The 57671-nt window shown below is 58.8% G+C and carries 53 protein-coding genes and 1 pseudogene (2 of these 54 cut by a window edge); 21 read left to right on the forward strand and 33 right to left on the reverse strand.

From position 1 onward, the window contains the following. A protein-coding gene (locus ACNAZS_RS15985; RefSeq protein WP_415791037.1) for an alpha/beta fold hydrolase crosses the window boundary here: on the forward strand, nt 1-888 show its 3' portion. The gene continues 117 nt to the left of window position 1, outside the view; the window shows 888 of its 1005 coding nt (coding positions 118-1005); its start codon lies off the left edge, out of view; it ends in the stop codon at nt 886-888. 73 nt (nt 889-961) lie between these two features. On the opposite strand, the gene ACNAZS_RS15990 is transcribed toward ACNAZS_RS15985, so the two are convergent. Next, a complete protein-coding gene (locus tag ACNAZS_RS15990) occupies nt 962-1303 on the reverse strand; it encodes a copper-binding protein (protein WP_415791039.1) in 342 nt (113 codons plus the stop codon). Nucleotides 1304-1454: 151 nt separating this feature from the next. Here ACNAZS_RS15990 and ACNAZS_RS15995 point away from each other — a divergent pair, with 151 nt between their 5' ends. Then, the gene (locus ACNAZS_RS15995) at nt 1455-2018 is read left to right on the forward strand and encodes a cob(I)yrinic acid a,c-diamide adenosyltransferase (protein ID WP_415791041.1); all 564 of its coding nucleotides are present in this window, start codon (nt 1455-1457) and stop codon (nt 2016-2018) included. Between the two features lie 68 nt (nt 2019-2086). Beyond that, a complete protein-coding gene (gene hutG, locus ACNAZS_RS16000) occupies nt 2087-2878 on the forward strand; it encodes an N-formylglutamate deformylase (RefSeq protein ID WP_415791043.1) in 792 nt (263 codons plus the stop codon). Here the strand turns inward: hutG and lipA are convergent. The 6 genes from lipA to ACNAZS_RS16030 form a co-directional block, all read right to left on the reverse strand. After that, nucleotides 2875-3876 (reverse strand): lipoyl synthase, encoded by a 1002-nt coding sequence (lipA, locus tag ACNAZS_RS16005; RefSeq protein WP_415791045.1) that lies wholly within the window; start codon nt 3874-3876, stop codon nt 2875-2877. The two genes, hutG and lipA, sit on opposite strands and share 4 nt — an antisense overlap. Before the next feature lie 62 nt (nt 3877-3938). Further along, nucleotides 3939-4595 (reverse strand): lipoyl(octanoyl) transferase LipB, encoded by a 657-nt coding sequence (gene lipB, locus ACNAZS_RS16010; RefSeq protein ID WP_415791047.1) that lies wholly within the window; start codon nt 4593-4595, stop codon nt 3939-3941. Nucleotides 4596-4616: 21 nt separating this feature from the next. After that, nucleotides 4617-4925 carry a YbeD family protein gene (locus tag ACNAZS_RS16015; RefSeq protein ID WP_415791049.1) on the reverse strand — a complete coding sequence of 103 codons (309 nt, stop codon included), beginning with the start codon at nt 4923-4925 and terminating at the stop codon, nt 4617-4619. 9 nt (nt 4926-4934) lie between these two features. After that, nucleotides 4935-5801, reverse strand: a complete 867-nt coding sequence (locus ACNAZS_RS16020) for a D-amino acid aminotransferase (RefSeq protein WP_415791051.1) — start codon at nt 5799-5801, stop codon at nt 4935-4937. Nucleotides 5802-5849: 48 nt separating this feature from the next. Further along, nucleotides 5850-7097 (reverse strand): D-alanyl-D-alanine carboxypeptidase family protein, encoded by a 1248-nt coding sequence (locus ACNAZS_RS16025; RefSeq protein WP_415791053.1) that lies wholly within the window; start codon nt 7095-7097, stop codon nt 5850-5852. Nucleotides 7098-7315: 218 nt separating this feature from the next. Beyond that, complete coding sequence (locus tag ACNAZS_RS16030) at nt 7316-7969, reverse strand: alpha/beta hydrolase (protein WP_415791055.1); 654 nt, start codon at nt 7967-7969, stop codon at nt 7316-7318. Between the two features lie 100 nt (nt 7970-8069). Here ACNAZS_RS16030 and ACNAZS_RS16035 point away from each other — a divergent pair, with 100 nt between their 5' ends. From ACNAZS_RS16035 to ACNAZS_RS16045, 3 genes are read left to right on the forward strand one after another with little or no spacing between them, the layout of a single operon-like run. After that, nucleotides 8070-8924 carry a biotin--[acetyl-CoA-carboxylase] ligase gene (locus ACNAZS_RS16035; RefSeq protein ID WP_415791057.1) on the forward strand — a complete coding sequence of 285 codons (855 nt, stop codon included), beginning with the start codon at nt 8070-8072 and terminating at the stop codon, nt 8922-8924. Further along, a complete protein-coding gene (locus ACNAZS_RS16040) occupies nt 8921-9787 on the forward strand; it encodes a type III pantothenate kinase (RefSeq protein WP_415791059.1) in 867 nt (288 codons plus the stop codon). Before ACNAZS_RS16035 ends, ACNAZS_RS16040 begins: the two co-directional genes overlap by 4 nt. A gap of 10 nt (nt 9788-9797) precedes the next feature. Beyond that, on the forward strand, nt 9798-9950 hold the full coding sequence (locus ACNAZS_RS16045; protein WP_415791061.1) for a hypothetical protein: 153 nt from the start codon (nt 9798-9800) through the stop codon (nt 9948-9950). 142 nt (nt 9951-10092) lie between these two features. Here ACNAZS_RS16045 and ACNAZS_RS16050 read toward each other — a convergent pair whose 3' ends face one another. The 8 genes from ACNAZS_RS16050 to ACNAZS_RS16085 form a co-directional block, all read right to left on the reverse strand. Continuing rightward, complete coding sequence (locus ACNAZS_RS16050; RefSeq protein WP_415791063.1) at nt 10093-11220, reverse strand: glycosyltransferase; 1128 nt, start codon at nt 11218-11220, stop codon at nt 10093-10095. A gap of 2 nt (nt 11221-11222) precedes the next feature. Next, nucleotides 11223-12353, reverse strand: coding sequence for a glycosyltransferase family 4 protein (locus ACNAZS_RS16055; protein WP_415791065.1), 1131 nt, complete (start codon nt 12351-12353; stop codon nt 11223-11225). Nucleotides 12354-12422: 69 nt separating this feature from the next. Beyond that, nucleotides 12423-16079, reverse strand: coding sequence for a glycosyltransferase family 4 protein (locus ACNAZS_RS16060; RefSeq protein ID WP_415791067.1), 3657 nt, complete (start codon nt 16077-16079; stop codon nt 12423-12425). Further along, nucleotides 16079-17299, reverse strand: coding sequence for an FkbM family methyltransferase (locus tag ACNAZS_RS16065; protein WP_415791069.1), 1221 nt, complete (start codon nt 17297-17299; stop codon nt 16079-16081). Before ACNAZS_RS16065 ends, ACNAZS_RS16060 begins: the two co-directional genes overlap by 1 nt. After that, a complete protein-coding gene (locus tag ACNAZS_RS16070) occupies nt 17296-18519 on the reverse strand; it encodes an ABC transporter ATP-binding protein (protein ID WP_415791071.1) in 1224 nt (407 codons plus the stop codon). The genes ACNAZS_RS16065 and ACNAZS_RS16070 overlap by 4 nt, the downstream gene beginning before the upstream one ends. Then, a complete protein-coding gene (locus ACNAZS_RS16075; RefSeq protein ID WP_415791073.1) occupies nt 18519-19313 on the reverse strand; it encodes an ABC transporter permease in 795 nt (264 codons plus the stop codon). The genes ACNAZS_RS16070 and ACNAZS_RS16075 overlap by 1 nt, the downstream gene beginning before the upstream one ends. Further along, complete coding sequence (locus tag ACNAZS_RS16080; RefSeq protein WP_415791075.1) at nt 19313-20734, reverse strand: mannose-1-phosphate guanylyltransferase/mannose-6-phosphate isomerase; 1422 nt, start codon at nt 20732-20734, stop codon at nt 19313-19315. Before ACNAZS_RS16080 ends, ACNAZS_RS16075 begins: the two co-directional genes overlap by 1 nt. Nucleotides 20735-20892: 158 nt before the next feature. Continuing rightward, nucleotides 20893-21999: an MraY family glycosyltransferase gene (locus ACNAZS_RS16085; RefSeq protein ID WP_415791077.1), complete on the reverse strand. Its 1107-nt coding sequence runs from the start codon at nt 21997-21999 to the stop codon at nt 20893-20895. A gap of 395 nt (nt 22000-22394) precedes the next feature. Here ACNAZS_RS16085 and ACNAZS_RS16090 point away from each other — a divergent pair, with 395 nt between their 5' ends. After that, complete coding sequence (locus tag ACNAZS_RS16090; protein ID WP_415791079.1) at nt 22395-23666, forward strand: O-antigen ligase family protein; 1272 nt, start codon at nt 22395-22397, stop codon at nt 23664-23666. A gap of 158 nt (nt 23667-23824) precedes the next feature. Here ACNAZS_RS16090 and ACNAZS_RS16095 read toward each other — a convergent pair. The 4 genes and pseudogenes from ACNAZS_RS16095 to ACNAZS_RS16110 form a co-directional block, all read right to left on the reverse strand. Beyond that, nucleotides 23825-25187: pseudogene (locus ACNAZS_RS16095) on the reverse strand (3-deoxy-D-manno-octulosonic acid transferase); the annotation flags it as partial. A gap of 21 nt (nt 25188-25208) precedes the next feature. Next, on the reverse strand, nt 25209-26231 hold the full coding sequence (gene waaC, locus ACNAZS_RS16100; protein WP_415791081.1) for a lipopolysaccharide heptosyltransferase I: 1023 nt from the start codon (nt 26229-26231) through the stop codon (nt 25209-25211). A gap of 232 nt (nt 26232-26463) precedes the next feature. Beyond that, on the reverse strand, nt 26464-28497 hold the full coding sequence (locus ACNAZS_RS16105; protein WP_415791083.1) for an acyltransferase family protein: 2034 nt from the start codon (nt 28495-28497) through the stop codon (nt 26464-26466). 22 nt (nt 28498-28519) lie between these two features. After that, complete coding sequence (locus ACNAZS_RS16110; RefSeq protein WP_415791085.1) at nt 28520-28813, reverse strand: hypothetical protein; 294 nt, start codon at nt 28811-28813, stop codon at nt 28520-28522. A gap of 231 nt (nt 28814-29044) precedes the next feature. Here ACNAZS_RS16110 and ACNAZS_RS16115 point away from each other — a divergent pair, with 231 nt between their 5' ends. The 3 genes from ACNAZS_RS16115 (at nt 29045) to ACNAZS_RS16125 (ending at nt 32082) form a co-directional block, all read left to right on the forward strand. Then, nucleotides 29045-29611, forward strand: coding sequence for an SRPBCC family protein (locus tag ACNAZS_RS16115; RefSeq protein WP_415791087.1), 567 nt, complete (start codon nt 29045-29047; stop codon nt 29609-29611). Nucleotides 29612-29724: 113 nt separating this feature from the next. After that, nucleotides 29725-31176: an MFS transporter gene (locus tag ACNAZS_RS16120; protein WP_415791089.1), complete on the forward strand. Its 1452-nt coding sequence runs from the start codon at nt 29725-29727 to the stop codon at nt 31174-31176. A 15-nt stretch (nt 31177-31191) separates the two neighbouring features. Then, nucleotides 31192-32082 carry a DMT family transporter gene (locus tag ACNAZS_RS16125; protein ID WP_415791091.1) on the forward strand — a complete coding sequence of 297 codons (891 nt, stop codon included), beginning with the start codon at nt 31192-31194 and terminating at the stop codon, nt 32080-32082. Nucleotides 32083-32113: 31 nt separating this feature from the next. Here the strand turns inward: ACNAZS_RS16125 and clsB are convergent, their stop codons facing one another. From clsB to ACNAZS_RS16180, 11 genes are all read right to left on the reverse strand, one after another. Further along, complete coding sequence (gene clsB / locus ACNAZS_RS16130) at nt 32114-33325, reverse strand: cardiolipin synthase ClsB (RefSeq protein ID WP_415791093.1); 1212 nt, start codon at nt 33323-33325, stop codon at nt 32114-32116. Further along, nucleotides 33322-34182 (reverse strand): endonuclease/exonuclease/phosphatase family protein, encoded by an 861-nt coding sequence (locus ACNAZS_RS16135; protein ID WP_415791095.1) that lies wholly within the window; start codon nt 34180-34182, stop codon nt 33322-33324. The genes clsB and ACNAZS_RS16135 overlap by 4 nt, the downstream gene beginning before the upstream one ends. A 126-nt stretch (nt 34183-34308) precedes the next feature. Then, nucleotides 34309-36093 carry an aspartate--tRNA ligase gene (aspS, locus tag ACNAZS_RS16140; protein ID WP_415791097.1) on the reverse strand — a complete coding sequence of 595 codons (1785 nt, stop codon included), beginning with the start codon at nt 36091-36093 and terminating at the stop codon, nt 34309-34311. 40 nt (nt 36094-36133) lie between these two features. Further along, nucleotides 36134-36775 (reverse strand): DUF502 domain-containing protein, encoded by a 642-nt coding sequence (locus ACNAZS_RS16145; RefSeq protein WP_415791099.1) that lies wholly within the window; start codon nt 36773-36775, stop codon nt 36134-36136. A 20-nt stretch (nt 36776-36795) separates the two neighbouring features. Then, a complete protein-coding gene (locus ACNAZS_RS16150; protein WP_415791101.1) occupies nt 36796-37128 on the reverse strand; it encodes an FmdB family zinc ribbon protein in 333 nt (110 codons plus the stop codon). A 160-nt stretch (nt 37129-37288) separates the two neighbouring features. Next, nucleotides 37289-38581 carry a putative Na+/H+ antiporter gene (locus tag ACNAZS_RS16155; RefSeq protein ID WP_415791103.1) on the reverse strand — a complete coding sequence of 431 codons (1293 nt, stop codon included), beginning with the start codon at nt 38579-38581 and terminating at the stop codon, nt 37289-37291. Nucleotides 38582-38642: 61 nt separating this feature from the next. Further along, entirely contained in the window at nt 38643-39593 is a 951-nt protein-coding gene (locus ACNAZS_RS16160; protein ID WP_415791105.1) for a DUF6999 family protein, read from the reverse strand. Nucleotides 39594-39595: 2 nt separating this feature from the next. Beyond that, entirely contained in the window at nt 39596-41539 is a 1944-nt protein-coding gene (locus ACNAZS_RS16165) for an iron-containing redox enzyme family protein (RefSeq protein ID WP_415791107.1), read from the reverse strand. 18 nt (nt 41540-41557) lie between these two features. Continuing rightward, nucleotides 41558-42463 carry a fatty acid desaturase gene (locus tag ACNAZS_RS16170; RefSeq protein ID WP_415791108.1) on the reverse strand — a complete coding sequence of 302 codons (906 nt, stop codon included), beginning with the start codon at nt 42461-42463 and terminating at the stop codon, nt 41558-41560. A 4-nt stretch (nt 42464-42467) separates the two neighbouring features. Beyond that, nucleotides 42468-43244 carry a sterol desaturase family protein gene (locus ACNAZS_RS16175; protein WP_415791109.1) on the reverse strand — a complete coding sequence of 259 codons (777 nt, stop codon included), beginning with the start codon at nt 43242-43244 and terminating at the stop codon, nt 42468-42470. Nucleotides 43245-43408: 164 nt separating this feature from the next. After that, complete coding sequence (locus ACNAZS_RS16180) at nt 43409-43894, reverse strand: GAF domain-containing protein (RefSeq protein ID WP_415791111.1); 486 nt, start codon at nt 43892-43894, stop codon at nt 43409-43411. A 127-nt stretch (nt 43895-44021) separates the two neighbouring features. Here ACNAZS_RS16180 and ACNAZS_RS16185 point away from each other — a divergent pair, with 127 nt between their 5' ends. The 4 genes from ACNAZS_RS16185 to ACNAZS_RS16200 all read left to right on the forward strand — a co-directional run bounded on the left by ACNAZS_RS16185 (nt 44022) and on the right by ACNAZS_RS16200 (nt 47292). Beyond that, entirely contained in the window at nt 44022-45221 is a 1200-nt protein-coding gene (locus tag ACNAZS_RS16185) for an aminotransferase-like domain-containing protein (protein WP_415791113.1), read from the forward strand. Nucleotides 45222-45297: 76 nt separating this feature from the next. Then, complete coding sequence (ubiA, locus tag ACNAZS_RS16190; RefSeq protein ID WP_415791452.1) at nt 45298-46221, forward strand: 4-hydroxybenzoate octaprenyltransferase; 924 nt, start codon at nt 45298-45300, stop codon at nt 46219-46221. Between the two features lie 36 nt (nt 46222-46257). Beyond that, the gene (locus ACNAZS_RS16195) at nt 46258-46674 is read left to right on the forward strand and encodes a DUF1090 domain-containing protein (protein WP_415791115.1); all 417 of its coding nucleotides are present in this window, start codon (nt 46258-46260) and stop codon (nt 46672-46674) included. 225 nt (nt 46675-46899) lie between these two features. Then, nucleotides 46900-47292 (forward strand): DUF4148 domain-containing protein, encoded by a 393-nt coding sequence (locus tag ACNAZS_RS16200; protein WP_415791116.1) that lies wholly within the window; start codon nt 46900-46902, stop codon nt 47290-47292. Between the two features lie 100 nt (nt 47293-47392). On the opposite strand, the gene glcC is transcribed toward ACNAZS_RS16200, so the two are convergent. Beyond that, on the reverse strand, nt 47393-48154 hold the full coding sequence (gene glcC, locus ACNAZS_RS16205) for a transcriptional regulator GlcC (protein ID WP_415791118.1): 762 nt from the start codon (nt 48152-48154) through the stop codon (nt 47393-47395). A gap of 226 nt (nt 48155-48380) precedes the next feature. Here glcC and ACNAZS_RS16210 point away from each other — a divergent pair, with 226 nt between their 5' ends. The 4 genes from ACNAZS_RS16210 (at nt 48381) to ACNAZS_RS16225 (ending at nt 54245) form a co-directional block, all read left to right on the forward strand. After that, nucleotides 48381-50561 carry a malate synthase G gene (locus ACNAZS_RS16210; protein WP_415791120.1) on the forward strand — a complete coding sequence of 727 codons (2181 nt, stop codon included), beginning with the start codon at nt 48381-48383 and terminating at the stop codon, nt 50559-50561. Between the two features lie 320 nt (nt 50562-50881). Beyond that, nucleotides 50882-52954, forward strand: coding sequence for a TonB-dependent siderophore receptor (locus ACNAZS_RS16215; RefSeq protein WP_415791454.1), 2073 nt, complete (start codon nt 50882-50884; stop codon nt 52952-52954). A gap of 110 nt (nt 52955-53064) precedes the next feature. Then, complete coding sequence (locus tag ACNAZS_RS16220; RefSeq protein WP_415791122.1) at nt 53065-53484, forward strand: PaaI family thioesterase; 420 nt, start codon at nt 53065-53067, stop codon at nt 53482-53484. A 77-nt stretch (nt 53485-53561) separates the two neighbouring features. Beyond that, nucleotides 53562-54245 carry a nitroreductase gene (locus ACNAZS_RS16225; protein ID WP_415791124.1) on the forward strand — a complete coding sequence of 228 codons (684 nt, stop codon included), beginning with the start codon at nt 53562-53564 and terminating at the stop codon, nt 54243-54245. A gap of 12 nt (nt 54246-54257) precedes the next feature. Here the strand turns inward: ACNAZS_RS16225 and ACNAZS_RS16230 are convergent, their stop codons facing one another. Next, entirely contained in the window at nt 54258-55241 is a 984-nt protein-coding gene (locus ACNAZS_RS16230; RefSeq protein WP_415791126.1) for a Bug family tripartite tricarboxylate transporter substrate binding protein, read from the reverse strand. A gap of 112 nt (nt 55242-55353) precedes the next feature. Between ACNAZS_RS16230 and ACNAZS_RS16235 the strand changes: the two genes are divergently transcribed. The 3 genes from ACNAZS_RS16235 to ACNAZS_RS16245 are packed head-to-tail and all read left to right on the forward strand — an operon-like array spanning nt 55354 to nt 57514. Next, a complete protein-coding gene (locus tag ACNAZS_RS16235; protein WP_415791128.1) occupies nt 55354-56352 on the forward strand; it encodes a TRAP transporter substrate-binding protein in 999 nt (332 codons plus the stop codon). Between the two features lie 57 nt (nt 56353-56409). Continuing rightward, a complete protein-coding gene (locus ACNAZS_RS16240; RefSeq protein ID WP_415791130.1) occupies nt 56410-56709 on the forward strand; it encodes an AzlD family protein in 300 nt (99 codons plus the stop codon). 28 nt (nt 56710-56737) lie between these two features. Beyond that, nucleotides 56738-57514 (forward strand): AzlC family ABC transporter permease, encoded by a 777-nt coding sequence (locus tag ACNAZS_RS16245; RefSeq protein ID WP_460475301.1) that lies wholly within the window; start codon nt 56738-56740, stop codon nt 57512-57514. A gap of 59 nt (nt 57515-57573) precedes the next feature. On the opposite strand, the gene ACNAZS_RS16250 is transcribed toward ACNAZS_RS16245, so the two are convergent. Continuing rightward, nucleotides 57574-57671, reverse strand: partial view of a LysR substrate-binding domain-containing protein gene (locus ACNAZS_RS16250; protein ID WP_415791132.1) — the 3' end only. Its footprint extends 841 nt past the window's final position; only the last 98 of its 939 coding nucleotides appear in the window; the start codon falls outside the window, past its right edge — the gene reads right to left on this strand; the stop codon is at nt 57574-57576.

The raw sequence follows: 57671 nt of genomic DNA on the forward strand, positions 1-57671 counted from the left end.
AGTGAATTCAATCTGACGTCGCAAGGCCAGTCGTTGTCCATGACCTACATGGACATTCAGCCTGAACGCCCCAATGGCCGCACCGCCGTGCTGCTGCATGGCAAGAATTTCTGCGGCGCCACCTGGGAAGGCACCATCAGCGCCTTGACGCGCGCAGGCTACCGGGTAGTAGCCCCGGACCAGATCGGCTTCTGCAAATCCAGCAAGCCAGCCGCCTATCAGTACAGTTTTCATCAGCTTGCCGCCAATACCCATGCCCTGCTGCAGTCCCTGGGCATCGAACGTGCGGTGATCATGGGCCATTCCATGGGCGGCATGCTGGCTACGCGCTACGCCTTGATGTACCCGGACCAAGTCAACGCCCTGGTGATGGTAAACCCCATCGGCCTGGAAGACTGGAAGGCCAAGGGCGTGCCTTATCGCACGGTGGATGAATGGTATGAACGCGAATTGAAGACAAACTTCGCGGGTATCAAGAAGTACCAGCAGAACACCTATTACGCCGACACCTGGAAACCCGAATATGACCGCTGGGTCACGATGGCGGCAGGTATGGTCCAGGGCGAAGGGCGCGAGCAGGTCGCCTGGAGCCAGGCCCTGACTTATGACATGGTATATACCCAACCGGTGGTGCATGAGTTCGGCCAGGTGCGCGTGCCGACTCTGCTGTTGATTGGCGAACAAGACAACACGGCGCCGGGCAAGGATGCAGCCACGCCGGAAGTCGCCACGACGCTGGGCAATTACGCGGCACTAGGGCCGGCCACCGCGCAGGCGATCCCAGGCGCACGGCTGGTGGCTTTCCCGGAATTGGGGCATTCGCCGCAAATCCAGGATCCCGAACGATTCCATGAGCGTCTGGTGCAAGAGCTGGACCAGATGCTGTAGCGCGCGGACACTATCCAATCGACATCACGGCGAAGCGGCCTATCTAACCCGGTACTGGTAGGCCGCAAGGCGACTAATTACTGATCGCCGTCACGATATATTTGCTGTTCTGGCGCGCGGCCGTGAACCTCACACGGTCGCCAGGCTTGATGTTGGTCAGCAGGGCTGGACTGGCCTGATACACCAGCGTCATCGCGGGCAGCTCCAAGTCCGATATCGCATCATGCTTGATCGCGACCTTGCCCGCTGCCGCGTCTACCCGCCGCACCTCGCCACTTGCAGTAGCGGTAGCGTCCTGTTTCGCAGACACTTGTTGCTCAGCGGCCAGTACGTGCGCGGTCGGCCAGGCCAGGCCGACCAGAGCCAGCCTCGACGCCATCAGCACTCGTCCCGCTACGCTAGACAGCTTTTTCATTCATTGCTCCTTCAGCCAGAAACCGGCCTAAAACGCCGACTATCGCCGACGCTACATACCCGTACAGGATAACGCGTCCGGCTGCACTGCAGCAGGCACTACACTATCAAGCTGTTTCCGCATATAACCACCGACTAGAGAGATTTTTCGCATGGGCAATCGACTTTCGGCCATCGCTACACGCACCGGCGACGATGGCACTACCGGCCTGGGCGATGGCAGCAGGCTTCGCAAAGACGAGCCGCGTGTCGCAGCGCTCGGCGACGTCGACGAGCTCAACAGCGTCATTGGACTCTTACGCACAGAATCCTTACCTGATCCAGTTCAAGCGGATCTGAACGCCATCCAGCACGATTTGTTCGACCTGGGCGCCGAGCTATGTATCCCTGGCCACACAACGCTGACCGCTACTCAGATCGCGTTTTTAGACCAACGGTTGGCGCACTATAACGGCGCCCTGCCACCGCTGCGCGAGTTCATTCTGCCAGGCGGTTGCCGTCCAGCGGCGCTGGCGCATCTCGCTCGCACGGTCGCACGACGCGCGGAGCGTTCCGTAGTCACCCTGGAACGACACCACAACCTCAATGCGTCGGTACGTCAATATCTGAATCGGTTATCTGACTTGATGTTCGTCTTGGCGCGGCATTTGAATATCCTACAGGGCATGAGCGACGTGTTCTGGACCAGCCCACATTCGCGAGTACAGGCCGAGTAACGAAAAGCATTGGGATGACGTTGGCGACAGTCGAGACCTATCCCTGAAATCAAGCTATCCTTTTATCTATGAGCGACGTTTACCATTTTGAAGCCGGCACTGCCCCGCTACTGATTTCAATTCCGCATCTGGGAAGCCAGATCCCCGGGTCCCTACAACCCCGATTGACCGAGTTCGGTCTACGCTCTGGCGACACGGATTGGCATTTGGACCGCTTGTACGCCTTTGCCAAAAAGCTCGGCGCCTCGTTTTTGTGGGCGCGCTACTCACGTTACGTGGTGGACTTAAACCGCCCTCCCAATGACGAGAACCTCTACCCAGGACAAGCCAAAACTGGCCTCTGTCCCACGCATACCTTCGACGGCCAACCGTTATATTTGGACGGCGCAGAAACCATCGATGATGCCGAGCGCGAAACACGACGCCAACACTATTGGCAGCCCTATCACGATCAGCTTCGCCACGAAATTGATCGCTTGCGCGCCAAGCATGACAAAGTATTGGTCTGGGAAGCACACTCTATCGCCAGCATCATCCCGCGCCTTTTTGATGGGAAACTTCCGGATCTGAATATCGGCACAGCAGGCGGCAGGAGCTGCAACCCTGCGATGGAAGACGCAATCCGTAATCAACTCGACAACGTTAACGCCTACACCTGGGCCATCAATGGCCGCTTCAAAGGCGGATACATCACCCGCCAATACGGTGCCCCGGACCAGAACATTCACGCCATTCAACTGGAAATGTGCCAGTCCACTTACATGGACGAGACCTATCCCTACGCATGGCGAGACAACGAGGCCGGCCAAGTCGCATCCGTCGTCGAACGCCTCGTCAATGCGGCGTACCAGCAGCTTTAATTCACCCCAGCCGCATGCGCTTGCTCGTCGGCGTGGTACGACGAGCGCACCATTGCCCCCACGGCCGCGTGGGAAAACCCCATCGCGTAGGCTTCGCGTTCAAACATCGCGAACGTATCGGGGTGCACATAACGCAAAACGGGCAGGTGGTGCTCAGATGGCTGCAGATACTGGCCGATGGTCAGCATGTCCACGCCATGCTCGCGCATGTCGCGCATGACCTGCAGAATTTCCTCGTCCGTTTCACCCAGACCCAGCATCAGGCCTGATTTGGTCGGGACTTCGGGATGCAGTTGCTTGAACTCGGCCAACAGCTTCAACGAATGCGCATAGTCAGAGCCCGGACGAGCCTGCTTGTACAAACGCGGCACGGTTTCCAGGTTGTGGTTCATCACATCGGGGGGGCCGGCATTCAAAATCGCCAGCGCACGCTCGAGGCGGCCGCGGAAGTCAGGTACCAGGACTTCGATCCGCGTCGTAGGCGACAAGGCGCGGATACGCGAAATACAGTCAACAAAGTGTGCCGCCCCGCCATCACGCAAATCATCGCGATCGACCGACGTGATCACCACGTACGAGAGCTTCAGGGCCGCAATGGTGCGTGCCAGATTCTCGGGCTCGTTGGTATCCAGCGGATCGGGGCGGCCGTGGCCCACATCACAGAAGGGACAGCGCCGCGTGCACTTGTCGCCCATGATCATGAAGGTCGCCGTCCCCTTGCCGAAACACTCGCCAATATTGGGGCACGACGCCTCTTCGCACACAGTATGCAAGTTGTGCTCGCGCAGAATGCGCTTGATATCGTAAAAGCGCGAGCCCGGTGCGGCGGCCCTGACGCGAATCCACTCGGGCTTTTTCAGACGTTCGGCCGGCACGATCTTGATGGGAATACGGGCGGTCTTGGCCTGCGATTTTTGCTTTTGCGTGGCGTCATAGGGGGCCGGCGCAGCGATAGTCGCGTCGTTCGAGGAAGCGGGAGTGGACTCAAGCGTGGACATTCGTCACCTTCGTCATGACCGGCGCATCAAAATACGGCACCGGACGGAGAGAAAAAAGCATTCTAACGCGCCAACCTTTCAGGGGCATCGCACAGGGGCTCGGGCAAGGCGTCCAACAAGCGCTGAGCCAGGCGATCGCCCACAACCACCAGGTCTTGTTGCACCCCACAAGTCGCCATGTCGACGGTCACCAGCCCCTCGTACCCGCACGGATTGATACCCAAAAACGGTGACAGATCCATATTTACGTTCAGCGCCACACCGTGATAGGCACAACCGTTACGAATCTTGATACCCAGGGCTGCGATTTTGGCCAGATCGCCGGTGGACCGATGCGGCACATAGACGCCCGGCGCGCCAGGCTGGCGACAGGCGTGTGCGATACCAAAATCGCTTAACGTGTCGATAACGGCATCTTCGAGTTGACGCACATAGTCACGCACAAACCAGCCTGCGCGACGTAAATCAAACAGGGAATACGCGACGACTTGGCCCGGCCCATGATAAGTCACCTGGCCCCCGCGATCGCACATGACAACCGGGATCGCCCCCGGGCTCAACAAATGCTGGGGCTTGCCGGCCTGCCCCAGCGTATAGGTCGGGGCATGCTCGCACAACCACACTTCGTCTGGCGTATCAGTGCCCCGTGCCGCGGTAAACGCCTGCATGTCTTGCCACACCGAGGTGTACTCGGCCGGACGGATCAACCACTTGATCATGGATATACCAAGCGATACGCCCTACAGGACGATGGACACCATAGGATGCGCATGCAGCGCGCGATACAGATCGTCGAGCTGCTCGCGCGAGGTCGCACGTACAGTGAATGTCAGACCCATATAGTTGCCGCCCTTGCTGGGCCGCATTTCGACCTTGGCCGGATCAAACTCCGGGTCGAACCGCAGCACCAACTCGGTCATGGTCTGGGCAAACTCGGGATGCTGTTTACCCATGACCTTAATCGGAAAATCCGACGGATACTCGATCAGGGAGTCTTCAGGAGAAATGATGTTCATGACAAAATCTACCGCCGTACGCTCGCACGGCAAAACCCAGATTTACAAGGACGCAATCAGGTCATCATACGCCGCCCGCAATTTGGCATAAACCGGGCCGGGCTTGCCGTTACCGACAGGCTTGCCGTCGAACGACGTCACCGGCAACACGCCCTTGGTGGCTGAGGACGCCAGGATTTCGTCCGCCGATTCGACCTCGTCTCTGGCAATGCGGCGCGCCTCGAACGGCACCCCGACCTTGTCGGCCAATTCGCCCAGCAAGCTATAGCGAATACCCTCGAGGATCAGATTGTCTTTCGGCGGCACCATCAACTTGCCCCCCGATACGATCCAGAGATTGCAGGACGACCCTTCGGTGAGAAAGTCGTCGCGGAACTGGGCAACCTCGTCCACACCCGCCTCGACAGCCTTCTGACGTGCCAGCACATTGCCCAGCAACGAGATCGATTTTATCTCGCAGTGCAGCCAGCGCTCGTCGGTAATGCTGATCACCTTGATGCCCTGCTCACGCTGTGCGGCCGTCGGCTGCGCAAACGCGGTTGCCATGCCAAACACCGTGGGCGTAATAGGTTCCTTGGGGAAGGCGTGGTCGCGTTTGTACACACCACGGGTCACCTGCAAATAAACCAGGCACGACGGCGTGGCTGAGCGACGAATCAACTCACCCACCAGGTTTTCCCATTCGGCGCGCGACATCGGCTGCCCAATGCTCAGGGCCTTGAGGCTACGGTCCAGGCGATCCAGGTGCTCGGTCATCCGCAATGCCTTGCCGTCGTATACCGGAACCACATCGTAAATACCATCACCAAAGATAAATCCGCGATCCAGCACCGATATCTTGGCTTGATCAGCTCGCGTAAATTCACCATTGAGATACACCTGGCTATCACCTGGCATGCCCGGAATCATCAAGTACTCCTGAGATTGAAATCGCTAAAGGAAAAAGACAAGAAAATCTTACTCGAACTGGCGCTTGGCCCAGTCAATCATGCGACCAAAAAAGCCCGCGCGCTCAACGGCCTCTTGCACGACCAACGGCTCGGTGCGCAGGACCTTGTTGTCCAGTGTCAACTGCAGCGTACCGACTTGTTGCCCTTTGGTCAGCGGCGCGATCAGCGGATCCGTGCGCTGTGCCATCGGCTTGATCTCACCGGACTTGCCGCGCGGCACCGTCACCCAGATCGGCTGGGCCGGACCCAGTTTGACCGTCTCGACCGTACCTTCCCAGACGCGGACATCCAGGCCAGGCTGGTTCTCGCCATACAATTTGACCGAGTCAAAATTCTGGAAGCTCCAGTTCAGGAGCTTCAGGCTTTCTTCGGCGCGCGAGGCCTCGCTATCCGCGCCAGCCAGCACCGTCAGAATACGACGGTCGCCACGCATCGCAGTGGACACCAGGCAATAGCCCGCGGCGTCCGTGTGGCCGGTCTTCATGCCATCGACCGAGGGATCCGCCCACAGCAGACGATTACGGTTAGGCTGCGTGATCTTGTTGTAGGTGAACTCTTTCTGCTTGTAGTAGTGAAACTCCTCGGGATGATCATTGATCAGCGCGACGGCCAGCTTGGCCAGATCAGCCACCGTGGTCACGTGTTGCGGGTCCGGCAAACCCGTGGAGTTCAGGAAATTCGTTTGGGTCATACCCAGGCGCTGAGCCTCTTGATTCATCAGCGTCGCAAACGAGGCCTCGGTACCGCCGACCGCCTCAGCCAGCGCGACCGACGCATCATTGCCCGACTGCACGATCACACCCTGGATGAGCTCATCGACCGTCACCGGCTTGCGCGGCTCGATAAACATGCGCGAACCGCCCGTGCGCCAGGCGTTTTCGGAAACAGTGACCTGCTGATCCAGCGTAATGCGCTTTTCTTTCAGCGCATTGAACACCACATAGGCGGTCATGATCTTGGTCAGCGAAGCCGGCTCGATCTGCATATCCGGATTCGACGACGCCAGCACCTGCCCGCTCGTCGCATCCAGAGTGATCCATGCGCGCGCCGCAATAGTGGGGGCCGGTACGCTCGACAGCTCTGCCAACTGCGACACCGCCGCGGGCGCGGCAGGCGCCGCAGCGGGCACGGGCGCCGCCGGCTCCTGTTGCGCCCAGGCTAACGGCGTTGAAGCCAGCATCGCCGACAACACGGCACTAGCCAGGACACGGCGGGAAAACGCAACAGAAGGCGAGGAGGAGCGAGTGAGTTTCATCGGCAAAAGGGATCCACAATCAAGAATAGCCCTCACGGGCAACACGCATACGGTTAACAGGCCTGCCAGATAGACAGCGGCCGCTTGATCAACAAGCAACCCCATGAAAGCAGCGTCATTATAGGCAGGCACATAAGACCGCGCCGTGGAGAGAACGTTCCGCAATAGCACGGCGCTGTCGCAGCAGCAAACGCCATTGCACTTGTCGGCCTTGGTTTCTAGTCCAGCGCGACCTTCAGACGAGCCTGCACCAAAGCCCTCAACACTAACAGCTTGCCGTGGAAAAAGTGCGAGGCACCCGGCACGACCACGATAGGTATATCACGCGGGCGGGCCCAATCCAGGGTTTCTTTCAAAGGCACCACGTCGTCGACCTCGCCGTGCACCATCAGGGTATCGGCCGGCACCGTGACCTCCGCCGCCTGAAAGCGCTGCACCGCCGCCCCCATCAGCATCAACGCCGACGGCAACGCAGCGTCCCCCGCCTGCACCAAACCCGCATAGGTCTGCGCCGCAACCGCAGTACCAAACGAAAACCCGGCCAGCACCCAGGGCATCGCCGCCCAATCGGGATAACGCTCACGCACCTGGGTCACCAGCGCCAACATGTCCTGCGTTTCGCCGCGGGACTTATCGAACTGGCCTTCTGATTGGCCAACCCCACGGAAATCGGGGCGTACCGCGACCAACCCGTGTTGGACACAGGCGCGCGAAATCGTGGTCACGACCTTGTTATCGCGCGCCCCTCCTTGCAAAGAATGGGGGTGCAGGACCAATGCCCAGCCGCGTGGCGTCTCGGCAGGCCAGTCAATGGCGCAATCGATACGACCGGCCTCGCCGGTAAAACCCTGGTTTTCGGTACGAGCAGACATAGGCGGATGCGAAATAATAGAAGCAGCCTGCATGTTACCAACCTTGATCGCGGTGCAGGCGCCGTGACCCGCCCTGCCCAGGTGCCCTACAATCGCCGCCATGCTTAATGATGTCCGCCCTATTGATCTGCCTACGCCCCAGACGCTGGCGCGCGAGCTGTCCGCACGACTGGACGGCTTTCAGGATATCGCCTGGACAGCCGGTACCGGCTCCACCAACGGCGATCTCCTGGCACGCGCACGCCAGGACTCAGGCACATGGCTACTGGGGACCCACCAACAGCAGGCAGGCCGCGGACGAGCTGGACGACCGTGGCAAAACCGCGCCGGGGCCACCTTGATGTTTTCCTGCGCCTACCCTGTTCGTATGCCCGCGCATCGCCTGCCAGCCCTTTCCCCCCTGGCCGGGCTGATCGCCGGGGAAGCGCTACGCAGCCTGATCGGCAACCCCGATCCGCTACGCGTCAAATGGCCAAACGACCTGCAATGGCACGACGGCAAGCTGGCCGGCATCCTGGTCGAGTCCACACGCAACTTGGCCGTACCGGACGCGTACACCGTCATCGTCGGCATCGGCATCAACCTGAGCGATGCTGAGACGCTGTCGCAAGCACTGGGCCGCTCTATCGCCGATTGGGCAACCGTCACACAGCATTCGAATGGCCTCGCCGTTAGCGTGGCCGATATCGTTTGCGCGGTGGCCACCGCGTGGCGTCAGGCGATCTCGCAACTCGAAACAGACGGCTTCGCGCCATTTTGTCATCGGTTTAGCGCGGTAGATGCCCTGGCGGGCCGCGACGTCAACATCATTGATCGAGGTACGGTGCTCTTCAGTGGCTGTGCTCGGGGCCTGGACGAACACGGCCGTTTGATGGTGCAAACAACGCGGGATCTCGTCCCGGTGTCAGTGGGCGAGATCTCGATTCGACCCCGCACCGCGGAGCAAACACCATGATTTTGCTCATCGACTCTGGCAACAGTCGGCTGAAAGTCGGCTGGCTGCATATGTCGCCGACGGCCGGGAAACCGGGCGACGCCAAATCCCCCTCCATAAACGGGGTCGCGTCTGCTGCAACGCCTGCTGCACGCGAGCCCGCTGCCGTTGCCTTTGACAATCTCGACCCGCATGCCCTCGGTGACTGGCTCGGCACCCTGACGCACAAACCTGCCTTGGCCCTGGGCGTGAATGTCGCAGGCGGCGAACGGGGAGCGGGCATTCACGATGCACTGGCACGCCACGGTTGCCCCGTGCATTGGATTACCTCACGCGCCCAATTGCTGCACCTGAAAAACGGCTATACCCAGCCCACCCAGCTAGGCGCCGACCGCCTCGTCTCGCTACTCGGCGTACGCAGTCGTTTAACGCCGAATCACCCTCCATTCGTACTGGCCTCGTTCGGCACTGCCACGACGATCGACACGGTCGGACCCGATGACATTTTTATTGGCGGCCTGATTTTCCCCGGCCCCGCGCTGATGCGCAGCTCGCTGGCCCGGGGCACCGCGAACTTGCCTCTGGCCGAGGGATCCGTCACCGATTTTCCGGTCGATACCCATCAAGCCATTGCCTCCGGTATCGCCGCCGCCCAAGCCGGCGCCGTGGTTCGACAGTGGCTGGCGGCCTGCCACCACTATGGTCAACCTGCGGACCTCTATGTGGCGGGTGGTGGTTGGCCCGAGGTGCAACAGGAAACGGAACGATTGCTGGCGCAAACCGGTAATGCGACAGGTTCGACACCAACCCCGCACTATCTGGATAGGCCTGTGCTTGATGGCCTGGCACTGCTTGCTTCTGAACCCGACCCTCAATCTCTGTGAGCGAACTGTCATGCGTGTACTTTTCGTACTGATTGTCCTAGCCAACCTCTGGGTCTATGCACTGGGCCAGGGCTGGATGGGCGCTCGGCCTGAGGATGCCGGACGTGATCGCTCCACGTTCAGCCAAGAGTTGAATGCGGAACGCATCAAGATCCGGCCGTAGTCTGCAGTCCCAAATATCCTGCGTGAAGCCGCCGGTGATTATCAACTACGATCCGCAACCAGCCGATCCGCGCCAACCTGATCTGTTTGAAAAATAGTCCTTTATCCGATTGCCCGACGACGACGCTCAACGCTGCTCAGCGTCAACGCGCCGCCAACTCATGGAACAACGCAGCGTATTCCCTGCCCAGCGGCGCTCCTGAAAACAGGCGTTCATAGCGGGCTCGCGCGCCTCGCCCCAGCCGGGCCGCCAATGCCGGATCATTCAACAATGTATTCATGGCCTCGGCCAGGGCCTGTTCGTTCTCAGGGGGCACCAGCAAACCGCTCTCATCCTGCGCATTGACGAACGACATACCCGATCCGATTTCACAGCAGATCAACGGTCGACCTTGTATAGCGGCCTCGACCAGCACCATGCCGTAGGCTTCGGATCGCAAATGCGATGGCAAGACGAATGCCAGGCAACGCTTCATTAAGGCGGTTTTCTCGGCATCGGATACCTGTCCGGCAAACAGGACATTACCCGCGCCCAAGCGCGCGGCCTGTGCCCGCAGCGCCGCGTCTTCGGTGCCCGAGCCAGCGAGCACGATGGGCGCATTGACCTGCCTGGCCGCAGACACGAGCGTATGCAAACCCTTGTAATAGCGCAACGCCCCCAGGAACAGGAAATAGGGCTGTCCCTCGGTCAGGCCCAGCCGGCCAAGCACGCGCGCATCCTCTTGCTGCGGGGATTCGACAATGCCAAGGGGAATAGCGCGCACCTTATCCTTCCAGCGCGGATCGGACAATACCGGACTGGAAGCGGCATACGTTGGCGAAGTCGCAACGATGGCGGACACAGATGACAGCATGCGCCGCATCAGCGGTGCATAAGCCTGACCGAGCCAACGCTGCCGCACGATATCCGAGTGATAGACCAATACAGTGGGAACCTCCGGACGCACCACCAAATCCATCAGGTCCGCAAACGGCCAGGGGAAGTGATAGCAAATCACATCGGCTCGCCGAGCCTGTTCAGCAAAGCGTACAAAAGCCGCCGGGCCGCCCAGATCGCAAGACGCCGGCGCCGCCCAGGAACGAGCCCGAACGACCTGTCCTTCTGGTTGATTCAGTGTCGACGGAGTAGGCTTGGGCGACAAAGTGAAAATCGTACTTTGTACCCCGTAATCTGAAGTCGCCAGACAGATCTGGCGCATCGCTTCTGCCACCCCACCAGGGGGATCGGGGTAATAGCAGCGATAGAGATGCAGGATACGCGGCGCAGCCATGATTACGTCCCTTTGCTCACCGAGCGCCGGACTTCAATGGCCTCGTGAAATACCGCCATCGCCTGTTGCGCGGCGGCTTGCCAGGTAAAGCGAGCGGCATTGGCACGAGCCTTTCCCGCCAATTCGGCGTACAGTGTTTCATCGGTCAACAGACGCGACAGGCCATTGGCGATAGCGCTTTCATCCAACGGGTCCACCAACACACCGGCCTCACCCGCGACTTCCGGCAACGACGAGATATTGGCGGTAACCACGGGGACGCCAAACGACATAACCTCCACTAAGGGAAGACCGAATCCCTCATACAGCGATGGCATGGCCAGAAAACGCGCGTGCGCGTAAAGCGTAGATAACTGGGTATCTGTCACATAACCCGTCACCACCACCTGCCCCGTCAAACCTGTCTGCTCCAGCAATTGAGATACATCCACCCCGCCCCATCCCTTGCCGCCAGCAATGACAAGCTGGCACGCTGAACGTAACGCTTGCGGCAGGCGTGCATAGGCGCCCAACAAGCGCCTGAGGTTCTTACGCGGCTCGAGCGTGCCGACAAACAAGAAATACGGCCGGCTCACACCCAGCGCACGCAAAGCCTCGCGATTATCGGGGGGAGCCAACGCAGTGACTCCTGGATACACCACGCGCACCTTGCCCCGGGCCTGCGGAAATTCCGCTTCTATGGCATCTGCCGTACTGCGCGACACCGCCATGATGCGATCGGCCAGATGCACGGCCTGCGGCATCAACGTCCGATCCATAAACCGGCTCAACGGCCGCATCGTCTCGCCTGCGTGCTTCCACACCAGATCGTGGATAGTCACCACCCGCGCAATTGACTGCGAAAGATACCGTGGCAAACGATGCGCAGGCCCCCAGAACAGATCAACACGATCCCGCCCTGCCTGCCAAGGCAACACCGTCTGCGACCACAGCATCCGGCCGACCCGGCCCCGGATGCTGCCAGCCCGTACGTGGACATTCGGGCTGGACCAATCACCCACTACGGGAGACTGCGGCATGTACAGCGTCAACGCGCGACCTTGCGTCAGCAACTCCTGGGCAAGCTCAGTCGTGTATCGGCCAATACCTGTCACAGGCATGGTCAACAGGCGCGCGTCAACGCCTATGTGCACCGTACGCTTTCCCAGAAATCCGGCGCAACGTATCGCACGAGAATGATGGATGGTTTTGCCATGCTTTTATCAATGGTCCTTCAGGATGCGCTGAGCCAACTGCGCCGCGCTTTGTTTCCATGTGAGAAAGGGCATGCCAACAGAACCCGGCGCTTGCCCTTTGGCATCTAACGCCAGCCATTGCTTGATGGCATCAGCCAGATCCTGGCTTTGTTCGGCGTGGAAATAAGACGCATATTTTCCTGCGACCTCATGAAAAATCGGGATGTCGCGCGCCAGTATGGGCAAGTTGTTCTTCGCGGCCTCAATGAGTGGCAATCCGAACCCCTCTGCATATGAGGCCATCAACAAGCACCGACATGCCGCATAAATTTCCTGCAGGAATTCATCGCTAGCCCCCTCAACCCAGAACAACCGCCGACCGGCTTGGGGGTGCGAACTCAGCTTTTCTGCGAGATCAGCGACTTTCCAACCTCGTTTGCCGACAATCACAAGATTGACCTCGCAACCATCGCGCCATAGCGTCTCAAATGCTTCCAAGGCTTGTGCATGTCCCTTGCGCGGTTCCAATGTGCCGACCATCAGAAAACTCGGGTCGGTGCGAAACGCGGTCAACAGTTGTTGGGCGTTATCAGGCAACCCCAGCGTCGGGATGGAATTTTCCATATCGGCGCCCATGTGGACCCACCCCATGGAAAAAGGTCTCAGTCGCTTTGGTTCTTGCGTGCCTAACCACGCGGCAACCTGATCCTCGGTCGACTTTGAATTGCAGATCACGCCATCGCTTTCGGCTACCACCTCCACCAGCCATCGCCGGTAGTTTTCCGTGACTGCCGGCTCGGTGTAGTCGGGATTTAACGCAAGCAGATCATGCACAAAAAACTTGACCTGCACGCCTTGCCTGCGCAGCCGTTGATAAAAATTCACTTGGGTCAGCATGATCGGAGGAGAGAGATCAAGACCCAGGAAGACATCTCGCTGCGAAAACTCGATCAGGTCATCAACCAGCCCCTCTGCCCGGACTCCCATCATCTGGGCAACATAACGCCGTGCATATCGATAGGGTTCATTGACGCGCGCATAAACCGGCGCCACCTCATAACCCGAGGGGGGATGCTCCAGCCACTCTTTTAGAATACTGCGCACCACACGCTGAATGCCCGTCCTCGCATCATGCTCCACCAATTCAGATATATCGAGGAATAGCTGCTTGGAGACGATATTTGTCGACAACGCCGACTTCAGGGCTTCGGTGCTGTCTTCCCACGTGGACCACGTCATCGCACCCGGATCGGGAAGCTTGCCATCTCGATGCAAACTCAACCATTGTTCCAGCGCCCCCTGCAAATCGGCAACGGTATCGCCCGAGAAATACCATGCGGCATCTCCTGCCACCTCGCGAAATACCGGAATATCACGAGCGACAACAGGCATCTTATGGCGAGCGGCTTCGATAACAGGTAGCCCAAAGCCCTCGTTCAAACTGGCTGCCACCAGGCATGTCGCCGACTGATAAACCGTGGTCAGATAGTCATCAGAAATTCCTTGCAGCCAAAACAGACGCTTGCCTATCTCTCGATGCTTGTTCAAACGATCCGCGAACGCATCCATCTTCCAGCCCGGGCGCCCGACAAACACCAGATTGACATCGTGCCCGGTTGACCATAGTCCCTCCACGGCGTCCAGTATCTGCTCCTGGCATTTACGCGGCTCGATCGTCGACACGCATAAGAAACTCGGCCGACTGCGAATCAGGGACAACGTATGCTCGGCATCGGATGGCAACGCCTCTGAGGCCGGAACGAGGCTCTCCACACCATTGTGGACCCACGTGCTCTGAAAACTGGGCGACATCGCAGCGCCGGTATCGCGTATCCATGCAAGCAACGCGTCTGAAGTCGCGCGGGACACGCAAATTGCGCCATCCGTCGAGGCGATCATCTGCATCAGTTGCTCATGCAACGGTGCTAGATCGGCATCCCAGAAACACTCCGGCATTTGGATGGGAAGCAGATCATGAACCAGAAATTTGACCGTGACGCCTTGGCGCATCAGCGTCTGATAAAACGCACGATGCCTAATCTGCACATGATGCTGCAGATCCAGGCCAAAGAAAATATCTCCGCGTTGCCACCGGATCGCCGTATCCACAACGGCAGGATCTTCTTTCTGGCCAAGAAATTTCTGCGTATACCGGCGAGCATAGCGATAGCCGTGCTCGGCAGTGGCATAAACAGGCTCAATGTCATAACCAGCGGGTGGTGACTCTAGTAAACAACGCAAGTAATTCCGAACCACGCGTTGCACGCCGGTACCTGCATCGTGCTGGCATAGTTCAGAAATATCGAGCAGCAACTGACGTTGAAGGCCTGTCTGCGCGTTCTGGGCCAAGCATGCCGACAGCGGCACCAACATCTGCTCGTCACGCTCTGGCATCAACCGATCGACCAACGCCGCCGTCAGTCTATTTTTCTGCAAAGACTGATCCAGCCAAGGCCGTTCGGCAGGCGGCTCCAGTTGCGTCCATGCGTCGATGGCTCTCCGACCCACAATGTCCCACGAAAACTTCTTCGATTGTTCTAAACCGTATTCCCGTAACTCGTCGCGCCATACGTCGTCGCGCAATACCCGGATCATTTTCTCGGTGATCGAAGGCGTGTTGGTGGGATCGAACAGCACATCCTCTCGTCTCATGACTTCAGGCAAACTACTGCTATTGGAACAGATGACTGGTGCGCCGCACACCATGGCTTCAAGTGCTGGCAAGCCAAAACCTTCATGCCATGACGGAAACACGAAAGCCTGGCACAGGTTGTACAGCCATAGCAGTTCTTCGTCGGTAATATAGCCAGTCAATACAAAACTCTGGCTATCAATACCAGCGGCTTTTGCGTGGGAACGCAAGACGTCCGATTCGTATACCGGCATTTTCCCCGCGAATACCAACTGCACATCTGCTCGCAGATCAGCAGGCAGTCGTGAGTACGCGTCAATCAACCGCGGCAGATTTTTTCGCTCGTCTGCTCCACCCGTGTAGAGCAGAAATTTTTTGCCGATGCCAAACTTTGTCTGCAGAGCCGCTGGTTGATCCGAACTAATCGTTATTTGTTTAAAGTAACTATCCGTCGCGCTCGACACCGACACGATGCGATCATCCGGCAAACCCAGATTCTCCAACCCTTCTTGTCTAGTGAAATCAGAATTCGTCAACAGTACGGCTGCCTTCTTGAGGTATTCGACCTTGCGAAAGTACCAGCGCGATACGTGAGGGTAAGGATCCAGGTATTTGGCCGAATTCACCAGCGGAATCAAGTCGTGTAATAACACGCTTACCCGCGTCGATCGATCGAACTCGCCTAGACTGGTGACGCCAAACCCGGATACGCCCTCGAACAAGCTGCCGATATGCACCACATCGGGTCGCAAGCTTGCAAGAAACGCCTCGCGAGCGATCTCCGCAGCCTGTCGGCGAGCCTCGTTACCTGCGGTGCATTCTTCCACGGGGCCCGGCGCATGCCAGACAAGAATATTCTCCTGAGGCAACAACTCGTCGAATTCACTTCGAATCGATTCAATGGCCTCGGGCATCAAGCCATTCAAGGCCAGAAAAACCTCATGATCCCCGCGGTTTCGTATAACGCCCTTGGCAAAACCGAGGACGTATCGGCCTATCCCGCGGAATCGGCTTTCCGTTTGAGCGCCTTGCATATCCAACACAATGCGCATCAGCGTTTCTCCTGCCCGTTGTTTTTATACGCCGCCTGCAATTCTTCGTATATTTGACTTGCATGGGCAGTCAGATTAGACGAGCTATATAAATCGTGATTGTCAGCCATCTGTGTTGCCTGCGCCACGCCCATCACGCGACGCAACTTGTCTTTCAAGCCAGGGATATGGTTCAGAATCCGCAATGCTAAGCGACGTAGCGTCGGATGGCGATTGACGTAGCTCACGCCATATCGTACCGCCGACCATACCTGGGCCTTTAATCCGTGCCTGAATACACGTCGGCTCACCGATCGCAATGGGGCTGTAACGCGCCAAGACGTACTAGCCTGAATCAACTTCAGTTGTTGATCGACTTGGCGCTTTTGTTGCTCGACATCTTGTGTCCGCCGCTCGGCGTGCTGTGCCCGCTGTTCGGCCTGTTGTGCGCGCTGCTCGGCTTGCTGCCGTTGTTGCTCCGCTTGCTGAGCCAGAAACTCAAGTTGCTGCTTTTGCCGCTCTAGGTGATCCAACCGGCCTTCCAGCGTCTTCAGGTCGGCGCCCTTGAAATCATCAAATACGTTGGGTGGATAGGTAAAACCGTCGCGCAAATCAGCATGTGACCGGGCAATATAAAAACGATTAAGGCCATCTGCATAAACAAACAAATAGCCGGCATCGAGCAAGACGTGCTCCCACTGTTCGTAGGACGGCGTCTGCGACATTGGTAACGTGGCCTCGACCAACACAACCCACGGTCGAAATTTCTGCCAATCATTGCCGCGCAGGGCCTGCTCTTCCAGGCCCTCTACGTCGACCTTCAGGAAGTTGATCTCCTGGCCCGATGGTACGTGCTCGTCCAGGATATCGGCGAGTCGCTCCATTTTTACGGTTTGTCGCTCCGGGTTCCAGCCGGCCTCAATATGCCCCTGAGCAATACCGTCATCCACCGATGACAATCCGGTGCCGTCGATAATGTTCATGACGACTTCACCGCTATGCTCACCGACTGCAATCCGCAAATTGACGTCCCGCGGCCGAGCCTCTGATAAAGCGGCGTGAAACCTCGGGTTGGGCTCAATATTGATGCCCGACCAACCCTGGTCGTAAAAAGCTTTAGTCACTGAATGCTCGTCAGGCCACGCTGCGCCGACGTCGACGTAGAATCCACGCGATACCGACTTCAGTACCCGACGCAACATGACGTCTTCGTAGTTCTGAGCGTAAGAAATAAAGCTCATAGCATCTCGATCTGGATCTCGGGGTCTATCCAGGCAACGCCCGCAAAATCGGGTTTGTCAGTATTGATAACATTGAAAACCATCGCCAGATCCCGCCACTCATAGTTATTGACCAGATGTGTGTCCGAGCTGGCCAAGGCAGTTTGAATGGAGTAATTGCCAGGCCCAAGGTTTGCTGGAAACGCAATATTGAATGTCACCTTGCTATCAGGCGGAACGTCCGTCAACACCTGCTTTTTCAGATCGGTGTTGGTTCCATAAATAACCTGGCCCAATCGATCCTTGATCCCATACCCCAGAACCAGTCGTGAGATGAACGCCTTGGTCTGAACCTTGATGCGCAATGTCACCTGTTGCCCAACGTCCACCGTCTCTATCTGGCTACCAGCCTCGTTCAATAAAGCGATAGCCGTGACAACTGCTTCGCCTGTACCGGATATCGTCTGTACTTTGCCATTGTCCAATACGTCTTGCCGGACCTGCTGCCCCTGATGGTCCGCGAGCATCGCGTTGTAGTAATCCATCACTGCCTCAGGCTTGCCTTCCATCAACAACTTTCCGGCGCTAAGCAGTATCGCCCGATCACAAATGGATTGAATCGCCTGTTTGTCGTGCGACACAAGTAACAACGTAGTGCCTTGCTTACGAAACTCGCGAATACGATCAAAACTCTTGTGCTGAAAGTAGGTATCCCCCACCGACAAGGCCTCGTCCACAATCAGCACATCGGGCCGCACCGCGGTCGCCACGCTGAAGGCTAGGCGCACTTGCATGCCGCTGGAATACACGCGCACGGGTTGGTCTATGTATTCGCCGATCTCGGCAAATGCTTCGATCTCGGCCATATGGGCATTGACTTCCTCCACACTCATTCCCAGGAGTTGTCCCGCCATAATGGCATTCTGCCGGCCGGTAAAATCAGGATGAAAACCCATGCCTAGTTCGAGCAACGCAGCCACGCGACCGCTCATCTGCACGCTGCCGGTAGTCGGTAGCGTCGTGCCGACGATCATCTTCAATAGCGTACTCTTGCCCGCACCATTGATGCCAATGATGCCGACCGCCTCGCCAACATTCACCGTGAAATTCAAGTCCTCGAGCACCCAATGCAACTGATGGCGTGGCCGATCGCGCGGATCCATCCATTCGCGCCAACGCGACCAGAGTGTCGGATATTGCTTGTAGGCCTTGCCCAAATTAGAAACAGTGATACTACCCATCAGAGTTCATCCACCATTTCGCCGGCATGCTTGCGAAATAATCGTAGCCCCAGCATACAAAATAGCGCGGCCAGCACGGCGACACAGGCCAGCTTGGTCCAGTCTGGCCATTGGCCTTGCATCAAAATAGTCTGACTCGCATCAACCAACACCGCCATGGGATTGAACTGCATCAAGGATTGCAGACGCTCCGGCAAGATGCTGATCGGGTACACGATTGGCGTGGACCAAAACCAAAAATTCAGGAATATGGTGAAAAATTGACCCACATCACGAAAAAACACGTTGAGCACACCTAACGTGATACCCAGGCCAATTGCGAATGCCACCATAATCAACAGCACGGGGACCATCGCCAGAAACGACCAGCCTGGAAAGTTACCCGTGGCGATCAGAAAAATCGTGAACAGTGAAAAGATGATCGAGAAATTCAACAGGCCATTCGCCACCACCGTCGCCGGCAGACACAGGCGTGGAAAGCTCAGCTTCTTGATCAAATTCGCATTGTTGATAAAAGTGTTCTGGGCCCCACTGACGATTTCGACAAACAGCCCCCAGGTGAGCACGCCTGCGCAGAGGTGAATACTATAGGCGAACGTACCATCCACGCCCGGCAATTTGGCGCGCATGACCTGTGAAAAAATCACCGTATAAATGACAATCATCGACAACGGGTTGAGCACATTCCATGCCGCCCCCAACAACGAATTGCGATATTTGGACTGAAACTCGCGCTTGACGTTGCCCATGATGAAGCCGCGATAGCTCCATAGCGCGTTGAACATACCTAACATCACGTACGTCCGTAAATGTCTTCGAAACGCACGATATCGTCTTCGCCCAGATACTCGCCGCTCTGTACCTCGATCATCACCAAGTCCAGCACGCCGGGATTTTCCAGCCGGTGCCTATGGCCGGCAGGGATGTAGGTGGACTCGTTAGCCCCGACCAACAGCTCTTTGTCGCCGTTGACGACCCGAGCCATGCCGCAGACCACGATCCAGTGTTCGCTACGGTGATGATGCATCTGCAGACTCAGGCTGGCGCCCGGCTTGACTTCGATGCGTTTGATCTTGAAGCGCGGGCCTTCTTCGAGCACGGTGTAAGTCCCCCACGGTCGCGATACCGTGCGATGCAATCTGTATGCCTCGTGCCCTTGGGATTTGAGTTTTTTGACGATTTGCTTGACCTCTTGCGCCTTGTCAGGGTGCGCCACCAGCACGGCGTCCGGCGTATCGATGACCATCAAATCCTGTACGCCCACAGCCGCCACCAGGCGGTCGTCGCTTTGGACGTAGACGTTGCGACTGTCGACGAACATCGCGTTGCCGGCAGCGCGATTGCCATTCGCATCGGGCGCGGTCAGATCCCGCACCGCCACCCACGAGCCGATGTCGCTCCAACCAAAATCGCCGGGCACCACGACCACGTTGGACGAACGCTCCATCACCGCATAGTCAATGGAAATATCCGGCACTTCGGCAAACGACTCAGCGGGAATCTCGGCCATCTCGGGGTGATCGCCGCACGCGGCAAGTGTGGCCGTCCAACAGGCGCGCGTCGCCGTATCCACGTCGCTCGCGTGCTCGGCGAGCTCCTTCAGAATGACGCCGGCCTTAAAGCAAAACATGCCCGAATTCCAGACAAAGCGGCCTGAATCCACGTACTCGCGCGCCTTGTCCGCCGAGGGCTTCTCGACGAAACGCACGACCTGCTTGCCGTCGCCAACGTCGACGCCGGTTTCGATATAGCCAAAGCCGGTCTCGGGCCCTGTGGGAATAATGCCGAAGGTGACCAGCTTGCCTTGTTCGGCCAGCACCTGGGCACGGGACACCGCCAGCGCGAAGCTGTCTTGATTCAGCACCAGATGGTCGGCGGGCAGCACCAGCATCAGCGCATCGGGGCCATGGCGCTCGGCCACCTGAAGCGCGGCCATCGCCACGGCGGGTGCCGTGTTGCGGCCACTGGGTTCAAGCAGAAAATGGGCAGGCACATCGAGCTTGGCCAACGCCATCTCGTCCTTGCTCATGAAGTAGTAATCGCGATTCGTGACGGTGAGAAGACTCGTGGCACCGACTTCTGCGGCACGTCGGTATGTCTTGAGCAACAGGCTCTCGCCGTCCGCCAGCTTCATAAATGGCTTGGGATAGCCTTCGCGGGAAACAGGCCAAAGACGGGTGCCAGCCCCGCCAGACAAAACAACAGAAATCAGCATGAAGATGCCTTGGTCGCGTTTAGAGGGAATTGGATGCTTCTCTTGGAAGGAATCGTCCCCATGACAGAATCATGAACAATATTAATCTGGGCCAATTTTGCCCCATTTGACAATCCGCGGCGGTAAAAAAATACTCCATGCCGTACAAGTCACCTTTTTCAATACGTGCGTTTTTTCTTCTTGACGACCATCCATTTGGGAATACGAAAAAGTACCAATTTACGATACAAAATTATGTACCCCATGGAAAACGCCGCCACGCACAGCATCAGCATGACAGGGGTTTGCCAGAACAACACAGCGGGAATGACGCCCAGCGACGACAGCAGCCACAAATACGGTGATGTCAAAGAATTACGCCAAGTCAGGTGATGCGCCTCGCGCGAACCCACCACCCATCGCACCACGCGTTTGTAGATCAGCATATGCAAATGCACGCCGTCGGGTGCGCCGGGCGAACGACCGCGCAGCCAGCGTTTGCGGTAAATGGAGAACAGCGTCTCGAAAACAGGATAAATGCACAGCAACAACGGAAACCAGGCCGATACCTCGGGATGGCGCGCCAGTAACAGCACAGACAGCTCGCCAATCATGAATCCCAGGAAATACGCACCGCCATCACCCAGAAAGATATGGCCGCGCGGATAGTTCCAGAACAGAAAGCCGACCACGCCGCCCAGCATACCCAAGGCCACGATCAGCAGCATGCGATCGCCCAGATAGAAACAGACATAGGCAAAGCCCGCGAAAATCATCGCCGACACGACAGCCGCCAGGCCGTTGTAGCCATCGATGATGTTCAGGGCATTGGCCGAGCCGCCGATCGCCACGACAGTAAAGACGAACGACACGGCGCTAAACTGCAGTAGCCAGTCCAGGCCGATGATATCCACGCGTGTCACCGCGGCATCAAGCACGAAATAAGCGATCGCCCCCGACGCCATCGCCAGCATCAGGCGGGTCAGCACCCGTACATGTTTGGTCAGGTCTTCGGCGAGTCCGCCTAAAAAAGCCGGCGCAGCCGCCAGCCCTAGCCACAGTAATCCCGGAAGCACCTCGGGCTCTCGGAAAGCGGCCACCGCACAGGTTACGGCCATAGCGGCCACCAGCGACACACCGCCCACTCGCGGCACGGGTTTGACGTGGAACTTCTGCACGCTGTCCAGCTCGGAATCGAAGATACAGCCGTTACCCCAGAATCGGCACCGGACGAGTAGCGCGGTGAACACGAGTGAGGTGAGAAACGCCGTCAATAAATATTGCATAACAAAGCTGTGTAAGGAACTCCGGGCTGCTAGGTTTCGAACGGATTGTATAGATAGGCGCCCGCACATAGTGTTTCTGGATTGGTCTGCTGATGTCTATCGACTTGCCAATGCCAAGCACACCGATGCGTGCGTACCTGCCCTGTAATGTCAGTTGTCTCAGCTATACTCGCCCGGCAAATTTCACCCCGGCCGCAGTAGGGCCCTGAGGTCGCAACGGCTGGTCATTTCAATGACACAACAAGCCTATCTTCCCTTACACACTTTCGCGAAAAACCATATCATTAGATAAATTTTATCTTTTTTTTAAATATTTCGTACTATTTTTGTAGCAAATTTGTCGCATTTGATTTGAGGAATAGCCTTCCTTACCGCAACCGAACTGCCCTTTTTACATGACGCGCTCTTCTTTATCCCATACCCCGTTTCTGATCACTTTCCTCGTTGTGCTGTTGCCTGTGCTGACGCTCACGGTCGGTGGGGGCAGTGCGCTGTTCTATCTGCTGATCGTCGCCTGCCTCTGCATGGTCGCAACCACACCTGCCACGCACTGGATGCAACAATTGCGTCCGTATCGCTGGTTACTACTCGTCCTGTGCTTGCCGCTGGCCGCCGTACTGCTCAGTCAATTACTCAATGCCCATTGGGAAGGCCCCAGCATCGAACGTGGCCTGCGAATCAGCTTGGGCTTTCCGTGTCTGTTAGCCGGCTTTCTACTGATTGACCGCCAGCGGCTGCGCCATTTCATCTGGGGACCGATCACGGCGGGCATTGCCGCGACCGCAATCGTCTGCTATTTGGCAGGCCCGACGTTGCAGCGCCCACCGACGCCACAATTCAATGCCGTAGGCTATGGCAACCTCATGCTGTTGATGGCCGTGCTGTCAATCTACAGTCTGAGCTGGCAGTGTACCCGCCATCCTCGAGCCGAACGCGCGTTCAAGATCGCCGCAGCCGCACTGACTTGCGTGGGTTTCGTGCTGACACAGACGCGCACCGGCTGGATGGCGATACCGGTATTCGCCATCATCGGCATCGCGCTGGCCGGCTGGCTGCATCGCCCAATGCGAGCACTGGCAGCACTGCTGGGTATCGGTCTGATCGCACTGGCCGTCGGCGCATCCAACCCGGCACTGCGTGAACGCGTCACGCAAGGCGCCCAGGAAATTCATGAATGTCTCACCGTCGCCCCGACGGCCGACACGTCCATGTGCATTCGCCTGCAGCTATGGAATTCAGCGTGGCATATGTTCAAAAGCGCGCCCTGGTCGGGAACCGGAGACCGCTCCAGCTTCAAAGATATGCTGCAGCAAGGCGTAGCCGCTGGCCGGGTCTCGCCCTTTGTCGCTCGCGATTTCGGTGAGCCGCACAATGATTTCCTGCAGGCACTGGCTACCCTCGGCGTGGCTGGCGGCATCGCCCTGCTAGCACTCTATTTCGCGCCGGCTTGGCTATTCCTGCGCCGCCTGCGCCGCAACGTGCCACAAACCCAACGCGTGGCGGCAGCCATGGGGCTGGCAGTGTGTCTGAGCTTCGCCATATTCGGACTGACCGAGCTCATGTTTCGAGGCATGCGTACGGTGAGCCTGTATGTTGCTTTTATAGCGCTGTTTACGGCACTCTCGGCGCCGAGCCCTGATCAGGCTGACGATTTAGCACCAAAATAGGTTCATCTGGGCGGCGCATGGTTGAACCCTCGCTGGATCGAGCCGCACGTACGCGCAGGGCTATGACGAAAACCACTCGTCCAATGCCTGCAAAGTACGCTTTGTGGCACCAGCATGCGCCGCCGACCAATCGTGCGCGGCACGGCCCATGGCCGCGNGACGATTCTCGTCGCCCAGCAACCTCAACGCCGCCCCCAATGCCTCGGGAGCATCCGCTGCCCGCAATGCGGCTTGCGCGGCAATCGCGTCTTTAGCGGCCTGTTCAAAATTGAAGGTGTACGGCCCGACAATAACCGGCACGCCAGCCGCACAAGCCTCGATCAAGTTTTGCCCGCCCAATGGCACAAAACTCCCTGCCACGATGGCCACATCCGCAGCGGCATAATAAAACGCCATCTCGCCCAATGAGTCACCCAGCATGACATCGACCTCACAATCCGCTGGCGGCACACTCTCCGTTTGCGTCAGTGGCAATTGCCCTTGCTGCGATATCGCTTGAGAAGCGATGTCTTCCAAGGCATACGTCGGAACCTGAGAGCGTCGCATGTACGTGAGCCCGGCAGCAGTCAACTGCTCGGCAGCCTCATCAAAACGCTGTGGATGTCGAGGAATCAATAGATACAACACACGCCGAGCCGAGACGCGCGCCCCAGCCGTTAGGGCTTCCCCCGCGCTGACCGCCCCTCCGGACGCCGCCCCTTCTGATGAGACACCTGCCGAAGCCTCTACCGCCTTGACGTTGCGAAGTGTCTGTATCGCTTGCACAAACAAAGCGTCTTCCCCTTCCCGCGTGCTGGCCACTGCTATCACCGGTCGTCCCAACACCTGCCGCCAAGCCCGGCCTTCCAGGGCCTGCGAAGTGGGCAAACTCAGATCAAATTTCAGACTCCCCGTCACACTGACCCGATGCGCGCCCGCCTGCTCCAACCGTTGAGCATCGTCGGGCGTTTGTGCCAGCACGGCATCCAAGTTCGCCAGCGCATCGCGCAACACCCGCCCCATCCATGCCGCCTGACGCAGCGACGAGGCGGAAAAACGCGCACTGATCAGCGCCATTCGTATCCCTTGCCGACGTGCCTGCGCCAACAAGTTAGGCCACACTTCACGCTCGATCAGAAGCCCGCAACGCGGCGTATAACAGGTTAAAAATTCGCGTACCGCGCCAGGAAAATCGTACGGCAACCACGTCTGGCGCAACTGACCCGAAGCAATCGCCTCCGGAAACAGGCGAGCGCCCTCAGCCCGTCCCGTCGCCGTCGTGTGCGTCAACAACACCGGCAAACCACGCTCCAATAGCACCTTGACGAGGGGCTCAGCGGCGCGCGTCTCGCCTAGGCTGACCGCATGCACCCATACGGGCGGTCGAGCAAACGGCGCCGGACTATCGGCACTCGGCCGACCAAAGCGCGCCGCCGAAAAAATACCCCAGTTGCCGCCGGCTTTGCGGGCTCGTCGCGCCATCCAGAGCCACACCAAAGGAGCCACAACATACAACGCCAGGGTGTAGGTGCCGCGTCGCATATCAATCTAGCGCCATGGCCGTTAGCTCGCGGCCAACGCCTGGTCCACGGACGCCAGTACCGCCCCACGCGACGGCGGTGCGCCACGGTCGCCCAGACTGGCCGTGAAACTCGACCCGATCAATGGCGTGCGCACCGGCGTAGAGGCTCGGTAGATGCCCACCGTGGGGCGCCCCAGCGCCGCCGACAAATGAGTCAGCCCGCTGTCCAACCCCACCATGATGCGCGCGCCGGCCAATTGCCGGGCAATAGCGGTCAAATCCATCCGAGGCAATACCTCGACGCCCGCAAAGCCTGCCACCAATGCTTGGGCACGCTCGGCCTCTTGCTGATTACCGGCCAACAAGCGCAATGTGCATCCGGCTTGCTGCACACGGGTAAACACGGCGCGCCAATCGTCTTCGGGCCAAAGCTTGTCGTCACGACTGGCCGACGGCATGATGACCGCATAGCCATGATCTGTATTCAGATGATGATGCGGACGGGCGCACGTCTCGGACGCCGCCACGCAAGCCTCAGCGTCGGCCCGCGCTTGCTCCGCAAACTCCTGTAGTCCAAAATCAGGGGGGCCGCTATACGTGTAACCAAATGCCAACGATGCCAATTCGCGCTGCCGCGTCACCGCCGGCTGCCAGAACTCGACGCGATGACGCACCTGATAAAACAACGACGCCAACGGCTCCCGGGCCGATCGCCAGTCCAGGCCATGGCGCACGCCACGCGTCTGGCGTACCAACCAGGCTGACTTCATCAACGCTTGCATATCCAGCACGACGTCGTACTTCACCGAGCGCAAACGCGCCGCCAGCGCACGCCGTTCGTCCTTTACAGATGCTGACCACCATGCTTTACGCCAGCGCCGGTGTGCCACTTTTATCACGTCGTGGACAGCCGGATGCCAGCTCGGGATCTCCGCAAACGCCTCCTCCGCGACCCAGTCGATGACGGCATCGGGGACGTGACGCGCAATGTCGGAAATCGCGGGCAGCATGTGCACCAGATCGCCGAGCGACGAGGTACGAACAATGAGAATGCGGGTTGCCATCGATTACTAGCGGGAACCTTCGGGTGTATTCATGCAAAAACCCTATCGGTCTTCACGGCATTTTGTTGAAATTTCCGACCCAACTCGGGTCGGGTCACGACACAGAATCCTGGCAATTTACAACAAACCTCAAATTTATGATGTCTACCTCTGTCAGCGACCTAAAAATCCGCCTTGTCAAAGTAGGCTGCGGCCGCATCTCCCAAAATCCTGTTAGAGCCGTCGAAAAGCGTCATCGCGGCGCGGAAACGGATCTCAGCAGAGGCAAGAATACCGCACGCAGCTCCCGGGCGGCATCGTCCGTCAAATGTTGCTTATCGTGATACCACGTGCGCCCCTCACGGGCCACCAGGCATTGCCCCGCGGCGCACAAACCGACGGTCGGATCGACAACGCCAAAGGGCTTCACGTCTGGCCATACCTCTTCGAGGCCCTCCAACATAGGTTTCTGACGCGTCACGTGCTCCGCCAGGCTAGGCCCATACGTGTTGGCGCCTTGTTGACTCACACTGAGCAGGGCCAGATCACGCGGGACGTCATCGTTTTCCAACTGCGGTACATCCAGGATCAGCGTCACCGCCTTGCCGGCTTGCTGCAAATAGCGAATCGTGTCGCGCAATGATGTATTGAAATTCTGGGTAGACATTTGCACGCCATTTGCCATCGACGGTTTAGCAAAGGCCGTTTCCGCCGCCTCGATCCAATAGCCTGCCAGAATGACCTGCTGGACAGGAGAGCGGGCCACATACTCCAGCGCCGCATCGGTAATGCCCGTGCAAGCCGGGCGCGTCGGAGGCACTGCTCCTTTCAACGGCACGCAGTTAGCGTACGCCATGGCCACGCCATGCAGATCCAGCTCACGCGCCAACGTGTCAAATGCGCTCACCCACATGCGCGCATGCGAGTCCCCCAGCAAGATAAAGTCAGGCGTGGGTGCTGCGACCGCCGGGTCACCTAATACGCACCCCGACTGCCCCGCGCGGATCACATCCAACTCGGGCTTGCCCTCGCATGCAATACCCGGCGCCATGTCCATGTCCTGGTCCAATTGGGTCAATACAGGCGGCAAGTCTTGCTGATCCGTGCGACTCGCTTGAATGGCCCACACGCCAGCCCCAAAACAGGTCAACGATGCGACCAACGCCACACCCAATATTGTCTTTGACCTTGCCGCGGCGAGAAACCCTGTCCGAAAAGGCCGCTCAATCAGGGCCCACGACACCCACGACACGACCAGCGCGATGGCCAGATATCCCAGCACCGGAATCTGTGGCAGACCTTTTACCGACCACACCGTCGAGCGAAACAGCACCAACAAGGGCCAATGCCACAAGTACAAAGAATAAGAAATCAGCCCCACAAACACCAACACCCGTAGCGAGAGCAAGCGCGTCATCCAGGTGGGAATGTGTGAATAGCCTGAATAGAGAATCAGACCGGCCCCCGCCACCGGCACCAATGCATGGGTCGCGGGAAACGGGGTTGCCTGCGTATACGTCAGCACACCCCACAGAATGCAAATCAACCCGACGATCGAGCAAATTTCCGCAAACCATAAAGGCGGTCGACTCAAACGCGTGCCAGCCAGCGACGCGATGATGCTACCGAACAGCAATTCCCAGGCCCGCGAGGGCAGCAGATAAAACGCCGCGGCTTGATCTACCTGCAGCAGGGCGCCACTCACCGCGAACGACACCATCGCCAACCCGACCAGCACACTGCGCACCACCCACATCGGCGTAGGTGCCGCGAGATAAGCACGTCGACCAAAGCGAAAAACCAGCACCAGCAAGCAAGGCAGCACGATATAGAACTGCGCTCCGACGGCTAGCGACCAGGTGTGCAACAGCGGCTGCGTGCTCAGGGCATTCTGGTCCCAGAAGTCATTCTCCTGCCCCCAGAAATAGTGGTTCGAAAAGAAATAGACCACATGCCGGACCGCCTTGCCCGCTTCCGCCAACTCGCCGGGCATTAGCAAATAAAAACTTGCGACCAGCGTAACGATGACCGCGGCAATCAGGGCGGGCAATATCCGCCTGGCACGTCGTCCGTAGAAATCGCAGAAAGAAAAACTGCCCTGGTACAAACTGGACAAAATATGTCCGGTAATTAAATAGCCGGAGATAACAAAGAAAATGTCTACGCCGACATAGCCGCCACCGAACCCGGCCACGCCTGCATGGAACAACACGACGGGCAATATCGCCAAAGCACGCAGGCCGTCGATATGAGGACGGTATTCGTTGGAATGCTGGGAAAAAGACATAAGGCGGCAGTATGGCCCGGAATTAATAAGACTCGCGATGACGGGGATACGCCTGCGCCACAAGTTTCGATACTGTCTCGGTACGTCGCCGGCGCGTCAATTGTCGACCGACGGACAACCAGGCAAGGACGGCGAACGGCAACGTCAGGTTGCCAAAGGTCACGGTGTTGTAAGGGGTGTACGCCGCGGTGTGGGGCCGTGTACCCGCCAGAGACTGGGGGAAAAGCAGCGGCCCGGCTGACGCCGAGCGCGACGAGATCATTAGCAACGACGGGGACACCGCGATCAAGAGCGGCAAAATTTTGGCCCAACTCATGCGTAAAAACACCTAAGAAAACTCCATGCATGCAGGCCACGCCCAATGCTAGCCGTTGGTTATATTGGGTTTAAGCCCCTTGAAAAGTATCTAAATGTACGCGTACGATACATATAATTAAATTATAAAGTGGTTACACAGTGGCCTCGTGGGACGTATTGGTCGCGTAATAGATGACAAGCCGGACATGCTGGTCCACAATGAATTCCAAAGCAGACCAAGGAGACAGCCATGCGCCTAGCCGATGCTCAATGGATTCCGTCTACGCAGCACCAAACTTGGGACGCCCTGATGGATCCTGAAGTGCTGCAGAAATGCTTGCCCGGGTGTATCAAGCTCGAGCGCCAGTCCCCAACAGAGTACGCATTATCCATGCGTGCCAACGTAGGGGGCGTGCAAGCCCAGTACGAAGGGGAGATTTTGCTTTCCGAGCTAAAGCCGCCGCATAGCTTCTCGCTGGCCTTCGAGGGCAAGAGCCAAACCTCCAGCCTGGCCATCGGCACCGCCCAGATCACGTTATCCCCCAAAGACGATGGCACCCGGCTCGCCTATACCGTTGCCGCGATGGCGGGTGGCACACTCGGCAAGGTCGGTGAGCAAGCCTTGATCAAGGCGGGTGGAAAACTCGTAGAAAAATTCTTTACCGCCTTTATCGACCAGATGGCAAAGGTGCCGCGCGTGGCCCCGCCCCCTGAGCCCGAAGAGCCCTCCCGGGGTCTAACCTCGTCGCGCTGGTCGTGGCTCGCAGTGGCCGCTGTCGTGATCGTCATTGTGGGATATCACGCCCTATTCAAATAACCCCAGGGCCCCTCCTGTCTCGTGATCAAGCCGAATTTGACAGTGCTTGACCTTGGTCGAAATATGCGCGGGTTACAATCAATGATTGATCGATCAACAATATCCTCGGCGCCATGAATACGCCCGCTACGGCCGTTCCCGAACCCCCCACCGACATTCCCGCCGAACCTCTCCGCAGTAAGCGTGACCTCCTGAAAGCGATGCTGGGTGTCGCCGCCACCGTCGTGCTGGCCGCCTTTGATTCCACGATTGTCAGTACGACATTACCCCGTGTGGCCGAAGCCCTGAACGGCATGGCGCTTTATGCCTGGGTCGGTACCGGTTACTTATTGGCGACGGCGGCGTCGATTCTGATCTTTGGCCGGTTGGGCGACATGTTCGGACGCAAGCCGCTAATGCTATTGTCGGTCTCCATCATCGCCCTGGGATCCATCGCCTGTGGCTTGTCGCAATCGATGTTGCAACTGATCGTTTTCCGGACGCTACAAGGGATTGGAGGCGGGATGATGATCGCCACGGCCTTTGCGGCCCCAGCGGATCTCTTTCCCGACGCCAAAGAGCGCGTGCGCTGGTTGGCACTGGTTTCGGCAGCCTTTGCAATGGCTAGCGGAGTCGGGCCCTTGCTCGGTGGTGCTGCCACCCAGGCTTTCGGCTGGCGTGCCGCCTTCTTCATTGCCCCGGTCGCGGCAATCGTCGCCCTGTTCATGTTGGCGCGCTATTTCCCGCATATCCGGCCGCTCCATGCCTCAACGGACAAACAACGCATCGACTGGCTCGGCAGCCTGCTGTTGATCATCGCCGTCAGTGCCCCCTTGGCCGCGATGGAACTCGGTTTTGCCCCCGGCGAACACGCCCATCCGGTGATCGCCATATGCCTGGCATTGGCGGGCATCGCCGCCATTGCGCTGCTGGTGCCGTACGAACGTCGCATCGCGTCGCCCATTTTTCCGCTGCGCGTGATCGCCAAGCGCGAACCCCAGTTGCTCAACGTAGCGGCCTTGGCGGTGGGTGCAGTGATGTTCGTGCTGATTTTCTATAGCCCCCTGCTGCTGCAAACAGAAATGGGCTACACCCCCAGCGAAGCCGGCCTGCTGTTGACACCCTTGGTGGCCGCGATTCCTATCGGCAGCATTATCAACGGACACTTGTTTCCCAGGCAAAACGAGCCGCAGCGCCTGATGGTGTTCGGTGGCCTCCTGCTGGCCGTAGGGTCATTAATGATATTGACGTTCGGCAAAGGAACCTCAACCATATGGATCTTGCTGGCGTTCTTCGTCACGGGCTGCGCGCTGGGTTTTCTGCTGACTAATTTGACGCTCTTCATGCAAATGCTCAGCGAGCGCCGCGACGTCGGTGTCGCCTCGGCGCTGGTCCAGACTACCCGCGCCATCGGCAGCGCGACGGGCACCGCGTTAGTGGGTATCGCCATTGCACGCAGCTCCGTCCTCGAAGGCGTGCGGATTGGTCTGATCATCTGTACACTATTGGCGCTGTGCTGCGCTTACCTGGCGCACCGCGTCAAAATGAAGAACGTCATTTCCCGCGCCACGCCACGCAAAGCCTAACCGGAAACCTGCCTCATGCCCCGTCGCGACTTGATGGACCTCCTGCTATTGGCGGCGGTATGGGGCGGATCTTTTCTGTTCATGCGCATAGCCGTACCCGAGTTCGGACCGGGGCCGCTCATGGAGCTGCGCGTCGGGCTGGCTGCCCTTATGTTGCTGCCCGTCGCGCTGCTGCGCGGCAAGCTCCCCGTCATCGCGCGCCACTGGAAAGCCATCTTCGTCGTCGGCGCGCTGAATTCCGCTATCCCCTTCTTGTTGTACGCTTACGCCGCTCAGTCGCTGGGTGCGGGGTTCATGTCGGTATCCAATGCCGTCACGCCTGTATGGGGCGCCATCATCGGCTGGCTATGGCTCAAAGACCGCTTGCCCCTCATGCGCACCATCGGACTGGCCATCGCCTTTCTGGGCATCTTTGTACTGTCGTGGGACAAGCTGGACTTTAGCAGCGGCGGAGACGGCCCCGCCGTGCTGGCGCTCATCGCCGCCCCGATGTTCTACGGCATCGCTGCCAACTGGACCAAACGTTTTCTGAGCACAATCGACCCGTTATCCGCGACCACGGGCAGCATGATCAGCGCCGCCCTGGTCCTGGCGCCGCTGGCCATCGCCACCTGGCCAAGCCAGGCTGTTTCCTGGCAGGCGTGGTCGGCCACTATCACGCTGGCCATCGCCTGCACCGGCCTCGCCTATCTGATGCTCTTTCGTTTGATTGCCAGCGTTGGCCCCACCGGAGCGGTCAGCGTCACCTTTCTGGTGCCGCTTTTTGGCGTTCTGTGGGGTGCCTGGTTCCTCGACGAAACGCTCACTCCGCAAATCCTGGCGGGCGCCACGGTTATTCTGATCGGTACTGCACTGGCACTGGGATTGATTCGTCGCCGGCCAGCGACTCAAAAGTCGACCCCCTAGCCACGTAGCAGCGCTGCCACCAGAGCCCCATTCAGTATTCGCTCGAACGTCCCGTCAGGGCCACACCGATGCGCAGCAAGGCATACGCCACCGCATCGATACAGCGGTTCCACCAACCGCGCCGCTGGTAATCCTCGGCGCACACCAATCGTCCCCCCTCGTCGATGGCGGTCTCCAGTCGCTGCTGCAACTCATGGGCAAAGGACACGTCATCGACCACCACGTTTGCCTCACGCGCGAGCAACAGGCTAAACGGATCCAGGTTGGACGAGCCCACGGTCGCAATGCCATCGATCACCGCGACCTTGGCATGCAAATAGCTGGGCACGTACTCGTAAATCTCGATACCGCCCAACAGTAGCCGGTTATAGAGCGAACGCGTCGCGCAGTACTGCATGTGATATTCGATCTTGCCTTGCAGCAGCAAACGCACCCTCACGCCACGTGCTGCCGCACGCCACAATGCTTTGCGAAGCTGGCGCCCCGGAAAGAAATACGCATTGGCAATCAGGATGTCGCGCTGCGCATGCTCGATACCGTACAAGTACGCCCGCTCGATCGTCTGCCGATAACGCAGGTTATCGCGCAGCACCAGCGCGGCACGCTGGGTCCCGGCCCGCTCGCTAGGGGGGCGCCTCGGCAGACTTAACTGCATACGCCGCCAATCGCGCGGATGGCGTCGTAGCTTGGCCCAACTCAGACGCACCCATAGTAAGTCTTGTGCATGCACCGCATACGCCACCAACGGCCCGCGTACCTTTACCGCAAAATCAAAGCGCGGTGCCGGGATGTCGTCCTTAGGATCCAGATCATCATAATCATCCACCACGTTGATGCCGCCAACAAAAGCGACGTCTCCATCGACTACCACCACCTTGCGATGCAGGCGACGTAGCCGATTCCGCGACAGCGCCAGGCGCCCATACCAAGGCGGCTCGGGACGGTAGACCCGACAATATCCGCCCGCGGCCACGATACGATCACGCACGCCATTTGCCGTATCCGCGCTTCCAAAGCCGTCGATCACCACGCGGACTTTCACATCACGGCGCGCGGCGCGCTCCAGGCTCTGCAATACCTGTTCGCCCGTGCGATCAGGCTGAAAAATATACGTTTCCAGGTGCACGCTCACGCGCGCGTCATCGATCCCCTGGCAAAGCGCGGGAAAGAAATCAGCGCCATTCTGCAGGAGCTCGACGGCGTTGTCATCGGTCCAGTCGAGCCTGACGATATCGGCCTTCACGGCAACTCAAGCTCCGTCAGCAAGGGAGCATGGTCGGATAAGCGCGCCCACTCGCGGCCCCGCAATACGCGCGCGCTGCGCACCGCAAACCCGCGCTGGTAGATCCGATCCAGCCGGAACCAGGGAAATACAGCGGGAAACGTACGCGGTGGAGGCAAGGGGCAATAGGCGCCATCCATACCCAACTGGTTGACGCGCTCCTGTACCGACAGGCCATTCGGCAGACCACGCAACGCGTTGCCAAGCCGTCGCACCGAATCGCGCAAGCGAGGTAATTCCCCGCCATGGCTGCGCGGCGCATTGGCAAAGACCTCGCTCAGGCCCAACTGTTGCACAAACAACGGCGCCAGGCGATCACCCCAATCATTAAAGTCACCCGCAATCAACATGGGTTGTCCGTCCGGCACTGATCGGGCGATGCGTTCGATCAGTGCGGAAATCTGTCGGCCACGACTGACAGCAAACAGACCCAGGTGGACCACAAAGCAGTGCACATCATGATCCTCAATCCGAACGCGCGCATGCAGCAGGCCACGCTGCTCGAGTCGATGATCGGAAATGTCCTGATTCTCGTGCTCCACAATCGGATAGCGCGACAGCAAGGCATTGCCGTGATCGGTATGATCGCGGATGGCGTTGCAGCCATAAGCGACATTGAGATGGAGTGCCGCGGCCAGAGACTCGTGCTGAGCATCCAGCATCGAACGCTGCTCATTGCGGCCCTGGACCTCTTGCAGGAACACCAGATCGGGGCGCAAACCATACAGCCCAAGGCGCAATTCATTCAGAGATGCACGACGACCGAGGGACGAGCGTCCCTTGTGGATGTTGTAGCTGACAATGCGGATAAGCGACATGAACCGAATGGCGCCTTTTTATGCGGCGGACAAGGGCAGCCGAAGCTGCCCTTGTTATCCTGGGTAGCGGGTAGGCGACGCACCAGTCTGCAACAGACCCGCGCCGCCCTCTGCCCGCAGATTACTTCATTTCACTTCGACATTGCGCAGGCGGATATGCAACTCGCGCAATTGCTTTTCATCGACCTCGGACGGGGCTTGCGTCAGCAGGCATTGCGCACGTTGAGTCTTAGGGAAAGCGATCACATCGCGAATGGACTCCGCACCAGTCATCATCGTGACAATACGATCCAGGCCAAAGGCGATACCCCCATGTGGCGGCGCGCCATATTGCAGCGCATCGAGCAAGAAACCGAACTTCTCGCGGGCCTCTTCGGCGCCGATTTTCAGCGCACGGAAGACCTTGCTCTGGACTTCTTCGCGGTGAATACGGACAGAACCACCCCCGATTTCCCAGCCGTTGAGCACCATGTCGTAGGCCTTGGCGAACGCCTTGCTGGGATCAGACTCAAGAAAGTCCTCGTGACCGTCCTTGGGGCTGGTGAACGGGTGGTGAGCAGCGGTGTAACGGCCGTCTTCCTCGTCGTATTCGAACATCGGAAAATCGACCACCCACAGGGGCTTCCAGCCGGGAGATACCAGCCCCGTCTTTTTACCGAACTCGCTGTGGCCGATCTTCACGCGCAAGGCACCGATCGCATCGTTGACCACTTTGACGGTGTCAGCGCCAAAGAAAATAATGTCGCCGTCTTGCGCATTGGTGCGCTTGACCAGCTCGGTCAAGGCGGCATCATGCAGGTTTTTAACGATGGGCGACTGCAGGCCGTCACGGCCCTTGGCGGTAGCGTTGACCTTGATATAGGCCAGGCCCTTGGCGCCATAGATGCCCACGAACTTCGTGTATGCATCGATTTCGCTACGGGACAACTCAGCGCCACCGGGCACGCGCAAAGCCACCACGCGGTTGCCCGGCGCGGTCGCGGCGGCAAAAACCTTGAACTCGACATCACGCATGACATCGGTCACATCGGTGAACTCGAGATTCACGCGCAGATCGGGTTTGTCCGAACCGTAACGCTGCATGGCCTCGGTCCAGCTCATGATCGGGAACGGCGACGGCAGTTCGACGTCTTGCACCGTCTTGAATACATGACGGATCATGTTTTCAAAGATCTCGCGGATTTCGAGTTCGTTCAGAAACGACGTTTCGCAATCGATCTGGGTGAACTCGGGCTGACGATCAGCACGTAGGTCTTCGTCGCGGAAGCATTTGGTGATCTGGTAGTAGCGATCAAACCCCGACACCATCAGCATCTGCTTGAACAGCTGCGGCGACTGCGGCAACGCAAAGAAGTGGCCGGCGTTCACACGCGAGGGCACCAGATAATCGCGCGCGCCTTCAGGCGTGCTCTTGGTCAGCATGGGAGTTTCGATATCGATAAAGCCCAACTGGTCCAGGAACTTGCGCACCTCGATCGACACGCGGTAACGCAGCATCAGGTTGCGCTGCATCTGCGGACGACGCAGATCCAGCACGCGATGCGTCAAACGGGTCGTCTCGGACAGATTGTCGTCGTCGAGCTGGAACGGCGGCGTGACCGACGCATTCAGGATCTCGAGATCCTGGCACAGCACCTCGATCTCGCCCGAAGCCAGACCCTCATTGGTCGTGCCTTCGGGACGCAGGCGCACCAGGCCAGTCACGCGGATGCAGAATTCGTTACGCAGGCGCTCGGCGGTGGCAAAGGCGGCATTATCCGGATCGAAAACGATCTGGGCCAGCCCCGCGCGGTCGCGCAGGTCGATAAAGATGACCCCACCGTGATCGCGGCGGCGGTTCACCCAGCCGAAGAGGGTGACAGTCTGGCCGAGATGGTCACGGCAAACCTCGCCGGTGTAGCAGGTACGCATTGCGGGATGACTCCTAGGTGCTGTGTGTCAGCGTAAAATGTTACGAATCGGCGGCCGGAGCCGTCGGAACGGGGGTGACTGCCGGGGCCGGCTGGCCCGGCGGCGCCACAACGCCCATGGAAACGATGTACTTCAGGGCAGCGTCCACGCTCATCTGCAGTTCGATGACGTGGTCGCGAGGCATCATTAAAAAGAACCCCGACGTGGGATTCGGTGTGGTCGGGACGTACACACTGACGTGATCTCCCGGCAGGTAGCTCGCGACCTCACCACTGGGCACGCCCGTCAGGAATGCGATGGTCCAGGAGCCGGCCCGCGGATACTGCACCAGCACCGCCTGGCGAAATGCCTGGCCATTGGGCGCCAGCACCGTATCGCTGACCTGCTTGACCGAATTGTAGATGGAACGCACCAGCGGGATACGCCCCAGCAGCGACTCCCACTGTACGAGCAACGTACGTCCCAGCAGATTGGCAGCAAATACTCCGGTCAACAACACGACCGCGATCACCAGCGCAAACCGGAAACCCGGGATATAGATACCAAATAAGGATTGCGACGACAAGAAGCTCGGTACCAGGCCCTCAAGCGTCGCGATCAGCAGCCCCAGCACCCAGAGAGTAATAGCCAGGGGAGTCCAGATCAGCAACCCGGTGACGAAATACTTCTTGATGACGCGCATGCCGTCTGCCTTTTTGGATATCAGGACGAAACGGCAGGCGCCGGGGGGGGCGCGGCGGCCGGTGTGGCCGATTTGGCCGAGCTATCGCTCGCCGCGGGCGTGGCGGTCTTCGCCGTGTCCGGGCTGGACGCCGACGAGCCACCGTCGGACTTGGCGGTGCCACTCGACCCATTATTGCGAAAATCGGTAACGTACCAGCCGGATCCCTTCAATTGAAAGCCAGCCGCAGTGACCTGCTTGGAATACGTGCTCTGGCCGCACTCGGGACAAACCGACAGCGGGGCATCGGACATTTTTTGCAACACGTCTTGGGCATGGCCACAAGCACTGCATTTGTAAGCGTAGATAGGCATGATCGGGAGTTTCCAGGTAACCGGCGCATCAAAAACCGCCGTTTCACCACCCAAACGAGCGGGCAGCGACCAGGCGGCGCCGGATCCAATACGGGAAAGTCTTGAATTTTAGCTTTTTTTCCTGCTCAGGCAGTGCCGGGCGCTGGAGCTCGCTGCCTGACTACCGTCCCAGGGGCAGCAGGAACATGCCGGCGGCCACCAGGGTAGGCACCAGGGCGGACAAAAACAACCTGCCCGCCGATATCGCTTCGTCGGGGAAAAACGGCCGCAAAATCGCATAACCCGCCGGATTAGGCGCATTGGCAATCACCGTCAAACCGCCGCCCGTCACCGCGCCTGCCACCAGCATGTAATGCCATGCGGGGGTCGACCCCTCGACCAGCGACCCCAGATAGGTCAGCGCCGCATTGTCGGTCACCGCCGTCAGGGCGGTCGCGCCCCAGAACAACACATTGGGCTCCAGGCCTCCCAGCAGATCTTGCAGCCACCATTTCTGCAAGCCGCCCAACACCACCAGGCCCGCCAGGAAAAAGCCCACCATCAAGCCTTCGCGAATCAACAGACGATCTTGATGGCGTCGATAAGCATGCACAAAGCCGATGAACATCATCATCAGGCCCAGAAAGACGGCGGGGTGATGCGCCGCCATCACGACACCGACCAGGCACGCCAAATGCACCAGGATAATCAGACAGGGGACGGGCCCGCGTCTGGGGGGTTCGTCCTCGTCGGCATTTACCCCATCGCCCGTGCCAACGATGTGCCCAGCCAACGCGTGGCGGCAAATCCAGGTCAGTGCCGCCGCATTGATGACAACAGCAATTGCCGCACGCCAGCCAAAATGCATCGCCATGTAGGCCGAATCCCAGCCAAAGGTGGACGCCACCATCAACACGGGCGGCGCCGCGTAGGCCGTCAAGACCCCACCGATCGACACATTGACAAACAACACGCCCAGCGTCAGATACTTGAAGCCCGTATTCCCGCCGCGCCGAAAATAACCATCTCGCAACAAGATGGCCGCCAGCGTCATGGCTGCCGGCTCGGTGATAAACGAGCCCATCAGCGGCACCGCCGCCATCACGACAAAAAAGGTCGCGACTTCGCGCTGCAGAGGCAACAAGCGAGCCATCCCTCGCACAATCAAGCCCACCAGTTCCAAAATGGGTCGACTGGCCGCCACCACCATGATCGCGAACACGAAAAGCGGTTCAGTGAAATTGCGCGTATCCATGTACTGCATGGCCGTCGCATTGCCACTGACCAGCGCCATACAGACGATCAGTACAAACGCCCAGACGCCGAATACCGCCTCGACCTCGGACAACAGATGCCATATCCCCGCATGCGGCCCATTGCGATGCGCCAGACGCGCAAAAATCGGCACCGAAAAAGTATGGATAACCGCCACCGCGAACAAAATCGTGGCGAGAAGTTCAAGGGTTTCAGGCATAGGGGAAACTTGGGGAGGTGGCAGCAAATGGGCTTGGCTATCCTATCACGCACAGGGCCGATCAGACCGAGGGTGGCGGGGGCGGTTCGGTCGTCTCGGGTGGTGTGGCCGGTTGTGTTTGCGTTGGGGTTTTCGACGCCGCCATCGATTCGCTTTTGAATTGCATCAAGAGGCTGTGCAGCATCTCGGTCGACAAGCCATGCAACACCAGACGATAGCCGGCTCGCAGCGTCGACAGCGGCACCAATGGGTGTTTGTTGTTCACCAGAATCAGATGTTGTGGCGCCTCTAGAATCTGGGCGGTATAGATCCCAACCGTTTCATCGAGCTGCAGCGAATTGGCAGCACGCCAAAAATCATTGTCGGTCAACATCAACTGATACAGCGGCGTGAACAACTCGATCGCGCTTTGCAAATCCAGAAAATTACGTTTGCGCTGCGGCATATCCGCCAGGCTCAGGCCGGGATCACGGATCATCGAAAAATCGACTGTCTCCGGTGCGTGCATTTCGACGCCCGCTTCTCGCAACGCACTATTCAGACGAATCACGAAATTGAATAAATTCAGATCATGTTTGACGAACATTTCGTCCCTCAGATCCGAAATCCTCATCGGCTCGAGCGGCGTCGTCGATACCGGCACCGGCGCGTTACGCGCGATGAACGACAACACCTGTGCACCCAAATGAAAATGACGCAAGATCAGCCAATTCGCCTCGGGCGAAACAAAGTGCTCCAACCCCCATGCCAGGACCCGATGCAGCAATTTCGAATGCGACCATCTGCGCGGCAAAAACGTCTTGATGACCTGGATCAGGATAATGAACGCACGCGCCAGGGGCCGTAAAAAAGGCAGCAAGTACTGTCGCGACTTGCAGCTGGAATCCGCCAACCACGCCTCTTTCACCGCATCGGGCAGCGGCGTACTGCGATCCAGATACAAGGCCAGCCAAGGGCTGGGGTCTGCCGGATCATGCTCGCGCGTCAAAAACTCGGGGGTGCGAGGATTCACGATTACTCAACCTCCATCACGTGATGGAATTGCATCAGATATAGGGCTGCGGTACGGCGTGCAGTATCGACAATACGGCGCTCGGCCAATCCGCGATCATCTGCGTCCAGTACGAGCTCGACGGCCATCAGCCATCGCGCCAAATGGTGCTCGTCATTATGCCCGTGATACTCGAGGAACCGGAATCGATCGGGAGGCAAGTCCAGGCTATCCTTCAAGAGCGGCAACAAGGCCGGCACGATGCGCTGCCCCGTGCCCTCGATAATGTAGATGGCGCCGAGCAAACCAACGGGGTCCTTCGTCGCCGCCAACGCATGCAGATACGCGTTCAGCGCCTCACCGCCGGGGTTACGGCGCAGCGCATCAATATTGGATACCGACCCGCCCGCATTGCGATAGTCCCGAAACAGAATCTGAAAATCGTCCTGTTCTTCGCCGGCATGCACGCTAATCAAATCCGCCAACGTCTGATAGGTCTCGCCAAGCGACGCAGCGCCTTCACGCATCCATTTGCTGCCCTCGCGCACCTGGGGAATCCAGTGCTCCATCCAGTTCAGATAGTCCGCCGTCACAAAGCGGCGGTCGCGCAAGCGTCGCACTACCGGCGTGCGCCAGACACGCGAGCGGTAGTCATGCCAAATCGATGCCAGCTCGGTCAGCAACGGCCCCAGCCCCTGCGGCGCTTGGTCGGGATCATGCGGCGGCGCAATGGTCTGCGCGTCATCGCTAAATCGCGCGGCGGCGTACGCCGTCGATGCCGGACTCACTGCCCCAAGACTCACCGTTGACGCGCAGGCGGACAATGGCGTATCCACCGCCTCTGCCTCCAACAACATATACGCCGTCATGAAGCGGCCCGATTCCGGGATATAGCAAAACACCTGCTGTCCGGGGGTCAACGTGTGGGTTTCGAGAAACTCCGCCAGCATGATCAGGATCGAGGCTGCCCCCGTATTTCCACGCCAGGCCAGATTGCTGAACCAGCGCTCGCGAGGAATCTCGAGCCCGGCCTTTTCCATCAAGTCCGCAACGACGGGTATAAATTTCTCTGACGAGTAATGGCACAGGAAATGATCCACGCGCTCAGGATCCACCCAGCCATCGCGCACCAGGGTCACGTACTCGTGAATACCGATGTCGAACAAATGTGGCAACAAACGGATGTTCTGCCGTAACGACAGCGCCCCGGCCGCCTCGGCTTCGGTCCACGACGCGTAATCCAAATGCCCCTGCCCGCCCTCGGCCGGCAAGCCCAGCTGCATGCAGACAGGATAGTCTCCCGAGAACGCGCGCTGATGTACCCACTTCAGGCGCAATCGCACACCGGACGAAGCGCCCGGCAAGGCAGCGCCGCTATTACCCAGCAACACGGCGCCAGCGCCGTCGGACAACATCCACCGCAGAAAGTGCGAATCAAAATCCGCGTCATAATCACGTGCCGCAAAGCGTGAACGCTTGAATAAGCGCGAAGGCATCTCACTGGCCACGGCCAGCGCCCGATGATGCGCACCCAGCTCAATTCCTTGCGCCGCCGCCTGGATCGCGGATACGCCGGCCGCGCAGATGCCGTGTACCGACAACGTTTCCATCGGCGGCGCCGCCAACTCACCTTGAATCATGTTGGCAAAGCCGGGCATCAAAGCATCGCCCCCGGACGAACCGCAAGTCAGCAGCGATACCTCCGCCAAGCCACGGTCTTGTCGACGCAAGCAATCACTGATCGCCTGCGCCGCCTGGGCCGCGTTCGTCCAACGCGTATTGCCCGCGTCGTCAATGGCGTAGTAGCGCTGCTTAATGCCGTTTTCAGCCAGGATGCGCTGTTTGATACGGCCCGATATGCGATTCAACGGCGCGATATACCGATCCATCTCCTCGTTGGTCACGGGCTCGCCCGGCATGAAATAGCCGGCGCTTTCCAGGAAAACGCGATCAAAGGCGACAGGCATAAAGGAAATCCCCAATTTTTAGTGAATATGTTCTGGCTGCATCAGCGAACGACTGCGATAGCGCGGCCAAATCAACGCCATCCCAAAGACGCGCAACATATACGGCACCAACCCACGCTCGATCAACCTCCGATCTACGCGGTGACGATAATGCTGTTTGTGCAACTGCGTCAGTGCCGACCAATGCGCCCGGCCATGTTCATGATGCGCCGTGTGCAATCCAATGTTGAACAGCAATGGATTCACCAAACCCTCGAAATTGCGTGCATAGCTTAACGCCGCAAGACGCTGTGGCCCCCCATCGGTGTGGGCATGCTGCAGATAATTCGTCGCCAGCAACCAATGCAGCCCGTGCAATTGAGGCACGATCACGAACACCAGCGCCTTGACCGGATTGAGCACCAACAATCCCCCCCACAAGCTCAGCCACGCCGCGTACTGCCACAGACAATACCGCAAGGCCCCGGGATGGTATCGGCGCAAACGACCCAGCCAGCGCCAGAACAAGGGATACAACGTCCATGCCGCCTGAAACGGGTGCAGCAAATAGCCAGCAAGATGATTCGTATCGCCACCATAGCGATAAGTACGCGCCAGATCACGCGGCCCATGCTGATAGCGATGATGATTTCCCGCATGGGCAGGAAAAAACACAAATGTGGGATGGCCTTGCAGCAGCGTCAGCGTCATATCGGTGGCGCGGTTCGTCCAGCGACCGCGCCACATGCGCAAGTGCGTATGGTTGTGATGGACGACGCCAATACCCAATGTCAGGAACAACATCAGGCCGTATAAAAACCCATTCAGGCCATAGACCCACTGCCAGGCGGCTAACGCGGGCAATGCCGCCATATAAACCAGGCTTTGCACATCGCGCGCATTGCGCAAAGCGAGCCACCCTCGTCGCGCTGTCGGTCTCGACATCGCGTTAGACGCTACGCTCGACACCACCGCGTCGCCCCGCCATCGCTAACTGGGCCGATGCCGCATCCGCCGGCAAACGCGTACGAAACAGCCGATCCATGAACGTGAACTGGAATCCATAATTGCCGTTGTAGCAAGCATGATGCAGATGATGCCGGCGGCTGGCGGCAAACCAGTGCGCATATGACACGCGTGGGAAAAAATCGTAGTTGGCGTGTCCCACACAGTTAAAAAACAAGCTGAACAACGGCACCGAAAACAGCGACCAGAAGCTGAAATCGTGCAACACCATGGGCAGCAAAATCACATTGCCCAGCATCAGCGCTTCAAGTGGATGAAAGCTATAAGTCGAAAACGGAGTCGTCACCACCGAACGATGGTGCGGCAAATGAAAGCGTCGCAGCAACCGGGTGTGCAGCAACCGGTGGTTAACCCAGAAGTGCACATCGTTCCAGGCCACGAGGACCAGGATCTCCAGAAATATCTGCCAGCCGCCCGCATCGGGATCCAGATGCGCCCACCCCAGTTGCAACAAGCCCCAGGGAAAGATCATGCCCAAACCAAAGATCAGGATCGACACGCTCGATTGCGTCAACTCGCGGCGCAACTGCCCTGGCACCAGAGGGCGTGTATCCAGCACACCGCCCCACCCCAACGCCGGCAATACATAGCGTGTCAGCAACCAGGTCGCTATGCCAAACAACAGATAAATGCCGCCGAAAAACACTAGGCCTGCCAGCATCACCTGCCACGCCGTCAGCGATTCAAAAGTATGCGCCATTTAGCAGTCCGCTCCGGGGACATTCGGGATGGCCGCATCATAGCAATATGATAAACCTGTGCGTGCAGTGACGAATTCGCGCACGTACGTCGGGCCACCGACTGTCGCCACACCCTCTGGAACATCCGACCGGCACGGCCTTCAACCGACGCATCCCACCCGCGTCAACCCAGACTCTCCAGGAAAACAGCGCATAGCGACTCCATGCCTTGGCGGTCTTCGTCATCGAAACGTCCCGGCTCGGGACTATCCACGTCCCACACGCCCAGCAACTCACCATTGAGCACAAGCGGCACCACGACTTCGGAGCGCGACGCCGCATCGCAAGCGATATGCCCCGGGAAAGCCTGCACATCGGCCACGACCTGAGTCTGGCGCTGACTGGCCGCCAACCCGCACACACCGCGGTTCAGGGCGATACGCACGCAAGCTGGCTTGCCCTGGAAAGGCCCTAGCACCAGCTCTTCGCCGTTATAGAAATAAAAGCCCGCCCAATTAATGCGTGGCAAGGCCTGGTAGGCCAACGCGGCGAAATTGGCAGCATTCGCGATGCGATCGGTTTCATCGGTCAACAACGCGCGAGCCTGGCCGGCCAACTCGGCATAGAAGCGGGGCTTGTCGTGGGTAGGCAAATCGGTAGAGGTGAACATGAATGTAACTGTACAGGTGACTTTCTAACGAACTGATTTTAGAGCCACCACCCCGCACCAGGGTCTCTCCCCTGGCGTTGTGGGACAATATTTATTCTTGTTTCCGTTCTTTCAGCCAAAGCTTCCCATGGACCAGCCTTTCAAACCCGTGTGCACGTTCTCCCAACGCGCCCAACAGCTCACCAGCTCTGCCATCCGCGAAATCCTCAAGGTCACCGAACGGCCCGAAGTGATTTCTTTTGCAGGAGGCCTACCGGCCCCCAGCGGTTTTCCGGTAGAAGTCGTACGAGCGGCGTTCGACAAGGTATTGGTTGAAAATGGCCGGTCTGCCTTGCAATACGGGCCGACCGAAGGCTACGCACCGCTGCGCAAATGGGTCGCCGAAGACCTGAATCGTAACGGCGCCGACGTCACCCCCGATCAAATCTTGATCGTCTCGGGTTCGCAACAGGCCCTGGACCTGCTGGGCAAAGTCCTGATCGACGAAGGCAGCAAGGTGCTGGTCGAAGACCCCAGCTATCTGGGCGCACTGCAATCCTTCAGCCTTTACCAACCCACCTACGTGCCGATCGCGACTGACGAGGGTGGGCTGATTCCCGAGGCCATCACCCCCGAACTGGCCGCAGACGCGCGGTTTCTGTACGCGCTACCCAATTTCCAGAATCCCACGGGCCGCACCCTGAGCCTGGAACGCCGCATGGCGCTGGTTCAAAAGGCTGCCGAATTCGGCCTGCCTATCGTCGAGGACGACCCCTACGGTGAGCTGCGCTACGCGGGCGAGCCGCAACCCGGCCTGCTGGCCTTAGGTAGCGCATGCGGCGCGAATGTGATTCGTCTGGGTACGTTCTCGAAAGTGCTGGCCCCGGGCCTGCGCCTGGGCTATATCGCGGCACACCGCAGCATCATCGACAAGCTCGTACAAGCCAAGCAAGCCACCGACCTGCACACGCCCACGCTGACCCAAATGGCGGTCTACGAGGCAGTGAAAGACGGTTTCCTCGAAGCACACCTGCCCATCGTGCGCGAAATCTATCGCGTACAAGGCCGCTGCATGCTCGATGCCCTTGCGCACGAATTCCCCGACACGGTCAGTTGGACCAAACCCGAAGGCGGCATGTTCTTGTGGGTCACCCTGCCCGAGCACATCGACAGCACCCAGCTACTGGCCCAGGCCATTGAACAAAACGTGGCCTTTGTCCCCGGCAAACCTTTCTACGCGGGCACACCCCAGACCAACACCCTGCGTCTGAGCTTTGTCACCGTCCCCGAAGCCAGCATCAAATCAGGCATGGCCATCCTGGGCAAGCTGATAAAGCAGCACGCTTGACCTCTTCTGGGTGGCGGACGATCCGCCGCCCAATCCCCCTTTCACATCCACGCCTACCCGTCGTACTGTCATTATGGTGAGCGCGCCGCAACCCTCCTCCCCCGATCTCAACGACATCGTCTTCAACGACTGGGTCGAACACTGGCTGCCGCGGTCATGGCGCCCGTATGCGCGCCTGTGCCGCCTGGATCGACCCATCGGCACCTGGCTGACACTGCTGCCCTGCATCGCGGCCCTGATCCAGGCCGCGGGTGGCTTGCCCGATCTGGGCCGATTGATCGTGTTTTCGCTCGGTGCGCTACTGATGCGCGGGATCGGTTGCACGGTCAACGATATGTGCGACCGCGACATCGACAAGCACGTCGAACGCACGCGTTTCCGGCCGCTGACCAGCGGGCAACTCAGCATGCGCCAGGCGGTCTGGTTCTTACTGGGCCAATTGCTCGTCTGCGGCTCGCTGCTGTTTTTCATCAACGACATGAGCCGCTGGCTGGCCGTCGCGGTGCTGCCGTTTGTCTTCATCTATCCTTTGTGCAAACGCGTCACCTACTGGCCGCAAGTCGTGCTGGGCATCTGCTTTAACTGGGGCATGCTGATGGCCTGGTCGGATACGCAAAACACCTTGCCCTGGGGCGGCATCGCGATGTGGCTGGGCGCTGTCCTGTGGCAGGTCGGCTACGACAGCATCTACGCCTATATCGACGTGCGAGACGACCGGCAACTTGGACTGCGCTCCACGGCATTGCGGTTTGGCGATCGTGGCAAGGAATGGGTCAGCGGCTTTTATATCGCAACGATTGCCTTGTGGGCCTGGGGCGGCTATGACATCGGCCTGGGCTGGGCCTACCAAGTCGGTATCGCCGTCGTCGCGGCTCACTTGGCCTGGCAGCTGTATATCTTTGATCTGCAACGACCAGCCCGCAGCCTGATGCTGTTTCGCGCCAATCTCTGGACCGGTGCCCTGCTCATCGCAGCTGCGTTAGCCGGTACACTGATTTAACGCCCTGGGAGAGGGCACCCACCTTCAGGAGTCGCCATGCTCGCCCTACCCCTACGCCATCAATTGCTCGCTGCGGCTATCCTGATTACGCCGACCCTGACCGTCCAAGCGGCACCTCCCGCCATTCAAGAATGCAGCACATTGCGTAGTTGCGCGGCAAAATTCTGCCACATCGAAAACGACATTGCGGCCGCGCAGGCCAATGGCAATACTCGACGCGAAGCCGGTCTGCGTCGCGCCCTGTCCGAAGCCCGCGACTCCTGCACGGATGAGTCCCTGCGCAAAGATCGGCTGCAAGCCATCGACGAGCGCAAAGAAGAAGTCCAGGAACGCGAAGAAGAGCTCGCCGAGGCACGCAGCAAGGGCAAACAAGACAAAATCACCAAAGCTCAACGCAAACTCGAAGAAGCACAAGCCGACTTGCAGGACGCCGAAGACGCGCTACAGCGCTAAGCACGGCTAGGCGCACGGCCCCTGCGCCGACCCTCTATTAGGGGTAAAAACCAACCCGTTGTCACGGAAACAGACGGATTATTTGTTTATTTGGAATTATTTTTTCCAAAAATAAGGGTTTATCCTAATCTCCAACAGGCACAGAATGTCTTCAACGGGAAACAATCGACCCCCTCGAAATTAAACGCAGGGGTCGAGATCCCAAGACAAAACTGGAGATCTGCCATGAAGACCCTCGCTACTACCCTCTTGCTATCCTTGGGTGTCATCACCGGAGCCCAAGCCGCGGATACGAGTTCGCAATCGCTGACTCGCGCACAAGTACAAGCCGAATTGGCCCAGGCCAAGGCCTCTGGCCAATACAGCTTTGGTGACTTGGACTATCCCCCAACGGTCACGGCAGACACCACGAACGTCAGCCGCAGCCAAGTCCAGGAAGAACTGGCACAAGCCAAAGCCGCCGGCATCGTGACCTACGGCGAACAAGATTACCCCGTCCAGATCTCGGGCCAAACTAGCGAACTGACCCACGCCCAAGTGCGAGCCGAACTGGCACAAGCCAAGGCATCAGGCCAATACTCGTCCGGTGACCTGGACTATCCGCCGTCCCATAGCTGATCATCCCGATCGGGGGAACCCCTCTCCTCCCCCGGCACAGAGGCCTCCTTCGGGAGGCTTTTGTGCTTCTACGCCCGATGCAGCGAACAGTCGGAAACGCTTACGTCCACCCCTCCAGGCGTAAGGTCGCCCGTACCAGACGCTGTTCTTCCTGCTCGATCTCACCCAGGCTTTGCCGCACGCGATTAACGTGATCAGTCGCTGCCTGATGTGCCTGGTCTGGCAAACGTGCCGTCACGGCGGTGAACACGGCCGCATGCTGCTGATCGATCTGCTGCTTGTGGGGTTGACGGTGATAGAGATTATTCACGCAGGCGAACACCGATCCCAACATCAGATCCGTCAGCGACTGCAAGGTATGTGTCAGCACCGGATTATGCGAGGCCTCGCACACCGCCAGATGAAACGCATGATCCAGATGAGCATGGGTGGCGATATCCGTATCCTGGCCGTGTGCATCAATCATGGCCTCATAGCGGCGCCGGATCATAATGAAGTCCGCCTCCGTCCCTCGGATCGCCGCCAGGCGCGCCGACTCGCCCTCAAGCAGCGCGCGGACTTCCAGCAAGTCATACAGCGTACGTGGCTGAGAATGAAACAGGTGCAGCAACGGCCCCGCATTCACCTGTGAAATCGGCGCCACGAACGAACCCTTGCCTTGCTCGGTACGAATGATGCCGCGCGCGCGCAAGAGTTTCAGTCCTTCGCGCAACGCCGTGCGCGATGCCCCCAGCTTTTCCGTTAAACGGCGTTCAGACGGCAATGCCTGCCCCGCCTTGAGCACCCCATCCATAATCAAGCGTTCAATGCGTTCGGCCACGACGTCGGCGACTTGGCGGCTCGCCGCAGTTTCTATTTCCATATCTGGATCCACTGGTATGACCGGATGAAGAACAGGCAGACCTTCTGTATGCCTATCTCGGTCAAGCAATTGAAATAAAACCATAAAAATAGATAACTCCGCAAATTCACACAAAATAAACTGGTATGACCAGCGGGCCAAGTTATAGACAGCTTAGTCCGCAGCCCCGATGATGTAGCCTTACCGCGCTGGTTGCGCCCGCCTCTGATTTTTTGCCGAGATCCGCATGACTGAACGTATTGAACAAGACGGCCTGCAAGTGGCCACCGTCCTGCACCAATTCATCGAAAACGAAGCCCTGCCCGCCAGCGGCATTGCCTCCGGGGATTTCTGGCCCGCCTTTGCCGCCCTCGTGCGCGACTTGGCGCCCCGCAACCGCGCGCTGCTGGCCGAGCGCGACCGCCTGCAAGTCGAGCTCGACACCTGGCATGGCGCTAACCCCGGCCCCGTTCGCGACCTGCGCGCCTATCGCGCTTTTCTGGAAAAAATCGGCTATCTGCTGCCCACGCCGGATAGCGTGCAGGCCACGACATCCAATGTCGATGCCGAAATCGCCGAGCAAGCCGGTCCGCAACTGGTGGTGCCGATGTCCAACGCCCGTTATGCGTTAAACGCCGCCAACGCGCGCTGGGGCAGCCTGTACGACGCGCTGTATGGTACCGATGCCATTGCCGCCACGCCTGGCGATACGGGCAATGGATATCACCCGCAACGCGGGCAGGCCGTCATCGCCCGCGCCCGTGCATTTCTCGACGAAGCAGCGCCACTGGCACAGGGCTCACACGCTGACGCCACGGCCTATCTCGTCAAAAACGGCCAACTGGCCGCCACGCTGCCGCAAGGCGAAACCGGCCTGAAAAACCCCGCCCAATTCGCGGGTGTCGTGGGCGAAGACGCAGCCCCTGAGGCCATCTTGCTCAAGAACAATGGCCTGCATGTCGAGATCCAGATCGACCGCACGCACACGATCGGCGCTACCGATGCGGCGGGCGTCAAAGACGTCGTCGTCGAAGCCGCACTCACCACTATCATGGACTGCGAAGACTCCGTCGCCGCCGTCGACGCGGACGACAAGGTACAGATCTACCGCAACTGGCTTGGCCTGATGAAAGGCGACCTGACCGAACAAGTCACCAAAAACGGCAAGACCTTTACCCGGCGCATGAATGCCGACCGCGAATACCGCAAGCCTGACGGCGGCACACTGACATTACACGGCCGCTCACTGCTGTTCGTGCGCAACGTGGGTCATCTGATGACCAACCCGGCCATCCTGGACGCCAACGGCCACGAGATTCCCGAAGGCATTCTGGATGCCGTGCTCACCACATTGACGGCGCTACCCGATCGCACTCACAAGCGGAATTCGCGCAAGGGCTCCATCTACATCGTCAAACCAAAAATGCACGGTCCGGCCGAAGCCGCCTTTGCCAATGAACTGTTTGATCGCGTCGAAGACCTGCTCAGCCTGCCGCGCCATACGATCAAGATGGGCATCATGGACGAAGAGCGACGCACCAGCCTCAACCTCAAGGCCTGCATTGCCGCCGCGGCTGGACGTGTTGCCTTCATCAACACCGGATTCCTGGATCGCACTGGCGATGAAATGCACTCCACGATGCAAGCCGGCCCCATGATGCGCAAGGGCGATATGAAGGCCAGTGCCTGGATCGCGGCTTATGAGCGCAGCAATGTGCTCGTGGGCCTGGATTGCGGCCTGCGTGGCCGTGCGCAGATCGGCAAAGGCATGTGGGCCATGCCTGATCTGATGGCCGCCATGCTCGAACAGAAAATCGGTCACCCCAAAGCCGGCGCAAATACCGCCTGGGTACCTTCGCCAACCGCCGCCACACTGCATGCTTTGCATTACCACCAAGTCGACGTCGCCGCCGTGCAACAGCATCTTGAAGGCACCAAACTCGCTAGCGTGCATGACGAGTTGCTCGACGGGCTGCTGAGCGTACCGGTCGGCAATCCCGCCGACTGGACTGCCGACGACATCCGTCGCGAGCTGGAAAACAACGCACAAGGCATCCTGGGCTACGTCGTCCGTTGGATCGATCAAGGCGTCGGTTGCTCCAAAGTCCCCGACATCAACAACGTCGGCCTCATGGAAGACCGCGCCACGCTACGGATTTCCAGCCAGCACATCGCCAACTGGTTGCACCACGGAATCGCCACGCGCGAGCAGGTCGAAGAAACGCTGCAGCGCATGGCCAAGGTCGTCGATCAACAAAACGCCAACGACCCCTTGTATCAGCCGATGGCGGGCCACTTCGATACCTCCATCGCTTTCCAGGCTGCCAGCGCGTTGGTCTTCGAAGGGCTGACGCAGCCTAACGGCTACACGGAGCCGTTGTTGCATCGTTATCGCCAAACGTACAAGGCCCAATCGGCCGCACACTAAGAAATCTGGCCATAGCGGGGATGACCGCAGTCGTACTGCGGTCATCCCCGCCAACACACCGCGCAAGGCCGAGCAACGGCATTGGTACCCTGTCAAATTCAGGTACCGCGCTGCTGGACGACGCGTTCAGAAAAAGCAAAGATCGTTTCAATAGTTAAAAGCCATTGAGAATCAGTTGTATTTGTAATACAACTGCGGATTTGCTCCTTTCCTCTGGAACCGTCCACGTGGCTTGCTCAAATTCCTCTCGGATATGCCCCGCACTGTCTGGTGCGCAATTTACCGTTCTTCCCTCCGTCCTCGCACTTGCCCTGGCCGGCATGTACACGACCTGCGCCCATGCCCAATCCACCCCATCCGGTACGCAGGATGTGGCGCAGTTGCCGACCGTCACCATTGCAGCGGACGCATTCGATGATCTGGAACACCTGCAGACCCCGGTCAATGCCGGCGCATTGGGCAGCCGCAGCCAACTAGAGACACCCTTCTCCAGCGCTGTCATCACCGCGACAGAAATCGAAAATCGCCAGGTTTCCAAACTCGGGGACGTGTTTGCCCTGGATGCCTCGGTATCGGACAACAGTTCATCCAGCGGCGCCTGGGCCAGCTACCTGACAGTGCGCGGCCTGCCACTAGATTGGCAAAATTCCTTCCGTATCGACGGCAAGCCCTTTGTCAGCTATGTCACGACCTTGCCCTACGAGCAATTCGAGCGCATCGACCTGCTAAAAGGCGCATCGGGTTTCATGTATGGATTCGGCGCGCCCGGCGGGCTGCTGAATTACGTGACCAAGAAACCGACCGACGAACCCGTGCGCAGCATTACCCTCGGCTATATCTCCAAGGGCCTGCTGCGCGAGTCCGCAGACCTCGGCGGGCGAGTCGGCGACGATGGCCGGTTTGGCTACCGGCTCAATGCCACGCACGAAGAAGGCACCACGTATAACGATGGTTCACTCTATCGTGACTCGGTCTCGCTGGCGCTGGATGCCCGCCTGACAGACAAACTGACCTGGGATTTTCAGTCGATCTACCAAGACCGTAAATCCATCGGTCAAGACGCCACCATTACGGCGGCCGGTATGTCTGGCACGTCGCTGCCCTCGCCCATCCGCGCCGACAACAATAATCTGGAAGGCCCGGGGCTCTATGTCGACAACGCGTTCCGCTTTTATTCCACCGGTCTAAAATATCAGTTGAACGACAACTGGAACGTCAGCACACACTACACCTATAACTCTACCCGCACTCGCCGCAACGAAGGCGTGCTGGCGCTGACCAATGGTGACGGCGACTACGACGATTTTCGTTCGGACTACGGCGAGGCCTATTCCTATAACCAATGGGAGGCCATGGTCGAGGGCAAGTTCAACACCGGCCCGCTCAAGCATCAAGTCGTATTCGGCGCCTCGTGGCAAAAGCAAAAGAACGACTACAGCTCTAACGGCGTGTACCAGCTAGAGGGGACCGGCAACCTGTACGAACAGAACACCAACACTTACTACAGTCAAGGCCAACTAGATCTGTACCGCGCCGCGGACATCACGCAAAAGGCGGTGTTTGCGAGCGATACCATCGACTTGACCGGCGGCTGGTCGATACTGGGTGGGCTGCGTTACACAGATTATGAACAACGCAGTTATGACCCGGCGGGTACGCAGACTTCGCGCTATACGAAAGACGGCGTACTGACCCCGACCGTGGCATTGATGTACAACTTCACGCCACAAACCATGGCGTACGCGAGCTACATCGAATCCCTGGAACCCGGCTCCGTCGTCGGCAACATCTACGAAAACCGCGGCGCCCTGCTCAGTCCGCTCAAGAGCAAACAGTACGAACTCGGCATCAAGACAGAAAACACAGACTGGGCCGCGACGGCCGCATTATTCCGGATCGAAAAAAAATCCGAATACACCAACACCAACAACGAGCTCGTCCAAGACGGTGAGTCCATTTACCAAGGCCTGGAACTCGGCGCATCGGCCCGCGTCGCCAGAAACTGGAACGTTGGCGGCAGCATCATGCTGCTCGATACCGAGTACAAAAAGGGCGTGGCCCATACCGGCAACCGCGTCGCGGGCGCACCCAAATTCATCGCTGCGACACAAATCGTCTATGACGTACCGCAATTGCCGGGTTTGAAACTACGCGCGGATGCCAAGTACACCGGTGCGACCATGCTGGATGCGTCGAACAACATCAACGTGGATGACTACACCATCGTCAATATCGGCGCCACGTACGACACGCGCATCTACGGCTACAACACCACCTTTCGCGCGGGGATCAACAACCTGACCAACAAGCGCTATTGGCTGTTTCAATCCGAAAACTACGTCAAGGCGGGCGACCCTCGTACCTATAGCCTGAGCGCCAGCATCGCGTTTTGAATACTTGCCGGAGATGGAGACATCTCCGGCAAGAACTGCCAGTCAACGTTATTATCAGCAACGACACACCAAAGTTCTCTTTCACTACCGTTGCGAGTCGCTACCGTCACATGAGCCGTTTCGAAGACAATCCTTTTCTGCATTCACTGGGCGCCACGATTGAAAGCTGGGGCGACGGCCAAGTCGCCATCCGCATGGCGCTACAACCCAGCCATCTCAACCGCCAGGGCGCGCTGCAAGGCGGCGTGGTCTGTGCCTTGTTGGATGCCGCCTGTGGCTACGCGGGTATTGATCCGGACAGTACCGAACAGAACCACTCCGTCACCATCTCGCTGGCCATCAACTTCATCGGCTCGATCAAGAGCGGCGAAGTCCTCGCCACGGGTACCGTAACCGGCCGGGGCCGCAAGATTTACTTTTCGCGCGCCGAAGTCACCGCCCCCGATGGTCGCATTCTGGCCTCGGCACAGGGCTCATTCAAATACGGCGGCCCTCGCCTGACCGCAGAGACGCCCGCAACCGTCATCTAATTACGACCAATCCTGCAGCCTAACGGCTGTGCCCCTTTCTTCCCCGGCATAAAGGCCGAGGTTTCTCGGAGCATGTGATGAACGATGTACAGCACGCCGTCGAACAGGCTATCGTCTCGCGCCAAAGCATACGTGGCTTTCTACCCAAGCCCGTACCCACCGATCTGATTCGCCGCATCCTAGAGGCAGCCTCGCGTGCACCCAGCGGCAGCAACATTCAACCTTGGAAAGTGCACGTCGTCACAGGCGCACGTCGCGACGCCCTATCCCAGGCGCTCGTGCAGGCTCATGTTCGCGGCGAACCCGACCGTCGCGAGTACCAGTATTACCCCGTCACCTGGCGCGACCCTTACCTGGAACGGCGACGCAAAACCGGCTGGGGCCTGTACAGCCTGCTGGGCATCCAAAAAGGCGACCGCGACGCTTCGATGCGCCAGCATGCTCGCAATTTTGAATTCTTTGACGCGCCCTGCGTACTGCTTTTCACCATCGACAATGACATGGATAAAGGCAGTTGGCTGGATTACGGGATGTTCTTACAGAACGTCATGATCATGGCACGTGGCTGTGGCCTGGACACCTGCCCACAGGCAGCGCTGGCCAACTATCCAGACATCGTCAAACAACACTTAAGCATTCCCGATGACGAGATCGTCGTTTGCGGCATATCGATGGGCTATCAAGACCTAAACGAACCCGTCAACCAATACCGCACCACCCGTGTACCGGTCGACGAATTCACCACCTTTCATGATGCGTAGCTGCAGGGCCCACTAGCTGATCTTGATTTTGGCGTCGCGAACGACCTTGCCCCACTTTTCGTGTTCGCTGCGAATAAACTGTGCAAACGCCTGTGTCGTTCCCGCCTGCGGCTCATTGCCTTCGGCCTCGAGTCGCTCTTGCACCGATTTGTCCGCCATGGCGTCCACGACAGCCGCATTGACCACCTTGACAATATCGTCGGGCAATCCGGCCGGCCCCACCAATCCCAGCCACGTCGTCGCCTCAAAACCCGGGTAGCCTTGTTCGGCCACGGTCAGCACATTCGGCAGTGCCGCCAAACGCTTGGCGGACGTCGTTGCGATGCCCCGCACCTTGCCTGCCTGCAATTGCGACATCACCGATGACGCACTGCCAAAATAGGTATCGATCTGTCCGCCGACCAAATTGGTCATCCCTGTTCCCGCCCCCTTGTATGGCACCTGCACGACCTCGATGCCCGCAGCGCGCGCCAACATTTCCCCCGCCAAATGGCCTACGGTACCCATCCCGGCTTGCGCCATGGTGTACTTGCCGGGTTCTTTCTTGGCCGCCTCGATAAAGTCCACCAGGTTTTGAAAGGGCGACTCGCTGCGCACCGCCAACACCACAGGCTGCGCGCAAACCTCAACGATCGGCGTCAGATCCGTCAAGGGGTCAAACGGCAGCTTCGAATACAGCCACGGGTTAATTGCCATGTTGGACGTTTGCGCCATCGCCAGGGTATAGCCATCAGGCTTGGCTTTGGCGGCCTGATCCAGGCCAATATTGCCTGCCGCGCCAGGACGGTTGTCAACGATTATCTGCCACTGTTTCAATGCGCTCAGCTTTTCGGCTACCAAGCGCGATACCGTATCAGTGCCCCCGCCAGGCGGAAAGGGCACGACCAGCTTTATCGGCCCATTCGGCCAATGAACCGCCTGCGCGTGGACCCACCCGGACAGCGTAGCGCCTGCGACACCTGCTGCTGCGACCTGCAAGAAATTTCTGCGATCCATAGATATCTCCGTATGATTATTTTTTAGTGTGAACATACTACCCGTTGTCGTCCGCCCGGTGCTACAAGCAAAGCTCCACACAACCTAATCAATCAAAACAAGGGGAACAACCATGACGTGCCACCATCGTTGCAACACGCTGATCCGTGCCATCTTGATATCGTCCGTCGCCATATCGCCCTGTGCCTGGGCACAAACGACCCTGAAATTGATCAACGAATACCCCGCGACGTCCATTACGGCCGCTGCCGACCTTCAGTTCGCCGCTGCCGTCAATGAGCAATCAAAGGGCACGATCAAGGTCGAAACTCTGCAGGAAAAACAAAACCCCTACAAAGGCGCTGAGCAGGTCAATGCCGTCATCAAGGAAAAGGACCTGATGGGCACACTATTCGGGGGGGTTCTGGGCAATAAGGATTCGCTGTTCCTGCTGTCGTCGCTGCCCTTTGCGGCCAAAGACTTCAAGCAGGCCCATGCCCTGTACAGCTGCGCCGAGCCCGCCCTGCAAGAACGCGTCAAGGCGCTAGGGGCGCATCTGCTCTATGTCACCCCGTGGCCACCCTCGGGGATCTGGTCGGTCACCCCCTTGGCCAACGACACCGACGTCAAGGCCCTGAAAATCAGGACCTACGACACCACCAGCAAAACTGTATTCGAACGTCTGGGTGCACAAAGCGTCGCGTTGCCCTATTCCGCCCTGGCCGAAAAACTGGCTGCCGGCGAGGTTAACGCTGTCCTCACTTCCGGCGATGGCGGTGCGGGCCGAAAACTCTGGGATCATCTGCCCAACTTCACCGCAGTCAGTTATTCCATCCCTCTGAGCTACACCATCATCAATCGTGATGCCTGGGATCAACTCAGTTCCGATCAACAGGCCATTCTCACGCAAGCAGCAGAGAAAGTCTCCGCAGCCTCGTGGGCGGGTGTGGAGCAACGCATCGAGGCTAACTACGCCCGTATGCGCGAACATAAGATGACGCTCAACACCACCCCCTCTGATTCCATCATGAAGTCCCTGAAACAGGCCGGCGATGATGAAACGAAAGCGTGGCTGAAGGCCAACAATCTTTCGGAAAAAGAGGCAAGCTGCTTGTCAAAGACCGGCACCTGACTGCCTCCATCTGTCGTTACACTGAGCGTTGATCCTCGTTTTGCTGACAGGCCCTTAATGATCGACCCCGCCAACTTGCTGGCCATCCTCTTGATGGCCAGCGTCACCTACCTAGCTCGCATCGGTGGCTACATCCTGCTGCGTAACCGCAGCCTCAGCCCGCGCGCGATGGCGGTGCTGGAGGCGGCCCCTGGTTGCGTCCTGATCTCCGTCATCGCGCCGGTCTTCGTGTCCGATCAGCCTGCCGATCTAATCGCGCTCGCGTGTACCGTGGCCGCCGCCATGCGCTTGCCACTGCTGGCCACCGTCGTCATCGGCGTGGGTAGTGCCGCGCTGCTGCGCCACTTGTTAGCTTGATGCCCCCGACCTCAGCCACCACCCACGAATGAACGTCCCAAACCTCCATCGCGCCAACGCGCAAACACTCGGCCGGTCCACCACCTGGACGCAATGCTGTGCCGGCGCCACGGCTAGCCTACCGATGCTGTTCGGCATCATCCCCTTCGGCCTGGTACTGGGCGCACAGGCTGCACACACAGGGCTCACCCCCTTCGAAGTGCCCCTCATGACTGGCCTGAACTTCGCCGGCGGCTCAGAGTTCGCCGCCCTGGGCCTGTGGACTTTCCCCCCACACTTCCTGCTGATCATGGCAGTAACCTTTCTGGTCAATAGCCGGATGCTGGTCATGAGCGCCGCGCTCACCCCCTTTCTGCACCACCTGCCCAAACGCAAAGTGTTGCCGGCGCTGTTCCTGATGACCGACGCCTCTTGGGCCCTGTCCATGGCCGATATCCGGCGACGCACCGAACAGGGTATCGGACCCGCATTCAGTCTGGCCTATTACATGGGCTCATCGCTCGTGTTCTACGTGGCTTGGGTCAGTTGTACGACCCTGGGCGCCATTCTGGGCCCGCTGTTGGGCCAGCCGGAACTCTACGGACTCGACATGGCGTTCCCAGCCGTGTTCCTTGTCATGCTGCGTGGCATGTGGCGCGGATTGGGGCGTGCCTGGCCTTGGCTGGTCAGCCTGCTCGTGGCCGCACTCACCAACAAACTGGTACCGGGAGCCTGGTACGTGCCGGCCGGCGCGGCAGCCGGCATACTGGCGGCGCTCGTGTGGCCGCCCATGCCAAAACCCTCACGACCCGCATCCAAGGCCTAGGGTCAGCCGGTATCGCAAAACCTTGATGACCGGCAAGCGCAGCTACTCACGGATGCCCGTTATCGTTTGTCCACGCGTGTAGCACTGTACTCGGCGACGACCTCTCGCAAGCACTCCATGGCCCATTGCACCGCCTGCGGCATAAAACCGTCCTTGC

It is taken from the genome of Bordetella tumulicola (assembly GCF_965138755.1).
Classification (GTDB): domain Bacteria; phylum Pseudomonadota; class Gammaproteobacteria; order Burkholderiales; family Burkholderiaceae_B; genus Bordetella_A; species Bordetella_A tumulicola.

Excerpts from the sequence above, each read along its gene's own strand:
- ACNAZS_RS16020 (WP_415791051.1), bottom strand. The coding sequence starts at position 5,801 with ATGATTCCGGGCATGCCAGGTGATAGCCAGGTGTATCTCAATGGTGAA.
- ACNAZS_RS16080 (WP_415791075.1), bottom strand. The coding sequence starts at position 20,734 with ATGCTGATTTCTGTTGTTTTGTCTGGCGGGGCTGGCACCCGTCTTTGG.
- ACNAZS_RS16090 (WP_415791079.1), top strand. The coding sequence starts at position 22,395 with ATGACGCGCTCTTCTTTATCCCATACCCCGTTTCTGATCACTTTCCTC.
- hutG (WP_415791043.1), top strand. The coding sequence starts at position 2,087 with ATGAGCGACGTTTACCATTTTGAAGCCGGCACTGCCCCGCTACTGATT.
- ACNAZS_RS16240 (WP_415791130.1), top strand. The coding sequence starts at position 56,410 with ATGATCGACCCCGCCAACTTGCTGGCCATCCTCTTGATGGCCAGCGTC.
- ACNAZS_RS16245 (WP_460475301.1), top strand. The coding sequence starts at position 56,738 with ATGAACGTCCCAAACCTCCATCGCGCCAACGCGCAAACACTCGGCCGG.
- ACNAZS_RS16175 (WP_415791109.1), bottom strand. The coding sequence starts at position 43,244 with ATGGCGCATACTTTTGAATCGCTGACGGCGTGGCAGGTGATGCTGGCA.
- ACNAZS_RS16145 (WP_415791099.1), bottom strand. The coding sequence starts at position 36,775 with ATGCGCGTCATCAAGAAGTATTTCGTCACCGGGTTGCTGATCTGGACT.
- ACNAZS_RS16115 (WP_415791087.1), top strand. The coding sequence starts at position 29,045 with ATGCGCCTAGCCGATGCTCAATGGATTCCGTCTACGCAGCACCAAACT.
- ACNAZS_RS16045 (WP_415791061.1), top strand. The coding sequence starts at position 9,798 with ATGCGTGTACTTTTCGTACTGATTGTCCTAGCCAACCTCTGGGTCTAT.
- ACNAZS_RS16230 (WP_415791126.1), bottom strand. The coding sequence starts at position 55,241 with ATGGATCGCAGAAATTTCTTGCAGGTCGCAGCAGCAGGTGTCGCAGGC.
- ACNAZS_RS16060 (WP_415791067.1), bottom strand. The coding sequence starts at position 16,079 with ATGCGCATTGTGTTGGATATGCAAGGCGCTCAAACGGAAAGCCGATTC.
- ACNAZS_RS16125 (WP_415791091.1), top strand. The coding sequence starts at position 31,192 with ATGCCCCGTCGCGACTTGATGGACCTCCTGCTATTGGCGGCGGTATGG.
- aspS (WP_415791097.1), bottom strand. The coding sequence starts at position 36,093 with ATGCGTACCTGCTACACCGGCGAGGTTTGCCGTGACCATCTCGGCCAG.
- ACNAZS_RS15990 (WP_415791039.1), bottom strand. The coding sequence starts at position 1,303 with ATGAAAAAGCTGTCTAGCGTAGCGGGACGAGTGCTGATGGCGTCGAGG.
- ACNAZS_RS16225 (WP_415791124.1), top strand. The coding sequence starts at position 53,562 with ATGAACGATGTACAGCACGCCGTCGAACAGGCTATCGTCTCGCGCCAA.
- ACNAZS_RS16235 (WP_415791128.1), top strand. The coding sequence starts at position 55,354 with ATGACGTGCCACCATCGTTGCAACACGCTGATCCGTGCCATCTTGATA.
- waaC (WP_415791081.1), bottom strand. The coding sequence starts at position 26,231 with ATGGCAACCCGCATTCTCATTGTTCGTACCTCGTCGCTCGGCGATCTG.
- ACNAZS_RS16180 (WP_415791111.1), bottom strand. The coding sequence starts at position 43,894 with ATGTTCACCTCTACCGATTTGCCTACCCACGACAAGCCCCGCTTCTAT.
- lipA (WP_415791045.1), bottom strand. The coding sequence starts at position 3,876 with ATGTCCACGCTTGAGTCCACTCCCGCTTCCTCGAACGACGCGACTATC.
- ACNAZS_RS16195 (WP_415791115.1), top strand. The coding sequence starts at position 46,258 with ATGCTCGCCCTACCCCTACGCCATCAATTGCTCGCTGCGGCTATCCTG.
- ACNAZS_RS16040 (WP_415791059.1), top strand. The coding sequence starts at position 8,921 with ATGATTTTGCTCATCGACTCTGGCAACAGTCGGCTGAAAGTCGGCTGG.
- ACNAZS_RS16200 (WP_415791116.1), top strand. The coding sequence starts at position 46,900 with ATGAAGACCCTCGCTACTACCCTCTTGCTATCCTTGGGTGTCATCACC.
- ACNAZS_RS16070 (WP_415791071.1), bottom strand. The coding sequence starts at position 18,519 with ATGGGTAGTATCACTGTTTCTAATTTGGGCAAGGCCTACAAGCAATAT.
- ACNAZS_RS16210 (WP_415791120.1), top strand. The coding sequence starts at position 48,381 with ATGACTGAACGTATTGAACAAGACGGCCTGCAAGTGGCCACCGTCCTG.
- ACNAZS_RS16155 (WP_415791103.1), bottom strand. The coding sequence starts at position 38,581 with ATGCCTGAAACCCTTGAACTTCTCGCCACGATTTTGTTCGCGGTGGCG.
- ACNAZS_RS16050 (WP_415791063.1), bottom strand. The coding sequence starts at position 11,220 with ATGGCTGCGCCGCGTATCCTGCATCTCTATCGCTGCTATTACCCCGAT.
- ACNAZS_RS16110 (WP_415791085.1), bottom strand. The coding sequence starts at position 28,813 with ATGAGTTGGGCCAAAATTTTGCCGCTCTTGATCGCGGTGTCCCCGTCG.
- ACNAZS_RS16035 (WP_415791057.1), top strand. The coding sequence starts at position 8,070 with ATGCTTAATGATGTCCGCCCTATTGATCTGCCTACGCCCCAGACGCTG.
- ACNAZS_RS16030 (WP_415791055.1), bottom strand. The coding sequence starts at position 7,969 with ATGTCTGCTCGTACCGAAAACCAGGGTTTTACCGGCGAGGCCGGTCGT.
- ACNAZS_RS16025 (WP_415791053.1), bottom strand. The coding sequence starts at position 7,097 with ATGAAACTCACTCGCTCCTCCTCGCCTTCTGTTGCGTTTTCCCGCCGT.
- ACNAZS_RS16165 (WP_415791107.1), bottom strand. The coding sequence starts at position 41,539 with ATGCCTGTCGCCTTTGATCGCGTTTTCCTGGAAAGCGCCGGCTATTTC.
- ACNAZS_RS16150 (WP_415791101.1), bottom strand. The coding sequence starts at position 37,128 with ATGCCTATCTACGCTTACAAATGCAGTGCTTGTGGCCATGCCCAAGAC.
- ACNAZS_RS16220 (WP_415791122.1), top strand. The coding sequence starts at position 53,065 with ATGAGCCGTTTCGAAGACAATCCTTTTCTGCATTCACTGGGCGCCACG.
- ACNAZS_RS16170 (WP_415791108.1), bottom strand. The coding sequence starts at position 42,463 with ATGTCGAGACCGACAGCGCGACGAGGGTGGCTCGCTTTGCGCAATGCG.
- ACNAZS_RS16215 (WP_415791454.1), top strand. The coding sequence starts at position 50,882 with ATGTACACGACCTGCGCCCATGCCCAATCCACCCCATCCGGTACGCAG.
- ACNAZS_RS16135 (WP_415791095.1), bottom strand. The coding sequence starts at position 34,182 with ATGTCGCTTATCCGCATTGTCAGCTACAACATCCACAAGGGACGCTCG.
- glcC (WP_415791118.1), bottom strand. The coding sequence starts at position 48,154 with ATGGAAATAGAAACTGCGGCGAGCCGCCAAGTCGCCGACGTCGTGGCC.
- ACNAZS_RS16075 (WP_415791073.1), bottom strand. The coding sequence starts at position 19,313 with ATGTTAGGTATGTTCAACGCGCTATGGAGCTATCGCGGCTTCATCATG.
- lipB (WP_415791047.1), bottom strand. The coding sequence starts at position 4,595 with ATGATCAAGTGGTTGATCCGTCCGGCCGAGTACACCTCGGTGTGGCAA.
- ACNAZS_RS16105 (WP_415791083.1), bottom strand. The coding sequence starts at position 28,497 with ATGTCTTTTTCCCAGCATTCCAACGAATACCGTCCTCATATCGACGGC.
- ACNAZS_RS16120 (WP_415791089.1), top strand. The coding sequence starts at position 29,725 with ATGAATACGCCCGCTACGGCCGTTCCCGAACCCCCCACCGACATTCCC.
- ACNAZS_RS16085 (WP_415791077.1), bottom strand. The coding sequence starts at position 21,999 with ATGCAATATTTATTGACGGCGTTTCTCACCTCACTCGTGTTCACCGCG.
- ACNAZS_RS16185 (WP_415791113.1), top strand. The coding sequence starts at position 44,022 with ATGGACCAGCCTTTCAAACCCGTGTGCACGTTCTCCCAACGCGCCCAA.
- ACNAZS_RS16065 (WP_415791069.1), bottom strand. The coding sequence starts at position 17,299 with ATGAGCTTTATTTCTTACGCTCAGAACTACGAAGACGTCATGTTGCGT.
- ACNAZS_RS15995 (WP_415791041.1), top strand. The coding sequence starts at position 1,455 with ATGGGCAATCGACTTTCGGCCATCGCTACACGCACCGGCGACGATGGC.